General features: G+C 62.8%; 53 protein-coding genes (1 of these 53 only partly in view). 36 read left to right on the top strand and 17 right to left on the bottom strand.

Features of this window, described 5'->3' with window-relative positions:
• On the top strand, positions 1-540 hold the 3' portion of the coding sequence (locus DU505_RS20150) for a cytochrome c oxidase subunit 3 (protein ID WP_114480754.1). It extends 318 nt beyond the left edge of the window; the window shows 540 of its 858 coding nt (coding positions 319-858); its start codon lies beyond the left edge, outside the window; it ends in the stop codon at positions 538-540.
• A 95-nt stretch (positions 541-635) separates the two neighbouring features.
• Here DU505_RS20150 and DU505_RS20145 read toward each other — a convergent pair whose 3' ends face one another.
• Positions 636-833: a DUF2909 domain-containing protein gene (locus tag DU505_RS20145; RefSeq protein ID WP_114480753.1), complete on the bottom strand. Its 198-nt coding sequence runs from the start codon at positions 831-833 to the stop codon at positions 636-638.
• On the opposite strand from DU505_RS20145, the gene DU505_RS20140 reads away from it, so the two are divergent.
• The 14 genes from DU505_RS20140 to ihfA all read left to right on the top strand — a co-directional run bounded on the left by DU505_RS20140 (position 832) and on the right by ihfA (position 14211).
• Entirely contained in the window at positions 832-1596 is a 765-nt protein-coding gene (locus DU505_RS20140; protein WP_114480752.1) for an SURF1 family protein, read from the top strand. The genes DU505_RS20145 and DU505_RS20140 overlap by 2 nt on opposite strands.
• A gap of 55 nt (positions 1597-1651) precedes the next feature.
• A complete protein-coding gene (locus DU505_RS20135; RefSeq protein WP_245948102.1) occupies positions 1652-2233 on the top strand; it encodes a hypothetical protein in 582 nt (193 codons plus the stop codon).
• Between the two features lie 67 nt (positions 2234-2300).
• Positions 2301-3365, top strand: a complete 1065-nt coding sequence (locus DU505_RS20130; protein ID WP_245948101.1) for a COX15/CtaA family protein — start codon at positions 2301-2303, stop codon at positions 3363-3365.
• 37 nt (positions 3366-3402) lie between these two features.
• On the top strand, positions 3403-4305 hold the full coding sequence (cyoE, locus tag DU505_RS20125) for a heme o synthase (protein ID WP_114480763.1): 903 nt from the start codon (positions 3403-3405) through the stop codon (positions 4303-4305).
• Between the two features lie 206 nt (positions 4306-4511).
• Complete coding sequence (cysQ, locus tag DU505_RS20120; protein ID WP_181872884.1) at positions 4512-5312, top strand: 3'(2'),5'-bisphosphate nucleotidase CysQ; 801 nt, start codon at positions 4512-4514, stop codon at positions 5310-5312.
• 66 nt (positions 5313-5378) lie between these two features.
• Complete coding sequence (locus DU505_RS20115; protein WP_114480749.1) at positions 5379-5846, top strand: DUF2489 domain-containing protein; 468 nt, start codon at positions 5379-5381, stop codon at positions 5844-5846.
• Between the two features lie 266 nt (positions 5847-6112).
• On the top strand, positions 6113-6787 hold the full coding sequence (locus tag DU505_RS20110; RefSeq protein ID WP_114480748.1) for an OmpA family protein: 675 nt from the start codon (positions 6113-6115) through the stop codon (positions 6785-6787).
• Positions 6788-7049: 262 nt separating this feature from the next.
• Positions 7050-8948: a threonine--tRNA ligase gene (gene thrS, locus DU505_RS20105; protein ID WP_114480747.1), complete on the top strand. Its 1899-nt coding sequence runs from the start codon at positions 7050-7052 to the stop codon at positions 8946-8948.
• Positions 8926-9522 (top strand): translation initiation factor IF-3, encoded by a 597-nt coding sequence (infC, locus tag DU505_RS20100; RefSeq protein ID WP_479688581.1) that lies wholly within the window; start codon positions 8926-8928, stop codon positions 9520-9522. The genes thrS and infC overlap by 23 nt, the downstream gene beginning before the upstream one ends.
• A gap of 86 nt (positions 9523-9608) precedes the next feature.
• Complete coding sequence (gene rpmI / locus DU505_RS20095; protein WP_043517630.1) at positions 9609-9803, top strand: 50S ribosomal protein L35; 195 nt, start codon at positions 9609-9611, stop codon at positions 9801-9803.
• Positions 9804-9840: 37 nt separating this feature from the next.
• Entirely contained in the window at positions 9841-10194 is a 354-nt protein-coding gene (gene rplT, locus DU505_RS20090) for a 50S ribosomal protein L20 (RefSeq protein ID WP_043517631.1), read from the top strand.
• Positions 10195-10346: 152 nt separating this feature from the next.
• A complete protein-coding gene (gene pheS, locus DU505_RS20085; RefSeq protein ID WP_114480745.1) occupies positions 10347-11366 on the top strand; it encodes a phenylalanine--tRNA ligase subunit alpha in 1020 nt (339 codons plus the stop codon).
• Between the two features lie 55 nt (positions 11367-11421).
• Positions 11422-13803, top strand: coding sequence for a phenylalanine--tRNA ligase subunit beta (gene pheT / locus DU505_RS20080; protein WP_114480744.1), 2382 nt, complete (start codon positions 11422-11424; stop codon positions 13801-13803).
• Between the two features lie 102 nt (positions 13804-13905).
• On the top strand, positions 13906-14211 hold the full coding sequence (gene ihfA, locus DU505_RS20075; RefSeq protein WP_114480743.1) for an integration host factor subunit alpha: 306 nt from the start codon (positions 13906-13908) through the stop codon (positions 14209-14211).
• Positions 14212-14317: 106 nt separating this feature from the next.
• Here ihfA and DU505_RS20070 read toward each other — a convergent pair whose 3' ends face one another.
• On the bottom strand, positions 14318-14527 hold the full coding sequence (locus DU505_RS20070) for a DUF2788 domain-containing protein (RefSeq protein ID WP_114480742.1): 210 nt from the start codon (positions 14525-14527) through the stop codon (positions 14318-14320).
• Positions 14528-14636: 109 nt separating this feature from the next.
• Here DU505_RS20070 and DU505_RS20065 point away from each other — a divergent pair, with 109 nt between their 5' ends.
• Entirely contained in the window at positions 14637-15101 is a 465-nt protein-coding gene (locus DU505_RS20065; RefSeq protein WP_114480741.1) for a flavodoxin domain-containing protein, read from the top strand.
• Positions 15101-15472: a hypothetical protein gene (locus DU505_RS20060; protein ID WP_114480740.1), complete on the top strand. Its 372-nt coding sequence runs from the start codon at positions 15101-15103 to the stop codon at positions 15470-15472. The genes DU505_RS20065 and DU505_RS20060 overlap by 1 nt, the downstream gene beginning before the upstream one ends.
• 362 nt (positions 15473-15834) lie before the next feature.
• On the opposite strand, the gene ppnN is transcribed toward DU505_RS20060, so the two are convergent.
• Positions 15835-17199, bottom strand: a complete 1365-nt coding sequence (gene ppnN / locus DU505_RS20055; protein WP_114480739.1) for a nucleotide 5'-monophosphate nucleosidase PpnN — start codon at positions 17197-17199, stop codon at positions 15835-15837.
• 223 nt (positions 17200-17422) lie between these two features.
• On the opposite strand from ppnN, the gene DU505_RS20050 reads away from it, so the two are divergent.
• Positions 17423-18337 (top strand): LysR family transcriptional regulator, encoded by a 915-nt coding sequence (locus tag DU505_RS20050; RefSeq protein ID WP_114480738.1) that lies wholly within the window; start codon positions 17423-17425, stop codon positions 18335-18337.
• Between the two features lie 77 nt (positions 18338-18414).
• Here DU505_RS20050 and gcvP read toward each other — a convergent pair whose 3' ends face one another.
• Positions 18415-21309, bottom strand: a complete 2895-nt coding sequence (gcvP, locus tag DU505_RS20045; RefSeq protein WP_114480737.1) for an aminomethyl-transferring glycine dehydrogenase — start codon at positions 21307-21309, stop codon at positions 18415-18417.
• Positions 21310-21373: 64 nt separating this feature from the next.
• Complete coding sequence (gene gcvH / locus DU505_RS20040) at positions 21374-21763, bottom strand: glycine cleavage system protein GcvH (protein WP_114480736.1); 390 nt, start codon at positions 21761-21763, stop codon at positions 21374-21376.
• A gap of 578 nt (positions 21764-22341) precedes the next feature.
• On the opposite strand from gcvH, the gene DU505_RS20035 reads away from it, so the two are divergent.
• On the top strand, positions 22342-23739 hold the full coding sequence (locus DU505_RS20035) for an alanine/glycine:cation symporter family protein (RefSeq protein ID WP_422667066.1): 1398 nt from the start codon (positions 22342-22344) through the stop codon (positions 23737-23739).
• A 44-nt stretch (positions 23740-23783) separates the two neighbouring features.
• Positions 23784-24896, top strand: coding sequence for a glycine cleavage system aminomethyltransferase GcvT (gene gcvT / locus DU505_RS20030; protein ID WP_114480734.1), 1113 nt, complete (start codon positions 23784-23786; stop codon positions 24894-24896).
• Between the two features lie 82 nt (positions 24897-24978).
• On the opposite strand, the gene DU505_RS20025 is transcribed toward gcvT, so the two are convergent.
• From DU505_RS20025 to DU505_RS20010, 4 genes are all read right to left on the bottom strand, one after another.
• A complete protein-coding gene (locus tag DU505_RS20025; protein ID WP_245948099.1) occupies positions 24979-25593 on the bottom strand; it encodes an alpha-ketoglutarate-dependent dioxygenase AlkB family protein in 615 nt (204 codons plus the stop codon).
• Positions 25594-25600: 7 nt separating this feature from the next.
• Positions 25601-26548, bottom strand: a complete 948-nt coding sequence (locus DU505_RS20020; RefSeq protein WP_422667065.1) for a LysM peptidoglycan-binding domain-containing protein — start codon at positions 26546-26548, stop codon at positions 25601-25603.
• Complete coding sequence (locus tag DU505_RS20015) at positions 26497-27366, bottom strand: acyltransferase (protein WP_114480731.1); 870 nt, start codon at positions 27364-27366, stop codon at positions 26497-26499. The genes DU505_RS20020 and DU505_RS20015 overlap by 52 nt, the downstream gene beginning before the upstream one ends.
• Positions 27367-27494: 128 nt before the next feature.
• Positions 27495-28376, bottom strand: coding sequence for a LysR family transcriptional regulator (locus DU505_RS20010; RefSeq protein WP_114480762.1), 882 nt, complete (start codon positions 28374-28376; stop codon positions 27495-27497).
• A 128-nt stretch (positions 28377-28504) separates the two neighbouring features.
• Between DU505_RS20010 and DU505_RS20005 the strand changes: the two genes are divergently transcribed.
• Both DU505_RS20005 and DU505_RS20000 read left to right on the top strand, forming a co-directional pair.
• Positions 28505-29203, top strand: a complete 699-nt coding sequence (locus DU505_RS20005; protein ID WP_114480730.1) for a CoA transferase subunit A — start codon at positions 28505-28507, stop codon at positions 29201-29203.
• Between the two features lie 75 nt (positions 29204-29278).
• On the top strand, positions 29279-29941 hold the full coding sequence (locus DU505_RS20000; RefSeq protein WP_114480729.1) for a CoA transferase subunit B: 663 nt from the start codon (positions 29279-29281) through the stop codon (positions 29939-29941).
• 224 nt (positions 29942-30165) lie between these two features.
• On the opposite strand, the gene DU505_RS19995 is transcribed toward DU505_RS20000, so the two are convergent.
• From DU505_RS19995 to DU505_RS19985, 3 genes are all read right to left on the bottom strand, one after another.
• The gene (locus DU505_RS19995) at positions 30166-30933 is read right to left on the bottom strand and encodes a VOC family protein (RefSeq protein WP_114480728.1); all 768 of its coding nucleotides are present in this window, start codon (positions 30931-30933) and stop codon (positions 30166-30168) included.
• 218 nt (positions 30934-31151) lie between these two features.
• Complete coding sequence (locus DU505_RS19990) at positions 31152-31427, bottom strand: GrxA family glutaredoxin (protein ID WP_114480727.1); 276 nt, start codon at positions 31425-31427, stop codon at positions 31152-31154.
• Positions 31428-31564: 137 nt separating this feature from the next.
• On the bottom strand, positions 31565-32386 hold the full coding sequence (locus tag DU505_RS19985) for an inositol monophosphatase family protein (protein ID WP_114480726.1): 822 nt from the start codon (positions 32384-32386) through the stop codon (positions 31565-31567).
• Positions 32387-32483: 97 nt separating this feature from the next.
• Here DU505_RS19985 and hybE point away from each other — a divergent pair, with 97 nt between their 5' ends.
• Positions 32484-32927: a [NiFe]-hydrogenase assembly chaperone HybE gene (gene hybE / locus DU505_RS19980; RefSeq protein WP_181872883.1), complete on the top strand. Its 444-nt coding sequence runs from the start codon at positions 32484-32486 to the stop codon at positions 32925-32927.
• Between the two features lie 109 nt (positions 32928-33036).
• Entirely contained in the window at positions 33037-33810 is a 774-nt protein-coding gene (locus tag DU505_RS19975; RefSeq protein WP_114480724.1) for a 3-hydroxybutyrate dehydrogenase, read from the top strand.
• A 143-nt stretch (positions 33811-33953) separates the two neighbouring features.
• Here the strand turns inward: DU505_RS19975 and DU505_RS19970 are convergent, their stop codons facing one another.
• The gene (locus tag DU505_RS19970) at positions 33954-34493 is read right to left on the bottom strand and encodes a response regulator transcription factor (RefSeq protein WP_114480723.1); all 540 of its coding nucleotides are present in this window, start codon (positions 34491-34493) and stop codon (positions 33954-33956) included.
• A gap of 40 nt (positions 34494-34533) precedes the next feature.
• Positions 34534-35799, bottom strand: coding sequence for an ATP-binding protein (locus DU505_RS19965; RefSeq protein ID WP_114480722.1), 1266 nt, complete (start codon positions 35797-35799; stop codon positions 34534-34536).
• 287 nt (positions 35800-36086) lie between these two features.
• On the opposite strand from DU505_RS19965, the gene gbdR reads away from it, so the two are divergent.
• The 11 genes from gbdR to DU505_RS19910 all read left to right on the top strand — a co-directional run bounded on the left by gbdR (position 36087) and on the right by DU505_RS19910 (position 51882).
• Positions 36087-37250, top strand: a complete 1164-nt coding sequence (gbdR, locus tag DU505_RS19960; protein WP_114480721.1) for a choline metabolism transcriptional regulator GbdR — start codon at positions 36087-36089, stop codon at positions 37248-37250.
• Positions 37251-37402: 152 nt separating this feature from the next.
• Complete coding sequence (locus DU505_RS19955; RefSeq protein ID WP_114480720.1) at positions 37403-38380, top strand: dipeptidase; 978 nt, start codon at positions 37403-37405, stop codon at positions 38378-38380.
• Between the two features lie 198 nt (positions 38381-38578).
• On the top strand, positions 38579-39124 hold the full coding sequence (locus DU505_RS19950; protein ID WP_114480761.1) for a DUF5943 domain-containing protein: 546 nt from the start codon (positions 38579-38581) through the stop codon (positions 39122-39124).
• A gap of 24 nt (positions 39125-39148) precedes the next feature.
• On the top strand, positions 39149-41221 hold the full coding sequence (gene dgcA / locus DU505_RS19945) for a dimethylglycine demethylation protein DgcA (protein ID WP_114480719.1): 2073 nt from the start codon (positions 39149-39151) through the stop codon (positions 41219-41221).
• Positions 41222-41406: 185 nt separating this feature from the next.
• Positions 41407-43401 carry a (Fe-S)-binding protein gene (locus tag DU505_RS19940; protein WP_114480718.1) on the top strand — a complete coding sequence of 665 codons (1995 nt, stop codon included), beginning with the start codon at positions 41407-41409 and terminating at the stop codon, positions 43399-43401.
• Positions 43401-44672: an electron transfer flavoprotein subunit alpha gene (gene etfA / locus DU505_RS19935; RefSeq protein ID WP_114480717.1), complete on the top strand. Its 1272-nt coding sequence runs from the start codon at positions 43401-43403 to the stop codon at positions 44670-44672. The genes DU505_RS19940 and etfA overlap by 1 nt, the downstream gene beginning before the upstream one ends.
• Positions 44662-45468 carry an electron transfer flavoprotein subunit beta gene (gene etfB, locus DU505_RS19930; RefSeq protein WP_114480716.1) on the top strand — a complete coding sequence of 269 codons (807 nt, stop codon included), beginning with the start codon at positions 44662-44664 and terminating at the stop codon, positions 45466-45468. Before etfA ends, etfB begins: the two co-directional genes overlap by 11 nt.
• Before the next feature lie 148 nt (positions 45469-45616).
• A complete protein-coding gene (gene fdhA, locus DU505_RS19925; RefSeq protein WP_114480715.1) occupies positions 45617-46810 on the top strand; it encodes a formaldehyde dehydrogenase, glutathione-independent in 1194 nt (397 codons plus the stop codon).
• Between the two features lie 192 nt (positions 46811-47002).
• On the top strand, positions 47003-48721 hold the full coding sequence (locus DU505_RS19920; protein ID WP_114480714.1) for an NADH-ubiquinone oxidoreductase-F iron-sulfur binding region domain-containing protein: 1719 nt from the start codon (positions 47003-47005) through the stop codon (positions 48719-48721).
• A 4-nt stretch (positions 48722-48725) separates the two neighbouring features.
• Positions 48726-51566, top strand: a complete 2841-nt coding sequence (fdhF, locus tag DU505_RS19915; RefSeq protein WP_114480713.1) for a formate dehydrogenase subunit alpha — start codon at positions 48726-48728, stop codon at positions 51564-51566.
• A gap of 76 nt (positions 51567-51642) precedes the next feature.
• Positions 51643-51882, top strand: coding sequence for a hypothetical protein (locus DU505_RS19910; protein WP_114480712.1), 240 nt, complete (start codon positions 51643-51645; stop codon positions 51880-51882).
• 270 nt (positions 51883-52152) lie between these two features.
• Here DU505_RS19910 and DU505_RS19905 read toward each other — a convergent pair whose 3' ends face one another.
• A complete protein-coding gene (locus DU505_RS19905) occupies positions 52153-53439 on the bottom strand; it encodes an aromatic ring-hydroxylating oxygenase subunit alpha (RefSeq protein WP_114480711.1) in 1287 nt (428 codons plus the stop codon).
• A gap of 303 nt (positions 53440-53742) precedes the next feature.
• Between DU505_RS19905 and DU505_RS19900 the strand changes: the two genes are divergently transcribed.
• Positions 53743-54849 carry an FAD-binding oxidoreductase gene (locus DU505_RS19900; protein ID WP_114480710.1) on the top strand — a complete coding sequence of 369 codons (1107 nt, stop codon included), beginning with the start codon at positions 53743-53745 and terminating at the stop codon, positions 54847-54849.
• 130 nt (positions 54850-54979) lie between these two features.
• Here the strand turns inward: DU505_RS19900 and DU505_RS19895 are convergent, their stop codons facing one another.
• Positions 54980-56320: a BCCT family transporter gene (locus DU505_RS19895; protein ID WP_281271465.1), complete on the bottom strand. Its 1341-nt coding sequence runs from the start codon at positions 56318-56320 to the stop codon at positions 54980-54982.
• 3 nt (positions 56321-56323) lie between these two features.
• Positions 56324-56415, bottom strand: a 92-nt coding sequence (locus tag DU505_RS23155) for an integrase core domain-containing protein (RefSeq protein WP_147273081.1), incomplete at its 5' end; no start/stop codon positions are given.

Raw genomic sequence — 56415 nt, 5'->3', positions numbered from 1 at the left:
CCATGGCTGGGAGGCGAGGGAACGAAGGGGCCCACGGCGCTGTTGTGGCCTGAGTTCACGGCCCATTGGCCGCTGCTCAGCCCGCCCGATGCATCGATTTCCGGGCCAGCACAGGTCTTCAGCCCGTGGCACCTGCCGTTGGTCAACACGCTGATTCTGATTTCTTCCAGCATCACTCTGACCGTGGCGCACGAGGCGCTAAAGGAAGGGCATCGCAAGATCTGCCGCAACTGGCTGGCCGGCACGGTGCTGCTGGGCCTCTGCTTCATCGTGATCCAGGGTGTCGAATATTATGAGGCCTATGCGCATTACGGCATTACCCTCGAGGCGGGCATCTATGGCGCCACCTTCTTCATCCTTACCGGTTTCCATGGGGTGCACGTCATCCTGGGTACCTTGATCCTCATCGTCATGCTGGCGAGGATTATTCGGCGCCACTTTTCGCCCGAAGAGCACTTTGGCTTCGAGGCGGCCTGCTGGTACTGGCACTTCGTGGATGTGGTCTGGGTGGGCCTGTTCCTCTTTGTCTACGTATTCTGAACCTGAAGGGTGCCGCCGCGCAGGTCTCGATGATTCGAAATCTCTCGCCCAGTCCATCCGGGCTGAGCGGGAGATCGATATGAGAGGCCGGGGATTCAGGCGGCGGCCAGCTCGCCGAAATAGAATCCGTAGAACAGCAGTGCAATCAGTACTGCGGCCAGGGTCACGCGGATCTTCAGTGAAACCAGCAGACGGCGGGACTGGCTGTCGTCGCGCAGCAGAAAGCCGACGCCGGCTGCCAGGCTGGTCACCATGGCCAGGAATACAACGGCGATCAGGGTCTTCAGCAGCATGAGTTACTCCATCAAGGGTCAGGGGGGAAGCGGGGAAAGGGTGCCGGGGGCGCATCTTCCCGGCTGGCGACTGGGCCTATGGTACGTGATCTGGTCGCTGCTGGTGACACTCGGTCTGGCCCTCGGACTATGGCAGTGGGAGAGGGCCGACGACAAGCGCGACTATCTCGCCAGGCTCGACGCAGCACCAACGCTGGAAGCGCCCGCAATGGCTCCTCCGGAGGGAACGCGACTGACACTGCGCGGCGAATATCTGGAAGACGACACCCTGTTTCTCGATAATCGTACACTCAACGGTCAGCTGGGTGTGGCAGCCTTGACCCCACTGCGCACCGTGGATGGTCAGCTGTGGCTGGTACAGCGCGGCTTCATGGCCACAGGTCCGATACGTGAGACACCTGAAGTGGAAACGCCACAGGGGGAAGTGACGCTAAGAGGGCGCTGGCAGCAAGCTGGTGATTCGGGTCCACTTTATGGCCCGAACCGCGAAGAGCAGCGACTGCAGCAGATCGATCTCGCCGCCTGGAGGCTGTCGCCTGGATTTGCTCATGATGGCTGGCTGCACCTGGAGGAGGGCGGCGGTCTTCTCGAGCCATGGTGGGAGCCCAGCGTGATGCCGCCCGAGCGCCATGTGGGTTACGCGGTACAGTGGTGGGGGCTGGCACTCGCGGCCCTGGCCATGATGATCGTCGGTGGGCGTCGGCTATTCAGGGATCGTCGTGCTTCGCAGGAGCGCCCTGCGAAAGGTCCGCAAGAACGGTAATCGTAGAAATCGGTACACTAGGGCTCGTAGAGAGCTCTCAGCAAAAGGTAGAGACGTGCAAGAAAAGCCGGTTGAGCAACACATTGACGAGCAGGATGCCGTGAGGGCGCGTCGCCAGCGCTTCAAGCTGCTGGCATTGATCGCAATCTTTGCCATACCTGTGATAACTGCCTGGGTCATGGTGGAGTGGCGAATCGGCATTCCCGATCAGCGTACCGCCCATGGTGAGCTGGCGCCCGAGGTGCCGACCTTCGACCACTGGCCGATTGTCGAGCCTCGGCAGGCCCTGGAGGCGGGAGACTGGATACTCGCGTTCGACTGCAGCAGCAACTGTGAAGCCCACGCCGATCAGTGGTGGCGCCTGCATCGCGCCCTGGGTCGCGAAGCGCCCAGGGTCAGCCGCTTGCGCATCGGTGGCGCTGGGCCGGCGCTGCCGGGCGAGTCTCTGGGTCAGTGGGAGCAGGTGCCCGAGTGGCAGTCGCCGGGCCGTGTCTGGCTGCTCGACCCTCAGGGTCACGCCGTGCTGACCTACACCAGCGAAGTGGAGCCTCGTGACGTACTGGATGATGTCACTCATCTGTTACGCATGAATCCTGACAAGCGAGCGGCACCGGAGCTCGAGGTTGGCAGTCGCTGAGTCGTCGTCTCGCGCGCTCGCCGTAAGCATGAACAAGTGGCAAGCAACATCGATGAGGAACGAAACAATGCACGGCGTTTCGCTGCGGGGCCGGGATAATGCGTCTCGGGTGGGCTTGTTGCTCACCCTGAGCCTGCTGGGCATCCTCTTCACCAGTACTGTGATCCTGGTGGGGGTGTGGACGCGCCTGGTGGATGCGGGGCTGGGGTGCCCGGATTGGCCCGGCTGTTATGGGCGCCTGGTGGTTCCCGATGCCGAGCGTGCCATGGCCCACTCTCCGGATGCGCCGCTGGAAAGCTTCAAGGCCTGGGTGGAGATGATTCATCGCTATATCGCCTCCGGCCTGGGCCTGTTGGTGATCGCACTGCTGGTGGCGGGAGCCGGTTTGCGAAAATACCAGGGCTACCCCTGGGGTGTGAGCCTGGCACTGCTTGTGGTGATTCTGCTGCAGGGGGCTTTCGGTGCGTTCACCGTCACGCTGAAGCTGTGGCCCCAGGTGGTGACGATGCATTTGCTGGGAGGGTTGGCCGTACTGCTGCTGTTTGTCTGGCTCCACCTGCGTCTGCGACGGTTTGCGTCCGGCGACACGGGCGAACGCCCGCGACGGCGGCTAACACCGCTCTGGGGGCTGGCCATTCTGCTGCTGCTGTTGCAGCTGGCCCTGGGCGGCTGGGTTTCCAGTAACTATGCCGGTATCGCCTGTCAGGGGTTCCCGACCTGCAACGGTCAGTGGTGGCCGGAGATGGACTGGAGCGAAGGTTTTCATCTGACCCAGACGGTAGGCCCGAACTATCTCCACGGGCAGTTGCACGCGGATGCCCGAATGGCCATACAGCAGGGCCATCGCATTGGCGCGCTGCTGCTTGGACTGACCCTGTTGGCATTGGCCGCGCGCTACTGGCGTGAGGCGCGACTCAGGCCTTGGCTGGGTGGGTTGGTAGGGATATACGTCCTGCAGCTGGGTTTAGGCGTTGCCAATGTGCTGATGTGGCTGCCGCTCTGGCTGGCATTGCTGCATACGGCCGGTGCAGTGGCGTTGGTGCTGTGTCTGGCGCTGGCGGTGTGGCATTGGCGAGAGCCCGTGGGGGACGTGAATACAATACGACAGGACAAGGAGTGGGCGCATGTCTAATGCGGTAATGAAGCGAGCGGGACTGAAGCGCGCTCTGATGGCGCCCTTCAATACCCAGGGCGCTACCGACTGGACCTGGCAGGATCTGCTCACGCTGTGCAAGCCGCGAGTCGTCGTCGTCATGCTGGCCTGTGCGCTGGTCGGTATGGCTCTGGCGACGCCGGTATTACCCCCGCTGGCTACGGTGGTGTTCGGGCTCTCGGGGATCGGTCTGGCGGCGGGTGGGGCGGCTGCGTTCAACCATGTGGTCGATCGGCGGCTGGATGCCATGATGCTGCGGACATCGCGTCGTCCGTTGGCGAGTCGGCGTATGCCCACGGCACTGGCGCTGGGCTGGGCCTCGTTGCTCTCCGTGGCGGGCATTCTATTGCTGCTGTGGCAGGTCAATGCCTTGACGGCCTGGCTGACTCTCGGCTCGCTGATCGGCTACGCGCTGATCTATACCGCCTTCCTCAAGCGGGCCACACCGCAGAACATCGTCATCGGTGGCGTTGCCGGAGCGGCGCCACCGTTGCTTGGGTGGACGGCAGTTACCGGGCAATTGGGCCCGGAGCCACTGCTGCTGATGCTTATCGTGTTCGCCTGGACGCCGCCTCACTTCTGGGCCTTGGCGATACACAAGCGCGATGAATATGCCCGTGCCGGTGTACCCATGCTGCCGGTCACCCATGGCGAGGCGTTCACACGCTTGCAGGTTTGGCTTTATGGCTGGCTGACCGTTGCCGTAACGATGATGCCATTCGTCATCGGCATGAGTGGTGCGGTCTATCTCATCGGGGTCATGGCGCTCAATCTTCGGTTCATGTACTGGAACTGGAAGGTGTGGCGTGGCCAAGATCCACAGGCCCCCCTGGCCGCTTTCTGGTTCTCGATTCGCTATATCCTCGGGGTGTTCGGGGCGCTGCTCCTTGACCACTATGCGAGCCTCTGGATGATGTGATCCGGCGTGCCACCACATGCAGGCATGGAGTTGCTCGTGCCGGGACCGTGTTCCTGCATGTGCGGCCGACTCGGTCGAACCATCGTCGCTCCTGGGTGCAACAGCCTGCCTGGCACTCTATTATACTTTGGTGGATGCTTGGCTTCAGCGTAGGGGAAGCTGGTTGCAGATTGCATCGTTAGCCATGCATGCGAGAGGGGGTGGCCATGTCTGTCGGCAAGGCACCGGTTGAACTGCCGAGTCTGGAAGCGCTTCGCTGTCTCTGCGAAGCGGCGGGGCGAGATATCCTTGCCATCCGCAAGGCGAGTCGAGATGTCCAGTACAAGCTCGATGGGAGCCCTGTCACCGAGGCGGATCGCGCCGCTCAGCGCCGCCTTGAAGAAGGCCTGCCTCAGCTGATCGGCCTGCCGGTGCTTTCCGAGGAGCGGGTAGCGCCCCCTTGGCTGGATCGCAGCCAGTGGCTGAGCTACTGGCTGGTCGACCCTCTGGACGGTACGCGTGACTATGTCGATGGCTATGACGACTTCACCGTCAATGTGGCGCTTGTCCGGGATGGGGCTGTGCTACTCGGCATGGTGCACGCCCCGGCTGCCGGATTGACCTGGGCCGGCGGTTCGGGCCTGGGTGCCTGGCGGTGGAGGGAAGATGTGCGCGAGCCCTTGGCGGTTCGCATCGGTACGCCGCTGCGAATCGTCGCCAGTCGTAGCCATCTCGACGATGAAACCCGGCGTCTGGTGGCTGGCTTTCCCGATGCGCAATTGCAGCGATGCGGCAGTTCGGTGAAGTTTTGCCGGATTGCTGAAGGCAGCGCCGACGTCTACCCGCGGTTCGGTCCTACCTGTGAGTGGGACACCGCCGCGGGACAGGGTGTCCTCGAGGGGGCTGGCGGTGCTGTGCTAAGCCTCGAGTCGGGGCGGGCATTGCGCTACAACACCGGTGACAGTTTGGTGAACGGGCCTTTTGTGGCCTGCAGTGATCTGTCCCTGGTTGCCCATCTTCTGCCGTGAGCGTGTCGATTGGCCCCACCTGAGGTACAATTCGAGCCAATTCACAACCACAGGCTGGAAGACGCCATGACGACAACGACTGCCCTGATCCTGCTTGCGCTGGGCGTGGCCATCATTGCCGGTATGGGCGCATACGCCTTCACTCTCTGGCGTGAGGTCAAGCGTCGGCAGGCGGTGCAGAGGGATGAGCTTCAACGCGCCCACAATAACTGCCTCGAAAACCTCGAGATTGTCGCCTCCTCCCTGTTGCAGGAGCAGGTGGATGTCACCGAAGGCGCCTGGCGCTGCAAAGTGTTGCTGGAGATACTCGACCCCCAACTGATGGAACGGCCGGCCTTTCGTCCCTTTGGCGAGGTGTATGCCCGGACCCAGCACTTGCACACCCACTCGGCACGCAAGGCACTCGCGCCCCGCGATAGAATGCGGGAAGACCGCGAACGTCTGCAGGTGGAGGCGGAGTTGCGCCAGCCCGTGCTGCAGGCGGCGGCCGAAGTGCTCGCGTTTCGCCGGGGCTGGCCCGAAAGCCTGCACTGACGGTGAAAATCCTTGAACATGAGGCTACTGTACAAAAATAATACAAAAATTTCCCATTGAAACGCTTTGCGTGTTTCGGCACGCTTGTATTGCCTCTATGTGCGTTTGACACTGAGCCCACCTAATACTTCGACAGTTGAATTAGGTTATGCTTTGAGAGAGGCTGAATACAGCCTACACTAGGAACAACCGGGTCCCAGAATTCCCGGATATTTCGGGTCCTCGACAATGGATTGCCCGAAGATGAATCAAGAAGGAGTCTTGTAATGAAAAAATCTACGACTGGCTTGCTGTTAGGTTCTGCTCTCGTGATCGGCCTTTCAGGCTGTGCTAGCACTCAGGGTGGAGGTGCATCCGCATCTTCAGAACGCCCCTGGTATCAGCAACCCGTAGTCTGCGGTATTGCGGGCGGCCTGATCGGCGGCAGCATCGGGTATGCCACCAGCGGCAGCTCCGATGAGGATACCGGCGCGGCTACTGGCGCAGTTGCCGGTTCTGCCATCGGTGCGCTGCTGTGTGCGGACCGTACACCGGAACCGGTTGCCCAGCCCGCACCTGAGCCGATGCCGGAGCCTGCCCCGGCACCTGCGCCCGAGTTCGAACCGGTAGTGCTGGATAGCGAAGTCACCTTCGCCTTCGACTCTGCCGATATTCGTCCGGGTGCACACCGCGAGCTCGACCAGGTGGCTAACACTCTGCGTGAGAATCCCGGGATGCGTGTCCGCATCGAGGGACACACCGACCACGTCGGTTCTGCCGAGTACAATCAGGGCCTGTCCCAGCGTCGTGCTGAGTCCGTCAGGGACTTCCTCGTCTCTCGCGGGATTGCTGCCAACCGCATGACTACCGTCGGTCATGGCGAGTCACGTCCGGTCGCCACCAACGAGACTGACGAAGGTCGCGCGCAGAACCGTCGCGTGGAAATCGTCAACTGGGACTGATCGCTTGATCGGACCCGTGGCCTGAACCAAGGTCATTGCAGTACACAGGGGCACCTTCGGGTGCCCCTGTTGCGTTCTGTGTCCCTGTTCTGTCTTGTGCCGGCTGGGAGGCGTGGCGTGAGAAGGGGGGCATCTGGTAGTCTTGTCGGCTGTCGTGACTGTCACGCGCTGTTTTGAACCATTTTGACCTAGTTTGAACTACGCCACTCACTGCGGCACGTGATCCCTGGTATGGATCACCACTGCGCACAAGGACGCTTCAATGCCCATCGTGACCCTGCCGGATGGCAGCCAGAGAACCTTCGACGAACCTCTTTCCGTGATGCAGTTGGCCGAATCGATCGGGCCGGGCCTGGCCAAGGCCTGTGTTGCCGGCAAGATCGATGGCGCGCTGGTGGACGCTGCCGACGTCATCGATCATGACGCCGAAGTGGCTATCATCACCGCCCGGGATCCGGAGGGCCTCGAGGTCATTCGCCATTCCTGCGCCCACCTGATTGGCCATGCGGTCAAGCAGCTCTATCCCGAGGCGAAGATGGCAATCGGGCCGGTGATCGACGACGGCTTCTACTACGATATCGACTTCGGTGTTTCCATCACCCCGGACGATCTGGCCGCGATCGAGACGCGCATGAAGGCGCTGATCGACGAGGAGTATGACGTGGTCCGCGAATACGTGGACCGCGACCAGGCGATGTTGACCTTTCTGCATCGCGAAGAACCCTACAAGCAGGAGATCGTCCGCGAGATTCCCGAGGGTGAGACGATTCGTCTCTATCAGCACAAGGAATATATCGATATGTGCCGGGGGCCTCACGTGCCCAACACCCGGCACCTGAAGGCGTTCAAACTGACCAAGTTGGCCGGTGCCTACTGGCGTGGCGATGCCAGCAACCCGATGCTGACGCGGGTGTACGGTACGGCCTGGGGTGACAAGAAGCAGCTTAAGGCCTATCTCCAGCGCCTCGAGGAGGCCGAGAAGCGCGATCACCGCAAGCTGGCCAAGCGCATGAACCTCTTCCATTTGCAGGAAGAGGCGCCGGGCATGGTGTTCTGGCACCCTAACGGCTGGACCCTCTATCAGGCGCTCGAACAATACATGCGCCGGATCCAGGTCGAGCATGGCTATCAGGAGATTCGCACCCCGCAGGTGGTCGATCTGTCACTGTGGAAGAAGTCCGGTCACTGGGGGCATTACAGCGACCTGATGTTCACCACCGAGTCGGAGAAGCGCGAATACGCGGTGAAGCCGATGAACTGCCCCTGCCACGTTCAGGTGTTCAATCAGGGGCTGAAGAGCTACCGCGATCTTCCCCTGCGCCTGGCCGAATTCGGCAGCTGCCACCGTAATGAGCCGTCCGGTTCGCTGCACGGCCTGATGCGAGTGCGCGGTTTCACCCAGGACGATGCGCATATCTTCTGCACCGAGAAGCAGATTCAGGCCGAAGCGGAAGACTTCATCGCCCTGACGCTCAAGGTGTACAAGGAGCTGGGCTTCGACGACGTGGAGCTCAAGCTGTCGACTCGCCCCGAGGGCTTCATGGGCGAGGCGGGGCTGTGGGACCGGGCCGAGCAAGGGCTGGAGGCGGCACTCGATGCCACGGGTCTTGAGTGGGAGCTACAGCCGGGTGAAGGTGCGTTCTATGGACCCAAGATCGAATTCGCCCTGCGCGATTGCCTGAATCGTGTCTGGCAATGCGGTACACTGCAGTTGGATTTCAATCTGCCCGGTCGTTTGAGCGCCCAGTTCGTCGATGAAGACGGTGAGCGCAAGACGCCGGTCATGTTGCATCGAGCCATTCTCGGCTCCTTCGAGCGCTTCATCGGCATCCTGATCGAGCACTATGCCGGAGCCATGCCGCTCTGGCTGGCGCCGGAACAGGTGGTCGTGATGACAATTACCGATGCGCAGCGCGACTATGCGGTACAATTGGAGCGTCGCTTGCAGAAAATCGGTCTTCGCGTCAAGGCGGACTTGAGGAACGAGAAGATCGGCTTTAAAATCCGCGAGCATACGTTGCAGAAAGTTCCCTATCTCCTTGTGGTAGGGGATAAGGAAGTCGAAGCCGACTCGGTTGCCGTGCGCACCCGCACCGGCGAAAACCTCGGAGTCCAGACCGTCGATGAATTTATCGAACGTGTTCGGGCCGAAGGTTGGTAACGACACTGTCAATTACCGGAACGGAGACGGAACGATCAAGCGAAGCAGCCAGCGCGGACGTCCTCAGGACAAGCGCCCCCCAATGAACGAGCGTATTACCGAGGATCAGGTACGCCTGATCGACAGCGACGGCGAGCAGCTGGGCGTCGTGCCCACCAGTGAAGCACTGGAGCGAGCCGAAGCGGCCGGTTTGGACCTCGTCCAGATTTCCAATGCCGACCCCATCGTCTGCAAGATCATGGATTACGGCAAATTCGTCTTTGAGCAGAAGAAGCAGAAGGCCGCTCAGAAGAAGAAGACGAAGCAGATACAGGTCAAGGAAGTGAAATTCCGGCCTGGCACCGACGAGGGCGATTATCAGGTCAAGCTGAAAAACCTGACTCGTTTCCTCGAAGGTGGCGACAAGGGCAAGGTCACGCTGCGTTTTCGCGGCCGTGAAATGGCGCACCAGGACATCGGCCGCAAGCTGATGGAACGGATCGCTGCGGATCTCGAGGAGATCGGGACCGTGGAGGCCTTCCCCAAGATGGAAGGGCGCCAGATGATCATGATCATTGCCCCCAAGAAGAAGTGATCCGACGGCCAGTCAAACGGATGGTCGGCGTCAAAGCCGACCATAGGCCACGGATTATCTAAAAAACTCGAGCGGAGAATTTCCTCATGCCGAAGATCAAGACCAACAGTGGCGCTGCCAAGCGCTTCAAGAAGACTGCCAATGGCTTCAAGCACAAGCAGTCGTACCGTAGCCACATCCTGACCAAGAAGTCGACCAAGCGTAAGCGTCACCTGCGTGGTACGAAGCTTATCCACGACGCCGACAAGGCCCTCGTTCAGCGCATGCTGCCGAACCTGTAAGCCTCTGCTTGTTCTTTTTTAACGTCAGGAGAAAGCTATGACTCGTGTCAAGCGTGGTGTCGTCGCTCGTCGTCGTCACAAGAAAGTATTGAAGCTGGCCAAGGGCTACTATGGCGCCCGTTCACGCGTTTTTCGCGTGGCCAAGCAGGCTGTCATCAAGGCAGGCCAGTATGCCTATCGTGACCGTCGCAACCGCAAGCGTCAGTTCCGTGCCCTGTGGATCCAGCGTATCAACGCCGGCGCCCGTCAGCACGGCATGTCCTATAGCCGTTTCGTCGGTGGCCTGAAGAAGGCCGGTATCGAGATCGACCGCAAGGTGCTGGCCGATCTGGCTGTTCACGAGAAGGCCGCCTTTGCTGCCATCGTCGAGAAGGCCAAGGCTGCCCAGTAAGCGATTCCGACCGATGGCGTCGGGCCGGCGTTGGCCGGTCTCCTTCAACGCCAGACCGTCGCAGGGGAAGAGCAGCCGCTCTTCCCCTGTTTTTTTGTCGATCGAAACTCGACGTTTTTTCAGTCAAGATCAACGATTTCGGAGCTCAACGGATGGACCATCTACCCACACTGGTCACCGAGGCCCGTCAAGCCATCCAGGCCGCCGACAACATCGTGGCGCTCGATGAGCTGCGCGTGCGCTATCTCGGCAAGAAAGGCGAGATTACCGCTCAGCTCAAGGGGCTGGGCAAGCTGCCGGCCGACGAGCGTCCCGCGGCAGGCGAACGTATCAACCAGGCCAAGCAGGCGCTGGCCCAGGAGCTCGACGAGCGTCGGCAGGCCTTGTCCAGGGCGGCACTGGAGGCTCAGCTGGCCGCAGAGCGCATCGACGTGACGCTGCCCGGCCGTGGCCAGCCCAGCGGTGGCCTGCATCCCGTGACGCTCACCCTGGAGCGCATCGAAGGGCTCTTCACCCGGATCGGCTATGACGTTGCCGTGGGGCCGGAAATCGAGGACGACTACCACAACTTCGAAGCGCTCAATATTCCCGCTCACCATCCTGCGCGGGGCATGGCCGATACCTTCTATTTCGATGCCACCCGGCTGCTGCGTACGCATACGTCGCCGGTTCAGGTGCGCACCATGAAGGAGCAGGCGCCACCGATTCGCATCGTCTGCCCGGGGCGGGTCTATCGTAGCGACTCCGACCTGACGCACACGCCCATGTTCCACCAGGTGGAAGGACTGTTGGTCGACGAGGATGTGAGTTTTGCCGATCTCAAGGGCACCATCGAGGACTTCCTGCAGGCCTTCTTCGAGCGGGATGATCTCTCGGTGCGCTTCCGTCCTTCCTATTTTCCCTTCACCGAACCTTCCGCCGAGGTCGATATCCAGTGCGTGATGTGCAGCGGTGAGGGCTGTCGCGTCTGCTCCCAGAGCGGCTGGCTGGAGGTGATGGGGTGCGGCATGGTGCATCCGGAAGTGTTCCGCCATTCGGGCATCGACTCGGAGCGGTACAAGGGCTTCGCCTTCGGCATGGGCGCCGAGCGCCTGGCGATGCTGCGCTACGGTGTCAATGACCTGCGGCTGTTCTTCGACAACGATCTGCGCTTCCTGCGCCAGTTCGCCTGATCGGGCGGCGTTACATGAACTGTTACATGAACTTCGGCAGAACACGGGATTAGTTATGAAATTTTCCGAACAGTGGCTGCGTGAGTGGGTCTCGCCGCAGCTGGGCGCTCAGGCGCTGGCCGACCAGATCACCATGGCCGGGCTTGAAGTGGATGCCATCGAGCCGGTGGCGGCGCTCTTCAGTGGCGTGGTCATCGCCGAGGTGGTGGGCAAGGCGCCGCATCCTGATGCCGACAAGCTCAATGTCTGCCAGGTCATCGATGGCAGTGGGGAGCCGGTTCAGGTGGTCTGCGGCGCAGCGAATGTGGTAGTCGGCCAGAAGGTGCCCTTCGCCCGCGTCGGTGCCGTGCTGCCCGGCGACTTCAATATCCGTAAGGCCAAGCTTCGCGGCGTGGCGTCCTGCGGCATGATCTGCTCCGCCTCGGAGCTGGGCCTGGAGGAGGAGACTTCGCCGGGTATTCTCGAGCTGCCGCTGGAGGCGCCGGCGGGGGAGGACTTCCGTGCCTGGATGGGCCTCGACGACAACACCATCGAAGTGGACCTGACACCCAATCGCGGTGACTGCCTGAGCCTCAAGGGGCTGGCCCGGGAGGTCGGCGTACTCAACCGGCTGCCGGTGATATCGCCGGACGTGACGCCTGTGCTGGCGACGCATGACGAGACCTTTCCGGTTCGTGTCGAAGACGTGGAGCGTTGCCCGCGCTATATCGGGCGCCTGATCAAGGGCGTCGACGTGGCGGCCGCAACGCCGCTTTGGATGGTCGAGCGGCTTCGCCGCAGTGGCGTACGTTCCATCGACCCGGTGGTCGACATCACCAACTACGTGATGCTCGAGCTGGGCCAGCCCCTGCATGCCTTCGACCGTGCCAACCTGCATGACGGCGTGGTCGTGCGCCTGGCCCGAGAAGGCGAGCGACTGGTACTGCTCGATGGGCAGGAGATCACCTTGAGTGCATCGACGCTGGTGATCGCCGATGAGCGCGGCCCGCTGGCCATTGCCGGGGTGATGGGGGGGGAGGACTCGGGCGTCAGTGCGGCGACACAGGATATCTTCCTTGAGGCTGCCTACTTCTCGCCGCTGGCCGTGGCGGGCCAGGCGCGCGCCTATGGCCTGCATACCGATGCGTCGCATCGCTTCGAGCGAGGCGTTGACCCCCAATTGACGGAGGACGCCATCGAGCGGGCCACGGCCCTGCTGCTGCAGATCACCGGGGGTGAGCCGGGCCCGCTGGTCGACGCGACGAGCCAGGCGCAGCTGCCCGCCGAACGTGAAGTGACGCTGCGCGCTGCACGCCTCGAGCAGGCGCTGGTCAAGCAGCTGCCGGGCGAGGAGGTGACCGAGATACTTCAGCGGCTGGGTATGGTGGTCGATACCACCGCCTCCGGTTGGAAGGCGAGGGTGCCAAGTTGGCGTTTCGATATTTCCATCGAAGAGGACTTGATCGAGGAAATTGCGCGGATTCACGGCTACAACCAGCTTCCGGTACGTCGTCCTTCCGCACGGCTTGCGCTGCGCCCGGACCATGAGGCGCGAACGCCACTGTGGCGCCTGCGTCGGCAGATGGTGGCGCGGGGTTATCAGGAAGCGGTGACCTACAGCTTTGTCGCTCCTGACCTTCAGCAGGCGTTGTTGCCCGATGCGGTATCGCCCCGGTTGGCCAACCCCATCTCCAGCGATCTCTCGGTCATGCGGGCGAGCCTATTCCCGGGGCTGGTCCGAGCGCTGGAACATAACCTGAATCGACAGCAGAACCGTGTGCGCTTGTTCGAGGCGGGCCTGGTGTTCCGTGGGGATCTGGACGATCTTCAGCAGACGCCAATGATTGGCGCGCTGGCCTGCGGTTCCCGCGAGCCGGAAGGCTGGACTGGTGGTCGTGACAAGGTGGATTTTTTCGACATCAAGGGTGACCTGGAAAGCCTGATTGCCATGGGCGGGGAGGCGGATGCCTGGCGCTTCGAGCCCGGTGAGCACCCCTCGCTACATCCGGGGCAGAGCGCGCGCATCCTCTATCGCGGGGAGGCAGTCGGCTGGATCGGTGCCTTGCATCCAGGGGTCAAGGCCGCATTGGGCATCAAGGCCGATGCGCTTCTCTTCGAGGTCAGGCAGGATGCCCTGACTCATGGCGTACTCCCGTCCTTCGTGCCGCTTTCCCGCTACCCGGAAGTGCGGCGAGACCTGGCGTTCATGGTCGAGGAGGATCAAGCGGTACAGTCGCTGCTCGACTGTGTGCGGAAAAAGGCCGGCCAGTGGCTCGAGGAGCTGCGACTTTTCGATGTCTATCAGGGCAAGGGCGTTACAGAAGGGTACAAGAGCGTTGCCTTGGGCTTGACCTGGCAGCATCCTTCGCGCACGCTGAATGACGAGGAAATCAATCAGTTGGTCGATGCCATTGTCGCCGAATCGCATCAGCACCTGGGAGCCGAACTGCGCGGATGACATTTTCGGTCGTCATCGGAAGGGGAACTCCGCCAGGCTATCGGACGCAGACGATGCTGTAAAACCGGCGGCGGGCTGGACCGCCACTCTGAAGGAGTAGACATGGGAGCGTTGACCAAGGCGGAACTGGCCGAACACCTTCATGCCGAGTTGGGGCTGACCAAGCGGGAAGCCAAGTCGATGGTGGAGGCTTTCTTCGAGGAAATTCGGGCCTGCCTGCGTGAAAACGAACAGGTCAAGCTGTCCGGTTTCGGTAACTTCGACCTGCGAGACAAGCGGGAACGTCCGGGGCGAAACCCCAAGACCGGCGAGGAGATCCCCATTTCGGCTCGGCGTGTGGTGACCTTCCGACCTGGTCAGAAGCTGAAGAGCCAGGTCGAGTGCTTCGAGGGGCCGCTGCCCAGCTGAGGTGCCCGGCATTGCCAGAAAAGTCGGCGAGCGAAGGTCAGACAAGGCAAAAATTGGCGAGACGATGCCACCCGCTGGTGGGCGGCATCGTCGGCCCTCGACTTTTTCAGACACCGCCGCCGCGTTCGATCAGCCAGGTAATGACGACTTTCAGTAGATAACCGAGAATGCCGGCGCCCAGCACAACGAAAAGCATGATGGTGCCGAATTTTCCGGCCTGGGATTTCTTGGCCAGGTCCCAGATGATGAAGCTCATGAAAAGTACCAGCCCACCGATCATGATCGGTGTGATCCAGGCTTCGAAGGTCTGCAGCATGTCGCCTCCTTGACATAAAGTCCGAGCATTATACTCGGACATTCCCCGGGCTGCATGCCGTCCATCGCCATGTTAATATCCGACCAAAATACTCAGGTATACCCTCGACATGCCAATGCTGAAGATCCTTGTTGGAACCATGTATGGTGGCGCGCTCGATGTCGCCGAACAGGTCAAGCCGCTATTCGAGTCGGCCGGCTACGAGGTAGATATCCTCGAACAGCCGACCGTGTCTGACTTGACCGATTCCCCCACCGATCTTGCGCTGTTCTGCGTATCCACCACCGGTAGCGGTGACTTCCCCGGCAACTTCGTGCCCTTCGCCCGTGGCCTCGATGAGCAGAGTCCCGCGCTTTCGGATCTGCGTTACGGCGTGATTGCGCTGGGCGACAGCTCCTACGGGGACACCTTCTGCGGCGCCGGGCGCCAGTTGGACGACATGCTGCAGGGGCTGGGAGCCACTCGCCTGGGGGATCGGCTGGAGGTTGATGCCATGGAAACCTTCATGGCCGATGATGCGGCGATCCCTTGGGTGGAAGAGTGGATCGATGCCCAGCAGTTGAAGGTGGCCTGATGAACGCCACGCCGACAGCGGAGCGGTTGAGCATCATGCTGGGCCTGCTGCTGCTTATGCTCTCCACCATACCGCGCTACCTGGCGGGAGGGCACGACAACCGCCTGACCATGATCACCCTCGCACTGCTCGCCGTTGCGGCCGTCGCGGCGGTGCACTGGCGCATGCTGGAAGCGAGCGAGCGCCATCGCCTGCCGATGTTGCTCAAGCGGTTTGGCGCCTCGCTGCTCGCAGGCCTGGGGCTGATGGGCGCCTGGCACACCCTGATGACTGACTGGATCAGCTGGCAGCTGTTTATCGCTCACGCCACCACGGCTGGGCTGCTGCTGCATGTCCTGTGGCTGTGGTGGCGCCCGGTGGCAGCCAGGTAGGCGTCGTAGACAGCAATGACTCCGCTGGGGGCTGGCAGTTTCTGACAGCGTTGGTGGCCTCCGCCGAGGCGCCTGACGGCGCCAGTCGCGATGCGGAGTCGGAACGCCGAACCGAGCGCTCCAACAACGTTTCTTTCCACCGACGGTGCCACACCGTTGTTGGAGGAAGCTTTAGCTCACGACTGGAGGCCGAAGGCCTCCCGGCGGTGTCACCAATGCTGGCGATTACCGCCAGCGCCGGCAGCCTCCGCCGGGCGCCTATCGGCGCCAGTCGCGATGCGGAGTCGGAACGCCGAACCGAGCGCTCCTACAGCTGTTTTTTCCTACCACGGCGGTGTTGCCGTTCTTGGTCCTTCTTGACGCTACACCAGCTGATAGCAGGGCACATACTCGCGACCCGGTAGCTTCATGCGGCCCTGTGTAACAAAGGAGCCCAGCAGTGCGTCAAGCCGCCGCATCAGTTCCGGTTCTGCGTGCAGGGAGAAGGGGCCTTTCGCCTCGATGGCGCGAATGCCGTTCTCCTTGACGTTGCCGGCGACGATGCCGGAGAACGCGCGACGCAGGTTAGCGGCCAGTTCATGGACCGGTTGGTTCCGGTGAAGGGCGAGGCTGCCCATGGCTTCGTGCGTCGGCTCAAAGGTTTCCTGGAAGTCACGGGCAACGGTCAGGCGCCAGTTGTAGTGAAAGGCGTCTTGATGCTCGCGGCGGAAATCGGTGACCGCGTCGATTCCCTTGCGCATGGTACGGGCCACCTCGATGGGGTCGTCGACGATGATGCGATACTTGGCCCGGACCTGCTCACCCAGGGTATAGACCAGGAATTCGTCGATGCGCGCGAAGTAGTCCTTGGCGCTGGCCGGTCCTGTGAAGATGACCGGCATCTTCATGTCGGCATTGTCGGGATGGAGCAGGATGCCGAGCAGATAGAGGATCTCCTCCGCGGTACCCACGCCGCCAGGGAAGACAACGATGCCGTGGCCGAGGCGAATGAAAGCTTCCAGGCGCTTCTCGATGTCAGGCATGACCACCAGTTCGTTGACCAGTGGGTTGGGGGCTTCGGCGGCAATGATGCCTGGCTCGGAGATGCCCAGGTAGCGCCCGTCATGGATACGCTGCTTGGCATGGGCCAGATTGGCCCCCTTCATTGGCCCCTTCATTGCGCCAGGGCCGCAGCCGGTACAGATATCGAGTTCGCGCAGCCCCAGGTGGTAGCCAACGTCCTTGGTGTACTCGTACTCTTCACGGGCGATGGAGTGCCCGCCCCAGCACACCACGATGCCGGGATCCCGCCCGGGTTTCATGGTCCCGGCCTTGCGCAGAATGTGAAACACGGCGTTGGTGGTGCCTTCGGCCGTGGTGAGGTCGAAGCGCGAATGATGCTGGATCTCGTTGTAGACGTAGACGATGTCGCGCAGCACCGAGGAGAGGTGCCCGCGGATACCGCGGATCATCTTGCCGTCGACGAAGGCCTGGGCAGGGGCGTTGGTGACCTTGAGCCGGATGCCCCGGTCCTGCTGGATCACTTCGATATCGAAGTCGTGATAGGTCTCCATCAGCACCAGGCTGTCGTCGGTCATGTTGCCGGAACTGAGCACCGCCAGGGCGCAACGGCGCAGCAGGTCGTGCAGGCCGGCCTTGGAGGTGTCGCGCAGTCGGTTCACTTCATGCTGGGAAAGCACTTCCAGGCTGCCCAGGGGTGAAACGGTGCTGGAGATCGTGTCGGGCATGGAACGGTCCTTGTCAGGTCGTATGGCCCGCTGTCCCGGAGGGGCAGGGGGCTGAAATTGGGTCTGGTTGGGGCGAGACGGGTGCTGCGGTGTCGTGGCCAATGCTCGCCGAGTCATGACCGGAATGCTACCACGAGCTCGCTCGGGGCGCAGCGCTGCGCGGCTTCGTCGGTGCTGATAGAATGGCGGTATCAGGCCTCGGTCGAACCGCAAGTGATGCGTCATGTTCAACGCCCAGTATTTCCGTACCTTCATCATGCTGGTCGAGACCGGCAGCTTCACACGCACCGCCCAGCGCCTGGAAATGACCCAGCCCGGCGTCAGCCAGCATGTGCGCAAGCTGGAAGATTACCTCGATAAACCATTGCTGGAGCGCAATGGACGTCGTTTCGCGCTGACCGAGGCCGGACGGCGCGCCTATGACTATGGCCTGCGCCTGTTCTCCGAGCACGAGCAGTTTCGCCATTCCCTGGACGACGAGGCCCTGGATACGGGTGAGTGCCGCATTGGCTCGCCGGGAAGCGTAGGGCTGATGCTGTACCCTTATATACTGGGTCAGCAGCAGATGTGTCCGGGCCTGACGGTCAGCTACAGCTTCGCCTTCAGTCACGAGATCGTCACCGATGTGCTGGCGGGGCGGCATGACCTGGGCATTATCACCGAGCCGGTTCGGCATCCTGAACTGGACTGCTCGCTATGGCATCAAGAACCACTTTGCCTGGTGGTCCCCGCTGACTTTGCCGGCACCACGCTCACCGAGCTGATGGGCATCGGCTTCATCAACTATTCCGATGGCGTCAATCATGCCGGGGCGCTGTTGCGCAGCAATTTTCCCGATGAATTCCGCTCCATGAGCCAGTTTCGCCGGCAGGGTTTCACCAATGAAGTGGCCATGGTACTGGATGCCGTGGCACGTGGGCTCGGCTTCACGGTTGTCTCGCGTCTGGTGCTCGAGACCTCCCCCTGGCAGCGCCAGGTCAAGGAGCTCGACTTGCCGGTGGTGGAGTACGAATCGCTGCATCTGGTCACTCGCACCAGTAGTCGGGTTCCGCGTCGCTATGAGCGCCTTCTCGAAGGGTTCCGTGAGCAGCGGCTACGTGAACGTTTCGGTTTCGCTGAGGGGGCTCCGGCCATTTGACATTCGACAACGCCTACCCTTGAAAGCAATCGACCCGCCATTGGCGGGTCGATTGCGTGAGGGCATGCACACGCCTCTCAGTCACGATATTCGTCGATGCTCGGGCAGGAGCAGATCAGCTGTCGGTCCCCGAAGACATTGTCGACGCGATTGACCGCAGGCCATACCTTGGCTGCCTTGACCGCCTCGGAGGGGAAGGCACCGAGTTTCCTGTCATAGGGGCGGTCCCAGGCGTCGTCCATCAGGTCGGCCATGGTATGGGGCGCATGGATCAATGGATTGTCATTCGCCGGCCAGTCGCCGCGTTCCACTGCCGCGATCTCCTTGCGAATGCTGATCATGGCATCGCAGAAGCGATCGATCTCGTAGCGGGACTCCGACTCGGTGGGTTCGACCATCAGGGTGCCGGGCACCGGGAAGGACATGGTCGGGGCATGGAAGCCATAGTCCATGAGGCGCTTGGCGATATCCTCTTCGCTGATGCCGGAGGAGGCCTTGATCGTGCGGATATCGATGATGCACTCATGGGCCACGGTGCCGTTGACGCCACGGTAAAGCACCGGATAGTGCGCCTCGAGCCGCCGGGCCACATAGTTGGCGTTGAGGATGGCGAGTTCGGTGGCCTCGCGCAGGCCGCGGGCGCCCATCATCTTGATGTAGGCCCATGAGATCGGCAGGATCGATGCGCTGCCGAAGGCCGCCGCCGAGACGGCGCCGCAGTCGGCATTGACGCCAGCGATCGGGGTGACCACATGGTTGGAGACGTAGGGCGCCAGGTGTGCCTTGACTCCGATGGGGCCCATGCCGGGGCCGCCGCCACCGTGGGGAATGCAGAAGGTCTTGTGCAGGTTCAGGTGCGAGACGTCGCCACCGAAGTCGCCGGGGCGGCACAGGCCGACCTGGGCGTTCATGTTGGCGCCGTCGATGTATACCTGGCCGCCGTGCTGATGAACGATGGCGCAGGCCTCTCGCACGCCTTCTTCGAATACACCGTGCGTGGAGGGGTAGGTAAGCATGATCGCCGAGAGGGTGTCGCCATGCTGTTCGGCCTTGGCCCTGAGGTCGTCGAGGTCGATGTTGCCATCGCTGTCGCACTCGACCACGACCACTTTCATGTGTGCCATGGCCGCGGATGCGGGATTGGTGCCGTGGGCGGAGCTTGGTATCAGGCAGATGTTCCGATGTCCCTGGCCCTCGGCCTGCTGGTAGCGGCGGATGGCCACCAAGCCGGCATACTCGCCTTGGGCGCCGGAGTTGGGCTGCATCGAGATGTGCTCATAGCCGGTGATTTCAACGAGGAAGGCAGCCAGCTCATCGATCATCTGCTGATAGCCGGCCACCTGGTTGCGCGGAGCGAACGGATGGATCTGGCCGAATTCCGGCCAGGTGACGGGGATCATCTCGCTGGTGGCATTGAGCTTCATGGTGCAGGAGCCCAGCGGGATCATCGCATGGGTGAGCGATATGTCCTTGTTCTCCAGCCGCTTGAGGTAGCGCAGCATCTCTGTCTCGCTGCGGTAGCGGTGGAAGGTCGGGTGGTCGAGGAAACTCGTCTCGCGGCGACAGGCGGCCGGAATGCCGCTCCGGCCCGCGTTGACCACGGCTTCATCCAGTGCGGTGACCGAGAGCCCGTGTTCTTCGTCGACCAGCACGTCGAAGAGGGTATCGAGATCGTGGGTCGTCGTGGTCTCGTCGAGACTGACGCCGATATCCCCATTGTCGTAATAGCGCAGGTTGATCTCATGGGTCATGGCCCGACCATGGATCTTGCCGGCATCGACGCCGGTCAGGCGCAGCGTGTCGAACCAGCTGTCGTGGGCCAGCTTCACGCCCTTGCTGATCACCCCCTCGGCGAGAATGGTGGTCAGGCGGTGTATGCGTGTAGCGATGGTGGTGAGGCCCTCGGCGCCGTGATAGACGGCATAGAAGCCTGCCATGTTGGCCAGCAGGGCCTGGGCGGTACAGATGTTGGACGTCGCCTTCTCGCGACGGATATGCTGTTCGCGGGTCTGCATCGCCATGCGCAGGGCAGTGTTGCCACGGGAGTCCTTGGAGACGCCGATGATGCGTCCCGGGATCGAACGCTTGAGCTTGTCGGTGGTGGCAAAGAAGGCGGCATGAGGGCCGCCAAAGCCCATGGGTACGCCGAAACGCTGGCTGTTGCCCACGACGATATCGGCGCCCAGGGCGCCCGGCTCCTTGAGCAGCACCAGGCTCATGATGTCGGCGGCTACGCAGGTCATCACGCTGTTCTCGCGCGCCGTCGCGAGCAGCGGCTCGAGGTTGCGAATCTCGCCGCTCTGCCCCGGGTATTGGAGCAGGGCGCCGAAGACATCGTGTTCGGCAAGGCTTTCGGCGGGGCCGATGATCAACTCGAAGCCGAAGTAGTGGGCGCGGGTGCGTACCACATCGAGGGTCTGGGGTAGCACATCGTCGGCGACGAAGAAGGCGTTGCTCTTCGACTTCTTGTTGGCGCGCTGACACAGCGCCATCGCTTCGGCCGCCGCTGTGGCCTCGTCCAGCAGAGAGGCGTTGGCCAGCTCCATGCCGGTGAGGTCCATCACCATCTGCTGGAAATTCAGCAATCCTTCGAGCCGGCCCTGGGCAATCTCCGGTTGATAGGGGGTGTAGGCGGTGTACCAGCCTGGATTTTCCAGCACGTTACGCTGGATCACGGCCGGTACATGGGTGTTGTAGTAGCCTTGGCCGATATACGTCTTGAAGACCTTGTTCTGGCGCGCCAGACGCTTCAGGTAGTCCAGCGCCTCGGCTTCACTGCGCGGCGGGTCGAGATCCAGCTCGCGGCCCAGGCGAATGTCCGCGGGTACCGTGCGCGTGATCAGGGCGTCGAGGCTTTCCATTTCCAGCGACGCCAGCATGGCGTCGACGTCATCGGTACCTGGCCCGTTGTGGCGTCGGATGAAGGCGTCATGATCGGCCAGTTCGGCCAGGCGGCGATTGTCGAAAGCCATGGAGCACCCTGTCGATAGTAGAGAATGAGCCCGGCCCACGGGGTCGGGCGAGAGCGGTCGGAGATCAATCCTTGGTGGCAACGGCCTGATAGGCGTCGGCGTCGAGCAGGTCTTCGAGGCTGGCGGTGTCCTCGATGCGCACCTTCATGATCCAGCCGCCCTCGTAGGGCGCCTCGTTGACCGTTTCCGGCGCATCTTCGAGCGTCTCGTTGACTTCGATGATCTCGCCGGCCACCGGGGCATAGAGGTCGGAGGCTGCCTTCACCGACTCGATCACCCCAAACTCATCGCCTTTCGCCAGGGTGCGTCCGACATCGGGGAGTTCCACGAAGACCACGTCGCCCAGGGCTTCCTGGGCATGATCGGTGATGCCGATGGTGACGGTGCCGTCGCCATTGTCCAGCACCCACTCATGGCTATCGTTGTAGCGGAGATTGGCGGGAATCGTGCTCATGATGGTTTTCCTATACGAAAAAGGTTTCTGAACAAGTGAATGCTAACGCCATTGGCGCCGTTTGGCGAGTCCCTGTGGATGGCCAAATCGTCGGAAACCCAGGCCTGCCGCTGCAGATGGGACAAGCCCCACAGCAGGCGTCCAGTGTGCCTGCGTGCTTCCCTGAGCTCTGTTGAGAGTCGATCCACGGCGACAGCAGATCGCATATTCGACAGTCCCGCCAGCGCTCACTAGTCTGTAGCCAGGCCTGTATGGCTTGCGTCCATGCCAGGACTCCATCGCTCTGGCCGCTGTTCTGACCACCACGCTGGCGGCGTCAGCGGTAGTGGGTCTATTGTTTCCAATACGAAACAGACGTTATCCTTGCTCTCTAATTACATCCATGGACCCGTTTTTTCAGAGAACCTTTCGAGTGGGTGGCGTAATTGTGGTGGATTCCGCTATGGTACGCCGGTTTGTGCTAGCGATCGTTCAAGTTGACCGTGCATCGCGAGATTAACGTTGGCACCGGGACACGGCGAGCGTATCGGCAGCCCAACAACAAATCCATATAACAGAGGGACAGGTGCGTGGAAACCATGACAGCGATATTCACGGCCATCAACAGCGTGGTCTGGGGCCCGTTGATGCTCATTCTCCTGCTGGGCGTCGGCCTCTATCTGCAACTCGGCCTGAAGTTTCTGCCGATTCGCAAGTTGGGCACCGGATTCAAGCTGATGTGGCAGGGGCGCGAGGCCAGACCGGCGCCCGGCGAGAAGAAACGAGTGGAAGAGGAGGGTGAGATTTCGCCCTTCAACGCCTTGATGACGGCGCTTTCCGCCACGATCGGCACGGGTAACATTGCCGGGGTGGCCACCGCCATCGCCTTGGGTGGGCCGGGGGCGATATTCTGGATGTGGATCACCGCCCTGGTGGGCATGGCGACCAAGTTCGCTGAAGCGGTGCTGGCCGTGCGCTTTCGCGAAACCGACAGTCTCGGCTATCACGTCGGCGGGCCGATGTTCTACATCAAGAATGGCCTGGGCAAGAAGTGGCTATGGTTGGGCGGCGCCTTCGCCTTCTTCGGTGCCGTGGCAGCCTTCGGGATCGGCAATACCGTACAGTCCAACTCCGTCGCCGACGCGCTGAGTTCCACCTTCAATATCCCCCACTGGCTGACAGGCGTGGTGATCATGGTGCTGGCCGGGGCGGTCATTCTGGGCGGTATCAAGCGTATCGCCAAGGTGGCGGGTAAGCTGGTGCCGATCATGGGCATCCTGTATATCATCGCGGGTTTGCTGGTCCTGATCGTCAATGCCGGTCAGATCGGCGAGGCCTTCAGCCTGATCTTCTATTATGCCTTCAATCCTCATGCCGCAGCGGGCGGTTTCGCCGGTGCAGCCGTAATGGCAGCGATCCGCTTTGGCGTGGCGCGTGGCATCTTTTCCAACGAGGCAGGCCTGGGCAGTGCACCTATCGCCCATGCCGCGGCCAAGACCAGGAACCCGGTGCGTCAGGGGCTGATCGCCATGCTGGGCACCTTCATCGATACGATCATCGTTTGCACCATCACGGCGCTGGTGATCCTGACGTCCACGGTATGGATCGAGGGCGAGCAGGGCGCTTCGCTCACGGCACTCTCTTTCGATGCCGCCCTGCCCGGGTTTGGCAACCAGATCGTCTCGGTGGCGCTGGCGATCTTTGCCTTCACTACGATCCTGGGATGGTCCTTCTACGGCGAGAAGTGCTTCCAGTTCCTGTTCGGCACCCGGTCGATCATGCTCTACCGCACGCTGTTCGTCCTGGCCATTCCCCTGGGTGCGATGGCGCAGCTGGGCTTCATCTGGCTGATGGCTGATACCTTCAACGCCATGATGGCGATTCCCAACCTGATTGCCCTGGCACTGCTTTCGCCGGTGGTGTTCAAGGTGACCCGGGATTATTTCGACGGCAAGGAGGTCCTGCCGGGTGAGGATCTCGATCACGGCCAGCGCTGACCTGGTGTAGCTTCATACCACTATCACTACCCGAGGAATTCCGCATGAGCGAACTCAAGCATACGCCGCTGCATGGCCTGCACCTGGAGTTGGGGGGCAAGATGGTTCCTTTCGCCGGCTATGACATGCCGGTGCAGTACCCGCTTGGCGTCAAGAAGGAGCATGAGCATACCCGGGCGGCCTGTGGCCTGTTTGACGTTTCGCACATGGGGCAGGTGTTGCTGCGTGGGCCTCGGCCGGCCGAGTCGCTGGAGACGCTTGTCTGTGCGGATATCGTTGGATTGCCCGAAGGTATGCAGCGCTATGCGCTGTTCACCGGACAGGAGGGGGGTATCCTCGACGACCTGATGGTGGCGAATGTCGGCGACGATCTCTATCTCGTGGTTAATGCGGCCTGCAAGGACCAGGATATCGCCCTGCTCGAGACCGGGCTGGACGCCGAGCATGAGGTCGAGGTGCTCGACCGGGGGCTCCTGGCCCTTCAAGGGCCCCAGGCGCCAAGCGTGATGAAGCGGCTGTGTCCAGCAGCCTGTGAAATGGTCTTCATGCAGCATGGCCGTTTCGAGATCGACGACATTCCCGTCTGGATCAGTCGCAGCGGCTATACCGGAGAGGACGGCTTCGAGATATCGGTGCCGGCGGACCGGGCCGAGGCGCTGGCCCGTCGCCTGCTCGCCGAAGAGGAGGTAGAAGCGATTGGCCTCGGTGCGAGGGATTCCCTGCGTCTGGAGGCGGGACTCTGTCTTTACGGTCACGACATCGACACCGAGACTACCCCGTTGGAGGCGGGGCTCATCTGGGCGATCGGAAAGCCGCGCCGACGTGGCGGCGAGCGACAGGGCGGCTTCCCTGGCGCGGACCTGATCCTGCACCAGGTCGAGAAGAAGGATCATCAGCGCAAGCGGGTGGGTTTGCTGGGCGAGGGGCGTGCGCCGGTACGTGAGGGGGCCGAACTGTTCAGCGGTGACGACGAGGCAATCGGCGTGGTCACCTCAGGGGGATTCGGCCCCAGCGTTGGCCGGCCTGTGGCCATGGGGTACGTCACCCTGGAGAACGCAGAGATCGGCACAACCGTATTTGCCGAGGTGCGTGGCAAGCGACTGCCGATGACGGTAAGCAAGATGCCGTTCGTGGCGCCGGGGTATTTCCGTGGATGACGGTTTATACCGTTAACTACGGGATTAAGTCACCTGTCTGCTGCGGCAAGGCAAGGCAAGTGACCATTAAATCAGGATTCGCTTATGTATTCCTGATCCAGCGAAAGGTAAGGCTGATCCTGAGCCCGGGGATCCGTCGAGGCAATAGCGCGTGCTGAAGTTGCCGCTGTACCCCGGGCCCCATCAGCAGAAGGCTATCGTGGGGTAGCCAGACATTGAAGGCTTCGCGTGGACCCTGGCGCCAGCGCAGGCGCAATGGGCGTTCCGCGCCCAGGCTGACGGCGGCTATCAGCGGATCAGGTCCGAGTTCTGGCTCGTCGTCGCTGTGCCAGCCCATGCGCTCCGCGCCATCCTCATAGCGATTCAACAGTACGCTGTTGAACGTTGCGGCGATGCCGGCAGCGGCCAGGCGTGCGACAACAGCGTCACGGATCCTGTCGACTAGGGGATGCCATGGCTCGGGCTGGAAATCGTGACCCGAGTATCGGTAATGCGCATTGCTATCTCCCATCCACAGCTGTCGGCGGGGAATCGGGTGTTCGCGGCCGTAGAGCCGCAGGCGTGGTTGCTGCCACGTCAGTTCGCCATCCAGTCGTGCCAGGGCGGCGCTCGCCGCCGGCTCGCCGAGCACGGCGGGGAAGCGCTGCAATAGCGGCGAGCGGAGAAGCGTGTCGCACGGCGCAGGTTGGGTGGGCATCATTGCCTCAGCGTAGCACTCGCCTCGGATCGATCGGCTTGCCACCCAGGCGCAGGTCGAAGAGCAGATCGTGCCGCTCGGTGGTGTTGCTGTAACCGACTTCGCACAACGGCGTCCCCCGGGTGACCCGAGCGCCATCGTCAACCAGGATCGAATCGCACAGGGCATAGACGCTCTGCAGGTTGTCAGCATGATGCACGATGACTACCCGGCCGAGCTGGCGCATGCTGCCGGCGAAACGCACATCGCCATCGGCAACGGCCTTGGCGTTGGCACCACGGCCGGTGGCGAGAAGCATCGGCTGCAGCGTACCGCGGCTATCGCTGCCAAAGGCGCGCACAACGCGATAATCGTCAAGCGGCCAGGGCCAGTTGCGGGCGGTGCCAGGCAGTGAGCTGGTGTCGGGTGCACGCGGCGTTGCACTCGCCGCACCGCTGCCACCACTCGAACTGGCGCCACTTCGCGAGCCGCCCGTGGAGGCAGTCGCTGTACTGGTGGTGGCTCCTCTCAGGGGCACCTGAATCACCTGGCCGACCCTCAGCCGCGTGGGTTCGACCCCCGGGTTGGCCGACTGAATGCGAGCCGGTGTGGTCGCGAAGCGTCGCGCGATACCGGAATAGGTGTCGCCGGGGCGCACCTGATAGCGGTAGGGGCCGCCGGATGGGGCTCGCTCCTGTTGAGTCGGGACCAGCAGGCGCTGCCCTACCGCCAGGCGATGAGGGTTGGCCTCCGGATTGAAGCGCTGCAATCGAGCCAATGGCACGTCAGCCCGGGCTGCGATGCTGCCCAGGGTGTCGCCACGCTGTACCGTGACCCAGCTACCGCCGATGCCGGGATCACTGCTGCGCTGAACGCCGCCGCCACCGCTGGCACAGCCGGCCAAAAGCAGCAACGTGGCGATCATCAGCGCGAATCGAGCGCCTCGTCCTTTTCCTGCCACAGGGCATTCAGCCATGAGTGGAAGCGCTCCTTGTAGTGCGGGTCGTCGTAATAGCTGCCTTCCTGCATCCAGGCGGGCACGTCAAGTCGGCGCGCCTCGACCGAAATCGGCCCTTCACGGCCGCACAGGAAACCCCAGAAGGTCGGCTTGGGATTCTCGTAACGCAGGGTGAAGTCAAGGATGCCGCTGAGCCTGTCGCCGAGCAGGTTCAGAACCTGGGCGATGCCGCCGGCCTTGGGTTTCAGCAGATGCCGGAAGGGACTATCCTGCAAGTCGCGCTTGGCTGGCGTAAAGCGCGTGCCTTCAACGAAGTTGAAGATGGCGATCGGCATTTCGCGGGCGCGCTCACACATCCTCTCCGTCGCTTCGCGATCGATGCGGGCAAGCTGGGGTTTGCGCGCCAGCTGCTGCTTCGTATAGCGACGCATGAACGGGTACTCCAGCGCCCACCAGGCGAGTCCCACGATGGGAACCCAGATCAGTTGCTGCTTGAGGAAGAAGCGGGGCATGGGTATACGGCGATGCAGTCCCATCAGCAGCATGAATATGTCGGTCCAGCTACGGTGATTGGACAGCACCAGCCACCACTGGTCGCGGGCAAGACCCTCCGGCAGGCTCATGCTTACCTGGGGCTTCAGCCAGTGGCGCATCCACCACAGATTGAAACCGATCCAGTTGAGCGCCACGCCATTGAGCCCATTCAGGATGAGTCGGCGTAGCGGACGCCCGGGCGTGATCAGCTTGAGGGCGGTCAGCAGCACGAGGGGAACTCCCCAAAACAGGGTGCTGAAAATAAGCAGCAGCACGCTGACGATCCCCTTCAGGGTCGACATGCCTCACTCCTTGCGTCTTTTGCATGACAGCCGCTCATGCTAATGGATCAAGGATGGGCTGCCCAGCGTTACGTGCCGTTACGGGTGGGTTTATTGCCTGGGTCTATTGATCGAGTTTATTGGCCGAGTTATTGAAGGGTTCTTCGCAGCACCTCGTAGAGCGCTCGGGCAGCGGTGGAGAGTTCTTGCCCTGCGCCAATGACCACGCCCACCGTTCTTCGTATCTGTGGATCGTGCAGTGGGACGCAGCGCGCACCCAGTTCATGCATCTGTTCCCGGCATAGCGTTGGAACGGCGCTCACGCCCAAGCCGCTGGCAACCATCCGGCCCACCGTCGCCAGCTGATGGCTTTCGAAGGCGACGGGTAGTTCGGTGCCGCGCACTGCAAGCGCCTGTTCCATCAGGATGCGCACCATCGAGGGGCGCTGCAGGGTGATGAAGTCGTGACTGAGCAGGGCGTTCCAGTCGATCGAGCCAGCGTCGGCCAGCGGAGAGTCGGGTGGTACAACGGCAACGAAGGTGTCGTCGAAGAGCGGCAGGAAGTCGATCCCCTCGCTGGTTTCGGGTTCGAAGGCGACGCCGAGCTCGACCTGCCGTTGACGCACCATATCGATGACCTGTTCGTTGATCACATCGTGTACCGTCACGTTGACTCGCGGAAACTGCTCGCGAAAGACGCGTAGGGCATGAGGCAGGCGATTGCAGGCGATTGACGGCATGGCGGCAACGGCAACGCGCCCCAGTTGGAGCGTGAAACGCTGACGCAGCAGTTCTTCAGCGTTGTCCCAGTCGGCGAGAAGCCGCTTGGCCATGGGCAGCAGGGTCTCGCCTTCAGGGGTCAGGCGAACGCTGCGGGTGCTGCGAATCAGCAGGGCTCCCCCCAGCGTCTCCTCCAGCCCCTTGATGGCCAGGCTGAGCGCCGGCTGCGATAGATGGAGGCGTTCACAGGCCTGGGTGAAGCTCAGGGTCTGGGCGACGGCTTGGAAGGCGCGAAGCTGCTTGATGGTCATGGCCATGTTTGATTTATTGATGATTCCGATTAATTGATAAAAAAAACAAACTTAACAAATATATTCGCCGGGTCAACACTGATCAGGTACCGTCACTCTTTCATTTCACAACAAGACGAGGCTTCGCGATGGCCGGATTCGACAAGCGCGTATATTCCTACGAAGAGGCAATGCAAGGCATCGAAAGCGGCATGACCGTGATTGCCGGTGGTTTCGGCCTGTGCGGCATACCCGAGAACCTGATTGCCGAGATCAAGCGGCGGGGCGTCAAGGACCTGACCGTGGTCTCCAATAATTGCGGCGTCGATGGATTCGGCCTCGGCCTGCTGCTGGAAGATCGACAGATCAGCAAGATCTATGCCTCCTACGTCGGTGAGAATGCCCTGTTCGAGCAGCAGATGCTCAACGACGAGATCGAGGTCGTGTTGACACCCCAGGGCACCCTTGCCGAGCGCATGCGCGCCGGTGGTGCCGGGATTCCGGCCTTCTATACCGCGACCGGCTACGGCACGCCGATCGGTGAGGGCAAGGAGGTGCGCGAGTTCAATGGGCGCCACTACATCCTTGAAGAGGGCATCGTCGGAGACTTCGCTATCGTCAAGGGCTGGAAGGCCGACCGCTACGGCAATGTGGTCTATCGCCATACGGCGCAGAACTTCAACCCCATGGCCGCTACCGCTGGCAAGATCACCGTGGTCGAAGTGGAAGAGATCGTCGAGCCGGGTGAGCTGGAGCCCAGTCAGATCCATACGCCCGGGATCTATGTCGACCGGATCATCCAGGGCTCTTTCGAGAAGCGTATCGAGAAGCGCACCGTTCGCGACTGAACCGCGACTTTCCATGGATTCGATTCGAGCTTTCCGGCGAGACCGGCGCGGCTCACAACGACAAGAGGCAAGAAGATGGCACTGACTCGCGAACAGATGGCACAGCGCGTGGCACGCGAACTCCAGGACGGGTTTTACGTCAACCTGGGGATCGGCATCCCCACGCTGGTCGCCAATTACATTCCCGACGGTATCGATGTCATGCTGCAGTCCGAGAACGGTCTGCTGGGCATGGGGCGCTTTCCCACCGAGGAAGAAGTCGATCCGGACATGATCAATGCCGGCAAGCAGACAGTGACGGCGCGTCCGGGGGCGGCGATCTTCTCGTCCGCGGAGTCCTTTGCGATGATCCGCGGCGGCCATGTGGACCTCACCGTTCTCGGTGCCTTCGAGGTGGACCAGGAGGGCAACATCGCCTCATGGATGGTTCCCGGGAAACTGATCAAGGGCATGGGCGGCGCCATGGACCTGGTGGCCGGTGCCGAGAACATCATCTGCACCATGACTCATGCGTCGAAGCACGGTGAGTCGAAATTGCTCGAGAAGTGCACCCTGCCACTGACCGGGGCAGGCTGTATCAACCGGGTGCTGACCGACCTTGCCTATATGGAGATCGAGAATGGGACCTTCATTCTCAAGGAGCGGGCGCCGGGCGTGAGCGTGGAGGAGATCGTCGAAAAGACAGCGGGCAAGCTGGTGGTGCCCGAGCATGTGCCTGAAATGACGTTCGATGACTAAACTTCGATAACCCAGTGCACAAACCTGAATATCGATGAAGCCCGGGCCTGCAGGCCCGGGCTTCATCGTTTTCGCGCCGTGGTCATGGGCGCCGCATCGGGCACCCTCGATAGCTGATGAAATTGTGACCAGCTCACGGCAACCCCGCCGGTTTCAGCTCATCACGGCGTTTCACCACGGGATTGCACAGCGTTATCCACAGTTTCTGTGGATAACCGTGGGGCTCAGGTGATCTCGCAACGGGTATGGTGGGGCAGCAGTAGCTCGACGGTACGCTCATGGTCGTTGCTGAGGCGCTTCTGCAGCAGGGCCAGGCCGCCCTGGGGAATGCGGTGCTCATCGCCATCGGCGAAGGCAATGCGTCGCGAACAGGTGGGGTAGAAGCGGTAATCCAGCATGGGCGAGACCGGGAAGAGGCCGTATTGACGTTCTTCGCTACCTTTTAGTCCTGTCTGCTCGAGCGCTTCATCCAGGCTATCGATACCGCTCCCGATGCGTTCGCAGTCGAAGCCGGCATGGTGCATGCTCGGCCCCATGACTGACAGCCAGCCGGCCAGCGGATGGGCGTCGCAGAGCATCCTGTAGCTCGCCCAGTCGGGCATTGCCCAAGGGCGACCACGAGTCAACAGGTTCTGGCCGCGGGCATCCTGCGGATGCGTGTTGGCGACGAGCTCGGTGAGGCGGGCCCTGGGCTCTCGCGAGAGGGTGCCCATTTGCAGTTCGGCCAGTATCAGCCACGGGCCGTCATCGGGCGGCGCCATCAGGGTTACCAACAGGCCTCGGTCAGCCATGGCATAGCGCTGGGAGGGACGAAAGCCCAGGTGGCCGAGCGTCGGCAACAGGTCGGCAGCCGCAAAGGGCGATTGATTCAGCGTCAGTAGCGCCAGGTACTCAGCCGGTGTGTCGGTGGGCCATAGGCGCAGGGCGCCCACATCCGTGTGCTGGTGGATGTAGTCGAGCCATAGTTGTTGCAAGAACTCTTCCCGCTGCATCGTTGCCGTTCCTTGTCTCCTGATGCGCCTTGTCGCAGGACGCCTGGCGACAGTATAGGTTCTGATGGCGATCGGCTTTCAACGGCAGAAGGACGCTCAACGGGCGTTCGGCGTATATGAGAGAAAGGCACCCAACGAGAGAGGCGTTTAACGAGCTTAACGAGAGAAAGGCGGCGGGCGGGGGAGCACCGGCCTGTGCTCCCCGAGGGAGTTGGCTATCAGGAGACGCTTGCCCGTGACAGCAGATCGTTATCGCGTACGTACTGGTCGAAATCCGTAAAGCCACCCAGGTGGGCCTGGTCGACGAATATCTGCGGTACGGTAGTCACCGGTTTGCCGATGGTCTTCTCCATATCGGCCTTGCTGATACCCTCTGCCAGGATATCGACATAGCGATGGCCCTCGATGGCGCCGGCTGCCTCAAGCCGCTCGGCAAGTGCCTGGGCACGTACGCAGAAGGAACAGCCGGGACGACCGAAAATCACGACAAACATAGCAACGCTCCTGAAAAGTGTTGGCGCTATTGTGACCGATTGGCTGCCTGGTGGCCAATAGCGGCCCGCTAGTCAGGGCATTGCCCAGGGCTATCAGTGCGCCTGCCAATGTGACTGTGCGTGGCCTGCTCGCCTGCTCAGTAGAGCATCGATTCATTATCGTCGGCCGCGCGTAGCAGGGCGGCGAGTTCGGCATGGATTTCCGGTGTGCTGACCAGGATGTTTTCGCCGTACAAGTCCTCGGGAATACCTGTGGGGCATGGGTAGAGATGGCCTGCCCGGGCGCCGGCCTCCCGAGCGATCAACATGCCGGCAGCAAAGTCCCAGGGCGAAACGCTCTCGTAGTAGGCATCGAGCCGGCCGCAAGCCACATCGCAGAGGTCCAGGGCCGCTGAGCCGTTACGGCGCACGTCCTGGCAGTGCTGAAGTATTGTCATCAGGCGCCGCATCAGGGGAGGGCGGCTATCGCGCCGATAGGGGAAGCCGGTGCCGACCAGGCAGTGCTCCAGGTTGGAGCGCCGACTGGCATGTATGGGCTTGCCGTTGCACCAGGCACCCTGGCCATACAGCGCAGTATAGGTTTCGCCGAGGAAGGGGGCGTGAACCACGCCGAGGCGTGTCTTGCCCTCGCTGACCCAGGCGATAGAGACACCGACGTGGTGGAGGCCGTGGGCAAAATTGACAGTCCCATCGATGGGGTCCACGACCCAAAGGGCTTCGGCCGTGGCCATTACCGTGTGATCCGGAGCCAGCTCTTCGCTGAGGCGAGACTCGCCCGGCAATGCGGCCTCCAGCCGCTCGCTGATCAGCGTGTCGACTTCAAGATCTACATTCGTGACCAGCTCCTGTCCCTTCTTGTAGCGCTGGTTGAAAGCCTGGCCATGGCGAGCCGCGATGATGTGCTCGCCGGCCTGGGTTGCGATCGACACGGCCAGCTCGAGGCGGTCCTGGGGAAGCATGGGCATTCCTCGTCGCGGATGGAACTGCCAGAATAGCAGCCGTGGCGAATCCCTGCCGCACTGAGCGGTCATGCCAACTTGCCGAGAAGGAGTGCCAATGCAGGCCCTGAACCCAGAGCAATATGAGCGTCTCCGCGACCTCGCTGCAGCCTGGCAGCAGCAGCAGGGGCGTAGCCTGAAGGCATCGCCTCACTACAATCCGCGGCTTAGCGTGGACGCGCTGTGCTTCCAGCCATTGTCGAAGGAGCGGCCGGACGAGGAGGAAGAGACCTACCTGGTTGGGGCCCTGGTCACGCCAGTGTCACTTTCACTGGCACTGGTACCGGCCGAGGAAGCCGCTCCACCGCCCGAGCCGGGCACCCGTCGTCATTTCGCCCTGCCATCGGGGCGTTATCCTTTCGTGGTGGAGCGACTCGCACGTTCGCTTTGGCTCTGGCGCTGCGAGCTCATGGATGACCTCTCGGACCTCGACTCCCTGCAGGAGGCGAGTCGCCTGGCACAGCAGATGATGGACAAGGTCATGACCCACGGCGGCGGGTAAGGCGGGTTTCGGACAGGGTGGTTTCAGTGAGAGAGGACGCCTATGCTGGAGCGTCGTAATCGCACTCGTCGCCCCTACCGTTTTTACCGCAGTCTATGAGGATTCGTTCATGACCAACGCAACGACCCCCAATCCACGAGTCGCCCTGGTGACAGGCACCGCCAGTGGCATCGGAGCGGCCGTGGTGCACCAGTTTCGCGAGCTCGGTTATCAGGTGCTGGCCGTTGATTTCAACGAGCAGGCCAAGGAGAAGGCCGATGCCGAGGGTGCCGCTTTCTTCAAGGCCGATCTCACGGATGGTGATGCCTGCAAGGCAGCCGTAGCCGAGGCGATCCGGCGTTTCGGTCGAGTGGACATACTGGTCAATAACGCCGGTATACAGCATGTTTCACCAATCGAGGACTTTCCGGAAGCCAAGTGGCGGCAGATCATCGACCTGATGCTGACCGCGCCTTTCCTGCTCACCCAGGCCGTCTGGCCGTGGATGCGTCAGAACGGGTGGGGGCGCATCATCAATGTTGCGTCGGTGCACGCCCAGGTGGCTTCGCCCGGCAAATCGGCCTATATCAGTGCCAAGCACGGCATGATCGGCTTGACCAAGACCGCGGCGCTGGAAGGGGGCTCCCAGGGCATTACCGCCAATGCCATCTGCCCGGCCTACGTGAAGACACCGCTGGTGGAGAACCAGATCGCCGATCAGGCGAAGCTGCATGGCATGGAGGAGCAGGAGGTGATCGAACAGATCATGCTCAAGAATGCGGCCGTGAAACGGCTGATCGAACCCTCGGAGGTATCCGGTCTGGTCGCCTACCTGGCGTCGGATGCCGCGGGTGCCGTGACGGGATCGAGCTGGAATATCGATCTGGGCTGGACGGCTCAGTAGAAGCGGTTCCGGGCCATGCTACGCGGTTCTTGCCGGGAATAGTCCTGCGAGGACGCGCTGTAAATCCTTCCCTGGACGCTACCGGCGCCATCCATGGCGCCGGACATCCTCTACGGACTACCCCCGGTGGCATTTTTTCCTTGCTATCGCCGCACCGGCCGTTTCTGCAGCTTGCGCTGCAAGGTGCGGCGATGCATGCCCAGCGCCCTGGCCGTGGCGGAGATATTGCCGTCATGTTCCTGCAGCACTTTCTGGATATGTTCCCAGGCGATGCGGTTGATCGACGGCGGGTTGTCGGCCACTTCGGCGTCCGGGTCGCCCTGCTCGCGACCCAGCGCAATGAGGATCTCCTCGGCATCCGCCGGCTTGCAGAGATAGTTGACGGCGCCAAGCTTGATCGCCTCGACTGCGGTGGCGATGCTGGAGTAGCCGGTCAGCACCACGATGCGACACGCGGGTACGACCTCGAGCAACTCGGGGAGCAGTTTCAGGCCGGAGCTCTGTTCCAGCTTGAGGTCGAGGGTGGCGAATTCGGGGCGATGTCGCCGGGCCAGACTCATGGCCTGATCAGCATCGTGCGCCACGTTGACCTCGAATCCGCGCCGGGTCATGGCACGCGACAGCACATGACAGAACATTTCGTCGTCGTCGATGATCAGCAGGCGTGTGTCGGCGTCTTGCATGGCAACCTCGTCGCGTCATTCGAAAGGGATCCCGCCCGGCTCAGGGCTCACTGGGCGGCAGGGTCACTTCGGTCAGCGTTCCCCCGTCGGGATGATTATACAGGCTAACGCCACCCCCGAAGCGGTTGATGGTGGCGTGGGTGAGAAAGAGCCCGATACCCAGGCCCTTGCTCTTGGTCGACACGAAGGTCTCGCCGAGCTGGTCGGCGATCTCCAGGGCGACGCCGGGGCCATGGTCGCGGATATCGATCACCACTTCCTCAGCCGACCAGTCGAGGCGGATGCTGATATCGTCCGGATTGGCGTCTGCTGCATTGTTGAGCAGGTTGGTGATGGCCTGGTCGAGGGTGGCGTCCACCTTGAGCCAGGGTGTGCCGCGCTGGCTGCCGATATCCAGGCGATGACTGACGTCGGGGCGTAATACCAGCCAGCGCTGTACCACGCTTGCCAGCCACTCCCGTGCATCGCGCACCTCCGGTTTTGCCATTCGACCCCGGTCCGCACTCTGCACCAGGTGGCGCAGTCGTGCCTTGCAGACGTCCACTTGTTGACGCAGGAGTTCGACGTCTTTTTCCAGCGCGCCGTTGCCCCGGACATCCTCGCGCATTTCGCTCAACAGCACCGCCATGGTCGACAGTGGCGTGCCCAGTTCATGAGCGGTGCCCGCGGCCTGGGTGGCCACCGCCACGACCTGCTCATTGCGCAGGGCCGCTTCCCGTGTCCGCGATAGCGCCTGTTCTCGACTGCGCAGGGCATGGGCCATCTTGAAGATGAAGAAGGTAACGAGGCCAGCCGAGAGGGCAAAATTGAGCCACATTCCCAGCACGTGGAGGTCGATGGCTTCATCATCGTAATGATGGGTCAGCTGTGGCACGGGGTGGTAGTCGAACATCAGCATCGTGTAGGAGGCCATGGCCGACGAGGCAATGATCCAGGCATAGCGCCAGGGCAGCGTGGCCGCGGCGATCGTCACCGGTATCAGGTAGTAGTTGATGAAGGGGTTGGTGGAGCCGCCGGTGAGGTAGAACAGCAGGGTCAGGCCCAGCACATCGGCCAGCAGGTGGATCACGTACTCGGTATGGCTGACGACCCACTGACGGCCTAGTCGCCACCAGGTGAAGAGGTTGATCAGCCCCATGGCGACGATCACCCCGATGACAGCGACCACGTGCAGCTCGAAGTGAAGCAGCTCCACGCCGATGATCACTGCGGCCAGGAAACCGGTCCAGGTGATGCCTCGAACGATGGTCAGGCGGACTAGGTTACGACTGGGCGTCGAAAGCGGCAGGGGTGGTGCGGAGGGCATTTGAGCTCCAGTGTAGAACGTAGCGCCATCATAACCTGTGGTACTGGCTTGGGCCGAACGGGAGTGGGTCGCCTCGATTGCGTCACTCAATGGGAACAGGGACTGGATAAAGAAAAATACGATAGGCGGCTCGCCTCTGGATTGGATAAAGTGGGTGAAACATGTCGATATGCGACAGAATGTCGCGATCGGGCAAGCACTGCGAAGATCTGACAAGCATTACCAAGAAGAATCGGACATCGGTGTGGTTTGAGCCTGTCACACCTGAGCCGCTCGGGAGAGAGACCATGACGAACACATCACGAAAGGATCCTGAGGGATTCAGGAACCCACATACCAAGGGCGACGGGATCAAGACCCAGACGATCGGCTTTCTGCTGCTGGACAATTTCACGCTGATCTCGCTGGCGTCGGCCATCGAGCCCCTCCGCATGGCCAACCAGCTGGCGGGCCATGAACTCTATCGATGGTATACCTTGACCGCCGATGGCGAGCCGGTGGGTGCCAGCGATGGACTCAAGGTGACCCCGGATGCCTCTCTGCGCACGCCGCTGGGGCTTGATATGGTCGTCGTATGCGGTGGCGTCGGGCCGCATCGCAGCGTGCATCGCGAACATGTGACCTGGCTACAGGGTCAGGCGCGCCTCTCCCGGCGGCTGGGAGCGATCTGTACCGGAAGCTGGGCCTTGGCCAAGGCCGGCTTGCTCGATGGCTACGACGTCAGCACCCATTGGGAATGCATGGCGGCGATGCGAGAGGCCTTTCCTCGGGTCGAGTTGACCACGAGGCTATTCTGCATCGATCGTGACCGGGCCACCTGCTCCGGTGGTACGGCCCCACTGGACATGATGCTCAACCTGATCGCCAAGGACCATGGGCGCGATCTGGCCGCGGGCATTTCCGAGATGTTCATCTGCGAGCGCATGCGCAATGAGCAGGACCAGCAACGCATTCCCCTGCGACACGTGCTTGGCACCACACAGCCCAAGCTGCTAGAGATCGTCGCGTTAATGGAAGCCAACCTGGAAGAGCCCATCGCTCTCGATGAGCTGGCGGGCTATGTGTGTGTATCCCGTCGTCAGCTCGAGCGGTTGTTCCAGAAGAACCTGCACTGTTCCCCATCCCGCTATTACCTCAAGCTACGCCTGACCCGTGCGAGACAGCTGCTGAAGCAGACGTCGATGTCGATCATCGAGGTGGCGTCGGCCTGTGGCTTCGTCTCGACGCCGCACTTTTCGAAGTGCTACCGCGAGTTCTTCGGTTTTCCGCCAAGGGATGAACGCATTGGCAATCTACAGCCCGTGCCGAGCCTGAAGGGCAAGCAGGTGGATGCCCTTTTCAAGAATGCGGCCTTCGAAGCGATTTCCGGTGAGCCGGTTTCCAGTGCCATGGTCGCTCTCGACCAGGCGCGTGGGGAGCCCACCTATGCCAGTGTGGCGGTCAAGAATTAGCAGGCGTTACCGGAAAACGACAGTCGTTGCCTGGCGTCGCTTTTGCGACAGGCATGACGCAATTGGAATCCTCCCCGTCGCTTCCAGCCTTCGTGTACAGAGCCTGCCGGCGCTATGCTGCCGGCAGGCAACGATTACACGGAGATTCGGCCATGACCCCCCGCGAGCTGCACCAAGACGCCATCGTCATTGATGGTCTGATCATCGCCAAGTGGAACCGCGAACTGTTCGAGGACATGCGACGCGGCGGCCTCACCACCGCGAATTGTACCGTTTCCGTGTGGGAGGGCTTCCAGGCTACTGTCGACAACATCGTCAAGTCGAACCAGTTGATGGCCGAGTGCAGCGATCTGGTGCGACCGGTGCGAACTACCGCCGACATTTCTCGGGCCAAGGAGGAGGGCAGGACCGGCATCATCTACGGGTTCCAGAACGCCCACGCCTTCGAGGACCAGATCGGCTACGTGGAGATCTTCAAGCAGCTTGGCGTGGGTATCGTGCAGATGTGCTACAACACCCAGAATCTGGTGGGCACCGGCTGCTACGAGCGTGATGGCGGGCTGTCCGGTTTCGGCCACGAGATCGTCGCCGAGATGAACCGCGTCGGCATCATGTGCGATCTCTCGCACGTCGGCGAGAAGACCTCCACCGAGGTGATCGAGGCCTCCACCAAGCCGGTGTGCTACTCCCACTGCCTGCCCTCCGGGCTCAAGGAGCATCCGCGCAACAAGTCCGACGCCGAGCTCAAGTTCATCGCCGACCGAGGCGGTTTCGTTGGCGTAACCATGTTCACTCCCTTCCTGCGCGCCGGCGTCGACGCCACGGTCGACGACTACGTCGAGGCCATCGAGTACGTCATGAACATCGTCGGCGAGGATGCCATCGGCATTGGCACCGACTTCACCCAGGGCCACGGCCAGGACTTCTTCGAGTGGCTGACCCATGACAAGGGCTATGCCCGTCGTCTTACCCGCTTTGGCAAGATCGTCAATCCCGAAGGCATCCGTACCATCGGCGAATTCCCCAACCTCACCGAAGCGCTGCTTCGCCGCGGGTTCAGCGAGTCGCAGACGCGCAAGATCATGGGCGAAAACTGGGTGCGTGTACTGAAGGATGTCTGGGGCGCCTGACGATAGCCCTGTAGCGAGGAGCGCCGGGGACAGGCCGAAGAGGAGGTCCGATTCCAGGGAAGGAATCGGTAGCGTACAGGGATGTATTCACAGCGCCTCCTCGCAGGGCTGTCGCCGGACCAGCTCCGGGCGCCGCCGTTCAAGCGATGATCTTGCCTGCAACGCCATAACAATCATCAAGTTTCAAGGAATATGACCGTGACCAAGATGGCCCCCGAACTGCCCATCGAAGTGGATAGCGAGACCGGCGTCTGGACCAGCGATGCCCTGCCCATGCTTTATGTGCCGCGCCACTTCTTCATCAACAACCATGTCGCCGTCGAAGAGGCCCTGGGTGCAGAGAAGTACGCCGAAATCCTCTACCACGCCGGCTACAAGAGCGCCTGGCACTGGTGCGAGAAGGAGGCCGAATGCCATGGCCTCGAGGGCGAAGCGGTCTTCGAGCACTATATGACGCGACTTTCTCAGCGCGGCTGGGGCAAGTTCAACACCGAGGCGATCGACCTCGAGGCGGGAACCTGCCGGGTACGCCTGGAGCACAGCGCCTTCGTCTACCAACTGGGCAAGGTGGGCCGCAAGGTGGAGTACATGTTCACCGGCTGGTTCGCCGGCGCCATGGACCAGATCCTGGCGGCACGCGGCAGCAGCCTGCGCACTGTCGCCGAGCAGACCCAGAGCGCCGCCGAGGAAGGCTGCGATGTGGGCTATTTCGAGACTAAACCGCTGACCGGCGCCGCCCACTAATCCTGGGGACGAGGAGAGATATCCATGGCATTCGAGGCACTCTTCGAGCCGATCCAGATCGGCAAGCTCACCATTCGTAATCGAGTGGTCAGTACCGCCCACGCCGAGGTGCACGCCACCGACGGCGGCATGACCACCGACCGCTACGTCAAGTATTACGAGGAGAAGGCCAAGGGAGGCTGTGGTCTCGCCATCTGTGGCGGCTCCTCGGTGGTCTCCATCGATAGCCCCCAGGGCTGGTGGAGCTCGGTGAATCTCTCCACCGACCGGATCATTCCACACTTCCAGAACCTTGCCGATGCAGTGCATAAGCATGGCGGCAAGATCATGATCCAGATCACCCACATGGGGCGTCGCTCGCGCTGGGACGGCTACGACTGGTCGACCCTGGTGTCGCCCTCCGGTATTCGCGAGCCGGTGCACCGCTCCACCTGCAAGACCATCGAGGAGGAGGATATCTGGCGAATCATCGGCGACTTTGCCCAGGCCGCGCGCCGGGCCAAGGAAGGGGGCCTCGACGGCGTCGAGCTCTCCGCCGTGCACCAGCACCTGATCGACCAGTTCTGGAGTCCGCGGGTCAACAAGCGCGAGGACCAGTGGGGCGGCAGCTTCGAGAACCGCATGCGCTTCGGCATGGAAGTGCTCAAGGCGGTGCGCGCCGAGGTCGGTGATGACTTCGTGGTAGGCATGCGCATCTGCGGTGACGAGTTCCACCCGGACGGCCTCTCCCATGAGGACATGAAGCAGATCGCCGCCTACTACGATGCCACTGGCCAGGTGGACTTCTTCGGCGTGATCGGCTCTGGCTGCGACACCCACAACACCCTGGCCAACGTGATTCCCAACATGTCGTATCCGCCGGAGCCCTTCCTGCACCTGGCGGCAGGCATCAAGGAAGTGGTCAGCGTTCCGGTGATCCACGCCCAGAACATCAAGGACCCCAACCAGGCACAGCGAATCCTGGAGGGCGGCTACGTGGATCTGGTGGGCATGACCCGCGCCCATATCGCCGACCCCCACCTGATCGCCAAGATCAAGATGGGGCAGATCGACCAGATCAAACAGTGCGTGGGTGCCAACTACTGCATCGACCGCCAGTATCAGGGCCTGGACGTGCTGTGCATCCAGAACGCCGCCACCTCCCGCGAGTACATGGGCCTGCCCCATATCATCGAGAAGACGGAGGGCCCCAAGCGCAAGGTGGTGGTGGTGGGCGGCGGTCCCGGCGGCATGGAGGCGGCCCGGGTCGCCGCCGAGCGCGGCCATGAAGTGACCCTGTTCGAGGCCGCCGAGGCACTCGGCGGGCAGATCACCATCGCCGCCCAGGCCCCGCAGCGCGACCAGATCGCCGGTATCACCCGCTGGTACCAGCTGGAGCTGGCGCGGCTCAAGATCGACCTGCGCCTGGGCACCCGCGCTGATGAGGCGACGCTGCTCGACCTGCGTCCGGATATCGTGGTGCTGGCCACCGGCGGCCATCCCTTCCTGGAGCAGGATCCGCAGTGGGGCTATTCGGAGAATCCCGAGGAGAGCCTGGTGGTGAGTAGCTGGGACATCCTTTCGGGCAAGGTGGCCCCGGGCAAGAACGTGCTGATCTACGACACCATCTGCGAGTTCTCCGGGCTCTCGGCGGCGGACTACCTGGCCGACAAGGGTGCCAAGGTCGAGATCGTCACCGACGACATCAAGCCGGGCGCGGCAGTGGGCGGCACCACCTTCCCGACTTACTACCGCAGCCTCTACGAGAAGGAGGTGATCATGACCTCCGACCTGTTGCTGCACAAGGTCTACCGTGAGGGTGATGGTCTGGTGGCGGTGCTCGAGAACGAGTACACCGGCTCCCTGGAGGAGCGCGTGGTCGACCAGGTGGTGGTGGAGAACGGCGTGCGTCCCGACGAGGCCCTCTACTACGCCCTCAAGGAGCAGTCCCGCAATAAGGGGCAGGTGGACCTGGAGGCGCTCTACGCCATTCAGCCCCAGCCCTGTCTGAGCGAGGCGGGGGACGGTTTCCTGCTGTTCCGCCTGGGCGACTGCACGGCGCCGCGTAACACTCATGCGGCCATCTACGACGCCCTGCGGATCTGCAAGGACTTTTAACTCGAGCGCGAAGCGGGAGATGCGGGCGCCGTGGGCAGGCCGTTGCGAGGGTCATTTGCCATGGATGGCAAATGTAGCGCCCAGGGATGGGTCACAGCGCCCTCGCTGTGGTCCGGCACCCCGGGGTCTGTCGCCGGAGTAGCTCCGTCGCTCAAGCTAGTTGTTCCAGACATGAGGTGAGTACCATGCTCGAGACGCTCTTGCCGATCCTGATCTTCGCCGCCCTGGGCCTGGCGGTGATCGGTGCCTGGCGGCGTATCCGCCTGTGGCGTCAGGGGCGACCCGCTGAGGTCGACCTGCTCCGCGGGCTTGTTGCCATGCCGCGCCGCTACCTGGTGGATCTGCACCATGTGGTGGGGCGCGATAAAGTGATGTCCAATACCCACGTGGCCACCGCCGGTGGCTTCGTGGCCGCCGCCGTACTGATGATTCTGGTGCATGGCCTGGGGCTGGGCTCTCCAGAAGTCCTGGGGGGCCTCCTTGGCTGGCTGCTGCTTGCGGCCAGTGCGGTGATGTTCGTGGGCAGCCTGTTGGTAGCCAAGCGGCGCCTCAATCCACCGGCGCGCCTGTCCAGGGGCCCCTGGATGCGCCTGCCCAAGAGCCTGATGGCTTTCTCGTTGAGCGTGTTCCTGATCACCCTGACGACGGTCGGCGTGCTTCCGCAAGACGCTGGCAGCTGGGTGCTGGCCCTGATCCTGGCCGCGGTGTTGGTCTGGGGGCTGGGCGAGATGGTCTTCGGCATGACCTGGGGCGGGCCCATGAAGCACGCCTTCGCCGGCGCCCTGCACCTGGCCTTCCATCGCCGGGCCGAGCGCTTCGGCGGCGGCCGTTCCACCGGCCTCAAGGCGCTGGACCTGGACGATCCCGACGCCAAGCTGGGGGTCGAGACGCCCAGCGACTTCACCTGGAACCAGTTGCTGGGCTTCGATGCCTGCGTGCAGTGCGGGCGTTGCGAGGCGGTCTGCCCGGCCTTCGCCGCCGGTCAGCCGCTCAATCCCAAGAAGCTGATCCAGGACATGGTGGTGGGCCTGGCAGGCGGCAGCGATGCGGGCTATGCCGGCTCTCCCTACCCCGGTAAGCCAGTGGGCGAGCATTTTGGTTCTCCCCATGGGCCGATCGTGGCGCGTGAGGGTAAGGCGCTGGTCGATGACGAGACCCTGTGGTCCTGCACCACCTGCCGCGCCTGCGTGGAGGAGTGCCCGATGATGATCGAGCACGTTGATGCCATCGTCGATATGCGTCGCTTCCTGACCCTGGAGCACGGCAATACGCCCAACAAGGGCGCCGAGGTGCTCGACAACCTGATCGCCACCGACAACCCCGGCGGGTTCGATCCCGGCTCGCGGCTGCACTGGGCGGCGGACCTCAACTTGCCGCTGATGGCAGACGTCAAGCAGGCCGACGTGCTGCTGTGGCTGGGCGACGGCGCTTTCGATATGCGTAATCAACGGACGCTCAGGTCCTTGGTGAAGATACTGCGAGCCGCCGAGGTGGATTTCGCCGTGCTCGGCGTTGAGGAGCGCGACAGCGGCGATGTGGCACGTCGCCTGGGCGACGAGGCGACCTTCCAGTCCCTGGCCAGGCGCAATATCGCTACCCTGGCGAAATACCGCTTCCAGCGCATCGTCACCTGCGACCCGCACAGCTTCCATGTGCTGGGCAACGAGTACGGCGAGCTGGGCGGCCAGTACGAGGTGCTTCACCACAGCACCTTTATCGCCGAGCTGTACGACGCCGGCCGGCTGGCCTTCGCGCCCTGGAAGGGCGGCAGCGTCACCTATCACGACCCCTGCTACCTGGGCCGCTACAACGGCGAATACGAGGCGCCGCGCAACGTGCTCAAGGCGCTGGGCATCGAGGTCAAGGAGATGGAACGCTCCGGCTTCCGCTCGCGTTGCTGCGGCGGCGGTGGCGGGGCGCCGATCACCGATATTCCCGGCGAGCGGCGGATTCCCGATATGCGCATGAACGATGTGCGCGAGACCGGGGCCGAGCTGGTGGCGGTGGGTTGCCCCCAGTGCACCGCCATGCTCGAGGGCGTGGTGGATGCCAGCGCCGAGGTGCGTGATATCGCCGAGCTGGTGGCCGACGCCCTGGTGGCGAATACTCAGATGGAAAAACCGGCCGCCGGTGCGCCCCCCCGGTCTGCTGACAAGACGACCGCCGAGGAGGTGAGCTGATGAGCGAGATTCGTCGCCGCGATCCACGTCGCGAGTGGATCGCCCGTAACCGCCTGCATCCCGAGCACCTCAGCGTGCTCGCCGAGCAGGGTGTCGGGGCCGCCAGCGAGTGGCTGGGGCCCAACGGGGTGGTTCGCAAGAATCCTCATGCCATCGGCTTTATCGGCCCCAATGGCGTCAAGCGTATCGACCGCAGCGGTGCCCAGCAGGGCGGTCAGGCCGCGGCCGAAGGCACCCGTGCCGCCCAGGATAGCCGTCGCAACGTCATCATCGAGGCCCCGGCCTTCCTGGTGGCGGTGGTGCCGGAACTCTCCGGCGGGCGCCTTTCCGGCCATGACAAGGACCTGCTGGGCCTGGCTCGGCACCTGGCCGATGCCGATCCGGAGCACCCCGGTGCCGTGCTGGCGGTGGTGTTCGGCGAGCACAAGGAGGACGCCTTCGGTGAGGCGGGCATCGACCGGCTGCTGCACCTCGACGACGACGCCTACGTCGGCTTCGCCCCCGAGGCGCGCCTGGCGGCGCTTTCCGCCGTGGAGCGGGAGCTGGCACCGCGTCACTGGCTGTTGCCCGACTCGCCCCTGGGTGGGGCCGACCTGGGGCGGCGCCTGGCGCTGCGTCTGGGTGAGCGGCCCGCCACCGGCGTCTGGCAGATCGAGGCCGATGGCGAGGCGCCGCTGGGCTGGCGCTGTACCGCCCGCGGCGCGGCGGAGAGCCTGGATATCCAGCGGCCCCTGCCGCGGGTCGCCCTGGCCTTGGCCGAATGCGCCGAGCCGGTGGACGAGACCCGTCACGCCGCCGAGCCCCTGAGCCTGGCGGAGGCGATTCCCAGCGCCCTGTCGCGGATCGAGGACCTGGGCCAGGTGGCGGTGGATCCCGCCGGGGTGGCCCTGGCCGAGGCGGAGTTCATCGTCTCCGGCGGCAACGGCGTCAAGGATTGGGACGGCTTCCACCACGCCGCCAAGGTGCTGGGGGCCACCGAAGGGGCCTCCCGGGTCGCCGTGGACGACGGTTTCATGGCACGGGACCGTCAGGTGGGGGCCACCGGTACCTGGGTCACCGCCCGGGTCTATCTGGCGGTGGGCATTTCGGGGGCCATCCAGCACCTGCAGGGCATTCAGAGCTGCGACAAGGTGGTGACCATCAACCTCGATCCCGGATGCGACATGATCAAGCGCGCCGACCTGGCGGTGATCGGCGATAGCGCCGAGATCCTCGCCGCCCTGGTGGCCAAGGTGGAACAGCAGCGAGGAGGGCAGCGCGATGCGGCCTGAGCAGCAGGGAGTCGAGGTGGCGGTACTGGTCTCGGTGGGCCGCCACCCCATCACTGGGCGTGCCCGTCGCGCCGATCAGGATGCCCGGGGGCTGGAGTTGGCCCTGGGCCTGGAGCGTCAGCTGCCCGGGAGCCGGGTGAGACTGCTGCATGCCGGCCCGCGCGGCGAGGAGAGTGAAGCGGCGCTGCGCGGCTACCTGGGCATGGGGCTGGACACCCTGACCCTGCTGGAGCAGGCCGAGGGCAGCGATGCCATCCCTGCCCTGGCCGAGCACCTGGCCGCGGCACCACCGCAGCTGGTGATCACCGGCGCCCGGGCGGAGCGCGGCGAAGGCTCGGGACTGTTGCCCTATGCCCTGGCCGAGCGCCTGGGCTGGCCCCTGGTCAACGGACTGGCCGCGGTGGAGAAGGTGGAGAACGGCGTGGCGACGGTGCTGCAGGCTCTGCCGCGGGGCCAGCGGCGGCGCCTCGAGGTGCGCCTGCCGGCCATCGTCAGCGTGGATGGGGCGGCGCCAGAGGCGCGCCAGAGCGCCTTCGGCCCGGCTCGTCGGGCCGAGCTCGAGGCGACCCCTGTGGTCGCTGAGCCCGATCAGGAACTGGCCCAGTGGCAGCTGTCTCCGGCCCGCAAACGACCCAAGCGCCTGAAGATCGTCAAGGCCGCTTCGGCCCGAGATCGTTTCAAGGCCGCCGCCGCCAAGGCGGAGGGCGGCAGTGGTCAGGTGCTGGAGGGCGTCTCGGCGGAGCAGGGCGCCGAGGCGATCCTGAAGCTGATCGAGGCAGAAGGCGTGCTGCGATAGACCGCGTCGCCTTTTGTCTTGCACAGGCATGTCGATGCCTCTTTTAGGCAAGTGGCGAACCCGGGAAGGCATAGGCTGGAGCAGCACGATCGGAAAGGTCGTCTTTCACCCCTCAGTCATACCCTGACAACAAGTACAGGAGTCAGCCATGAGTCAAGCCAACCGCGGCGTCGTCTATAAGGGCCCGGGTAAGGTCGACGTCGAGTCCATTCCTTATCCTGAACTCGCTCTCGGTAATCGCAAATGCGACCACGGCGTGATCCTCAAGGTCGTTACCACCAACATCTGCGGCAGCGACCAGCATATGGTGCGTGGACGCACCACCGCGCCCTCCGGCCTGGTGCTGGGCCACGAGATCACCGGCCTGGTGGTCGAGTGCGGACGCGACGTCGAATTCATCCAGCCAGGTGACCTGGTCTCGGTGCCTTTCAACATTGCCTGCGGCCGCTGCCGTAACTGCAAGGAAGGGCGGACGGGCATCTGCCTCAACGTCAACCCGGCGCGCCCGGGCGCGGCTTACGGCTACGTGGACATGGGCGGCTGGGTCGGTGGCCAGACCGAGTACGTCATGGTGCCCTACGCCGACTTCAACCTGCTGAAGTTCCCGGACACCGACCAGGCCATGGAGAAGATCCGCGACCTGACCCTGCTCTCGGACATCTTCCCCACCGGTTTCCACGGCTGTGTTACCGCCGGAGTCGGCCCCGGTAGCACCGTCTATATCGCTGGAGCCGGCCCCGTGGGCCTGGCGGCGGCGGTTTCCGCCCAGTTGCTCGGCGCTGCCTGCGTGATCGTCGGCGACATGATCGAGGAGCGCCTGGCCCAGGCGAGGAGCTTCGGTTGCGAAACCATCGACCTGACCCAGGACGGCGACATGGCCGACAAGATCGAGGTGATTCTTGGCGAGCGAGAGGTCGATGCCTTTGTCGACTGCGTTGGCTTCGAGGCTCACGCCTGTGGTTGCAACCACGGCAAGGAAGCTCCGGCCACCGTACTGAACTCGGCAATGTCACTGACCCGCGCTGGCGGCCAGATCGGTATTCCGGGCCTGTATGTGACCGAAGATCCGGGTGCGGCTGATGATGCCGCCAAGCAGGGAGCCTTGAGCATGCGCTTCGGCCTCGGCTGGGCCAAGTCTCACAGCTTCCACACGGGCCAGTGCCCCGTGATGAAGTATCACCGCCCGCTGATGCAGGCGATCCTGTTCGGCAAGGTCAAGATCGCCGATGCGGTCAATGTCCAGATGATCACCCTGGACGAAGCCCCGCAGGGCTACGCCGACTTCGATGGCGGTGCCGCCAAGAAATTCGTCATCGACCCCCACGGCAGCGTGGCCGCCTGAGGCGTGCCTGATACTGGCGACAACGCCAGGTATGTCGTAGCGATACGCGATGAGCCTCGGTTCACATCGAGGTTCATCCCGTCATGCCCCATCGGGGACAGTGTATTGTCTGGCGCGCCGGACATTGTCCTAGTATAGGGGGAGTGACACCATGATTCCGCCAATACCAACAAGACCGAATATCGAGCCCCCATGACCGTCCAGACCGTGAATCCCAAGCGCCGTTTTCGTGGAAAGCCCCGCGGCCGCGAACTCGACATCGATGAGCTTGCGGCACTGCGCCAGCTGATTGGCGATGAGCGTGAGCAACCTGAGATGCGCCGTCGCGACCTGTTGATCGAGCACCTGCATGCGATTCAGGATAGTCGCGGGCATCTGCCCCTGGCGGCGCTTCGTGCCCTGTCCAGCTACATGAATCTTCCCATGGCCGCGGTCTACGAGACGGCGACCTTTTATGCCCATTTCGACGTTATCCACGACGATCAACAGGCGCCGCCCGCGATCACGCTGCGGGTCTGTGATTCGCTCTCCTGCCAGTTGGCCGGTGCCGAGGCACTTCGTGCCCGGCTGGAGGAGGGTGCCGACCCTGCCGAGGTGCGCGTGCTGCGGGCGCCATGCATGGGACGCTGCGAGACCGCGCCGGTGGTGGAGGCGGGTCATCGCCACCTGGGGCATGCCACCCCCGAGAGCGTGACGGCGGCCCTGGAGGCGGGGGAGCTGCATCCCGATCCCATCGACTGGCCCAGCCTGGCCGACTATCAGGCCGTTGGCGGCTACACGCTTCTGGCAGACTGCCGTGAGGGACGCGTGTCGGTCGAAACCTTGATGAAGGAGATGGAAGAGGCGGGCCTGCGCGGCCTGGGCGGTGCCGGCTTCCCCACCTTCCGCAAATGGCATTTTGTGCGGGCCGAGCCCGGGCCGCGCTACTGCGTCATCAACGCCGACGAGGGCGAACCCGGCACCTTCAAGGATCGCTACTACCTGGAGCGTGAACCGCATCGCTTCCTGGAAGGCGCCCTGGTAAGCGCTTGGGCCGTGGAGGCCGAGGCGCTCTATATCTACCTGCGCGATGAGTACCCGGGCCTTCATCGGGTACTGCGGGAGGCGACCGAAGAGCTGGAGCAGGCCGGTCTGGTCGACCCCGGCTACGTGGTCCTGCGTCGCGGTGCCGGGGCCTACATCTGCGGCGAGGAGTCGGCGTTGATCGAGTCGCTGGAGGGTAAGCCGGGCAAGCCGCGCCATCGTCCTCCCTTCGTGGCCCAGAAGGGGCTCTTCGACCGGCCGACCCTGGTCAACAACGTGGAAACGGTCTACTGGATCCCGGTCATTCACAAGCGTGGCGCCGAGTGGTTCGCCAGCCAGGGGCGGCATGACCGCAAGGGGCTGCGCAGCTTCTCGGTCTCCGGCCGGGTTCGTTATCCCGGCGTGCATCTGGCGCCGGCCGGCATCACCTTGCGCGAACTGGTCGATGAGTACTGCGGTGGCATGGCAGACGGGCACCGCCTGCTGGGGTATCTCCCGGGCGGTGCCTCCGGCGGTATCCTGCCGGCGAGCAAGGCTGACGTCCCCCTGGACTTCGACACCCTTCAGGAGCACGGCTGCTTCATCGGTTCCGCCGCTATCATCGTACTCTCCGACCAGGATGACCTGCGCGGGGTGGCCACCAACCTGCTGGCCTTCTTCGCCGACGAATCCTGCGGCCAGTGCACCCCGTGCCGGGTCGGCAGTGAGAAGATGCTGACCCTGCTGGAGCGCCCGGAGTGGGATGCAGCGGCGCTGGATCGCCTGTCGCAGGTGATGATGGACGCCTCGATCTGCGGGCTGGGCCAGGCGGCGCCGAATCCGGTGCTCGGTCTGCTCAAGGATTTTCGTACCGAATTGGCCGATCAGAACGTGATTGTCAGGGGATGAAACCATGAATCAGGAAACCTTTACCCTGACCCTGGATGGGCATGAAGTCAGCGCCACGCCGGGGGAAACCCTGTGGCAGGTCGCCAAGCGCGTCGGCGAGACCATTCCCCATCTCTGCTTCAAGGATGCGCCGGGCTATCGGAGTGACGGCAACTGCCGTGCCTGCATGGTCGAGATCGAAGGCGAGCGCATTCTGGCGGCGAGCTGCCTGCGCCAGGCCGCTCCCGGCATGGTGGTCAGGAGTGCTACCTCCGATCGTGCCCGGGTGGCGCGTGAGGGCGTCATGGAGCTGCTTGCCGTCGACCAGCCCGCTCGCCATGCGAGCCCTGACCGCTCCAGCCATTTCTGGGCCATGGCCGACCAGCTTGCCGTCGATGCCGATGCGGTGCGCCAGTGGCTGCCTGAGCAGGGCGAGCGTAGCCAGCCGACGGTGCATCATGTGGCCGATCGCGAGTCCTCGCTGACCCAGGACCGCTCCCACTCGGCGATGGCCGTCGACCTCGATGCCTGTATCGAGTGCAATCTCTGCGTACGAGCCTGCCGTGAAGTCCAGGTCAATGACGTCATCGGCATGGCTCATCGGGGCGCGGCGTCGAAGATCGTCTTCGACTTCGACGACCCCATGGGGGATAGCACCTGTGTGGCCTGCGGCGAGTGCGTTCAGGCTTGTCCTACCGGCGCGTTGATGCCGGCCACCCTGGTCGATCCGGCCGGCCATGGCGACTCCCGTGCGGCCGATCGCAAGGTCGATTCGGTCTGCCCCTATTGCGGCGTAGGCTGCCAGCTGACCTATCACGTCAAGGATGACCGGATCCTGTTCGTGGAAGGACGCGACGGCCCGTCGAACCAGAATCGTCTCTGCGTGAAGGGCCGCTTCGGTTTCGATTACCCCAATCATCCCGCACGAATCACCCGGCCCTTGATCCGCAAGGCCGGGGTGCCCAAGGGGCTCGACCCTGCCTTTGACCCTGCCGCGCCGCTGACTCATTTTCGTGAGGCGAGCTGGGACGAGGCGCTGGATATGGCCGCCGATGGCCTGAAGCGGCTCAAGGTCGAACATGGCCCCGCTGCGCTGGCCGGCTTCGGTAGCGCCAAGTGCACCAACGAGGAAGCGTGGCTGTTCCAGAAGCTGGTACGTACCGGTTTCGGCACCAACAACGTCGATCACTGTACTCGGCTGTGCCATGCCAGTTCGGTGGCGGCGCTGATGGAGTGCATCGGCTCGGGGGCGGTCACGGCCTCGTTCATGCAGGCGGAAAAGGCCGACGTGGTCATCCTCACCGGCTGCAATCCGGCCATCAACCACCCGGTGGCAGCGACCTTCTTCAAGCAGGCGGCCAAGCGCGGCACCAAGTTCATCATCATTGATCCCCGTGGCCAGATGCTGGATGCCTATGCCCACCTCAGCGTGCGGTTCAAGCCAGGGTCCGACGTATCGTTGTTCAATGCCCTGCTCAATGTCATCGTCACCGAGGGCCTCTACGACGAGGCGTATGTCGCCCAACACACCGAGGGGTTCGAAGCGCTCAAGGACCATGTGGCGCCCATGACCCCCGAAGCGATGTCCGGGGCTTGCGGTGTGGATCCGGCAACCATCCGTGAAGTGGCGCGTGTCTATGCCACCGCGGAGAGAGCAATGATCTTCTGGGGTATGGGTATTTCCCAGCATACCCACGGCACGGACAACGCTCGTTGCCTCATCTCGCTGGCGCTGGCCTGCGGCCAGATCGGGCGTCCGGGCACAGGCCTGCATCCGCTGCGTGGGCAGAACAACGTCCAGGGGGCCTCCGATGCGGGCCTGATTCCCATGGTGCTACCCGACTATCAGCCCGTGGCGGATGCCCAGGTTCGTGCCGCTTTCGAAGAGCTTTGGAATACGCCGCTGGACGAGCAACCGGGGCTGACCGTGGTGGAGATCATGCACGCCATTCATGACGGCACGATCAAGGGCATGTATATCCAGGGCGAGAATCCTGCCATGTCCGATCCGGACCTGGCGCATGCCCGCAGTGCCCTGGCACAACTGGAACACCTGGTGGTGCAGGATCTGTTCGTGACCGAGACCGCGCAGTTCGCCGATGTGATACTGCCGGCTTCCGCCTGGCCGGAGAAGGATGGCACCGTTACCAATACCAACCGACAGGTACAGCTTGGCCGCGCCGCCGTGCCCATGCCCGGGGAAGCCCGGACGGACTGGTGGATCATCCAGGAGATCGCCCGGCGCTTCGACCTCGACTGGCACTACGATCACCCCCGCGACGTCTTCGCGGAAATGAAGCAGGGCATGCCTTCGCTGGATCACATCAGCTGGGAGCGCCTGGAGCGGGAGGCGTCGGTGACCTATCCCTGCCCGGCAGACGACGAGCCGGGGGCCGATGTGGTATTCAGCGATGCCTTCCACACCGAGAGCGGCCGCGGATCCTTCTCGCCGACACTGCCGCTGCCACCGGACGAGCCGATCGATGCCGAGTACCCGGTCGTGCTCACGACCGGGCGCCAGTTGGAGCACTGGCATACCGGCTCCATGACCCGGCGAGCCCAGGTGCTCGACGACCTGGAGCCGGAAGCGGTGGCGACCCTGGCACCGGCTGAAATGCGTCGGCTGGGGGTGGAGCCCGGCTCCGGCATTACCATCACCACGCGCAGGGGGAGCATCACCCTGTCGGTACGTACCGACCCGGCCATGCCCGAGGGCATGGTGTTCGTGCCGTTCTGCTACGCCGAGGCTGCTGCCAATATCCTGACCAACCCGGCGCTGGATCCCTTCGGCAAGATCCCGGAGTTCAAGTATGCTGCCTGTCGCTTGAGCCGCGCGAATGCGTCGGCGCCGGTGGAGAGCGTATAGACCAGGTCGCGCCATGTGATGTGGAACGGTCAGTCATGCAAACAGCCATGGTAGAGCAGGAGAGGAGAGCACACCGATGATGATCGTCGACTTGATCGATGACGATGATTTCCGTGATCGCCTGGTGGCGCTCGGTATTCGTATTCCCGAGGGAGCCAGCCCGGAAACCAGCGCCCGCCTGGCACTGCTGCAGCATGACGAGACGGGCGTGGCCGGTCTTCAGGAGCTGGTGCAGGCACTCGGCGAGCGGACCGACATCATGCTGCCTTCGGTGAGGGCAGCACTGGATGAGGTCCTGTTGCCTGCCCTTGAATAGCAGGGTTTAATCAACGTAGCGTACTGGGACAACGCCCCCGACTCGAGAGAGTTGGGGGCGTTGTTCCATGCGCCAAGCCATGTCAGGATCCGTGGCCATCGGCCTGACCGCTGTTGGCTTTGTCATCGCTGTTGACCTTGTCATGTCGCGTGTCGAAACAATGCGAGCCGAAACGACGGGACCCGCGCAGAGGCGGGTCCCGTCAGGTATGGCGTGCAGATCAACTGAGGACTTGCTTGAGCAGAGTGCGGGCTTCAGCAGGTGCGCTCTTCAGCTGCGTACTATCTGAAGGCTCGGTGTGACCTGCCCGATATTTTCCTGCAGTCGCTCGCAGTACCAATCGATGAAGTCGATGACGCCGAACTCATAAGTGGGTGAGTAGGGTCCCGGTGAGTAGGCCTTCGAATTGATGCCGCGCTGGTTCTCTTCGGCCAGCCGACGGTCCTGCTCGTTGGTGGCATCCCAAACGCGCCGCAGGCTCGTCGGGTCGTAGTCGACGCCCTCAACCGCGTCCTTGTGTACCAGCCATTTGGTCGTCACGACGGTTTGCTGCGGCCCCAGTGGCATGACGCGGAAGACCACCGCGTGATCGCCCATGACGTGGTTCCAGGAGTTGGGCAGGTGCAGGATGCGCAGCGAACCCATGTCGGGGTCGGTCAGTTCGCCAAGCAGCCGCTTGCAGCCCTGCTGGCCGTCCATGGTCATGGAAACGCGTCCTTCGAGCAGTGGAGTGCGGGTCAGGCGATTCCGGCGGCCGTGGCGCTGCAGTTCCCAGGGTATATCCAGCGCATCCCAATCGTTCTGCTTTCTTGCGACCAGGGCTTTGTAAGCGTCGGTGGCGCGGGGGTCGTCGGTATCGTCGAATTCCTGCAGCGAGTTGAGCAGTTCCGGGTGGGCGCCGTTACAGTGATAGCACTCGCGATTGTTCTCGATCACGAGCTTCCAGTTGGCCTGCTCGACGATGGTGGACTCCACTGCGACCTTGGCATTCTCCAGGTCATGGGGTGCCACATAGCGCGACACGTTCGCCAGGAACTCGTCGATGGAGGGGGGCGTGTCGGACAGGCAGATGAAGATGAAGCCGCCTGCGCTCTCTACGGCAATGGGGCGCAACCCATACTCGGCGAGATCGAAGTTGCCGCCCATATCGCTGCCGGCAAACAGGAGTCGGCCGTCGAGCTCATAGGTCCACTGATGATAGGGGCAGACCAGTTTAGCCACCTTGCCGCGTGACTGGGTGCAGAGCCTCGAGCCGCGATGGCGGCAGACATTGTGAAAGGCGTGAATGTTACCTTCGGCACCGCGGACGATGATGATGGGGTTGTCGCCCACGTCCAGGGTAAGATAGTTCCCCTTGGCCGGTATCTCGCAGCTCATGCCGGCAAACAGCCACTCCTTCTCGAAGATCGCCTCCATGTCGAGGGCGAAGAGCTGACCATCGTTGTAGAACGGCTGTGCCAGTGAGAACCCAGGCTGGCGGTTGTCGAGACGGCAGGCCACATCATGACGAATGGCAGAGAGCGGGTCGTCGAGCGGTGAGGGTGTGGCAGTGGACATCAAGGGCATCCTTTGTGACGGGCTGGAACGGGGTTTCGCGTCATCCGTGACCTTGCGGGAGCATCGGAGGCAAGCAGAGTGTGGTCCAGCGTCGAGATGGGTCCATGCCTTGCAGCGACGCTCACAGGCGTGGTTACGACCTGGGTCTGGTCGATGGCTTGACCGTCTGACCCCTTCAGGCAAGTCGATGTCGCTGGCAGAACAATGGGGGGCGTCACCCACCCCTCAAAATGCCCTCAAACAACGCTCTAGCCACTGAACGGCTGGCCCCAACCTCCTTGCTTACCCTTGGCGACACGAGATATGACAATGAACTTCCTCAATCCTGTCACTACCCAGACATGGGCCAACGGCCGCCACATGGTGCGCTGCGTCAAGGTGATTCAGGAGACCTGGGATGTGCGTACCTTCTGCTTCATGGCAGAGCAGCCGGTGCTGTTCTTCTTCAAGCCGGGGCAGTTCGTGACACTGGAGCTGGAGATCGATGGTGAATCGATCATGCGCTCCTACACCATCTCCAGTTCGCCATCGGTCCCCTACAGCTTCTCGATCACAGTGAAGCGAGTGCCTGGCGGTAAGGTCTCCAACTGGTTGCATGACAACCTTGCGGTCAACGATGAACTTGCCGTACACGGTCCGGTGGGCAACTTCAACTCGATCGACTTTCCCGCCGACAAGGTGCTGTTCCTCTCCGGTGGCGTGGGCATTACGCCGCTGATGTCGATGACCCGCTGGTTCTTCGACACCAACGCCAGCGTCGACGTCGAATTCATCCACAGTGCGCGTGCCCCGCGCGACGTCATCTACCATCGCGAACTGGTGCACATGTTCTCGCGAATCCCCGAGTTCAAGCTGCATATCGTTTGCGAGAAAAAGGATGACGTCGGCGAGGCCTGGGCCGGCTATCGCGGGTATCTGACCCAGCCGATGCTGGAGCTGATGGCACCCGACTTTTTGGAGCGGGAGATCTTCTGCTGCGGCCCCACGCCCTACATGAATGCGATCAAGCACATCCTGCGCGATAACAACTTCGACATGAGCCACTATCATGAGGAGTCCTTCGGCGCCACACCGCTGGATGTGCGTGAGGACGTGTTGGAACTGGCTGAACAGGCCGAGGCCGAGGCAGAGGAGGTCGATGTCGCCGACATGCTCAGTGTGGAGTTCAGCACCTCCGGCAAGAGCGTGCGCATTCAGCCGGGCGAGACGGTGCATTCCGCTGCCGCCAAGCTCGGGCTGCACATCCCCAAGGCCTGCGGCATGGGCATCTGTGGCACCTGTCGGGTGCCGCTGGCTTCCGGCGAGGTGGTAATGGAGCACAACGGTGGCATCACCGATGAGGATGTTGCGGAAGGCTATATTCTTTCATGCTGCAGTACGCCCAAGGGCAACGTGGTGGTCGATTTCTAGCCCGCCTCAAGACACTCCTGGGTCAGTCACCGCCCTGGCCGACAACGAGAAGAGCCCCGCATGTGCGGGGCTCTTTTCGTTGTCGCCATCTGTGTCAGGGAGGCCCGTAGGCCCCCCTGTGTCGACAGGTTCAGCCGACGGATGGCTTGAGAGCTGACCTGCTACGGGGCTCGCTCATCAGCCCCTTGACGATAGAGTAGCAGCCCACCAGCAGCACTAGGGTGAAGGGCAGACCGGTGGAGACCGCCATGGCCTGCAGTGCCGCGAGCCCACCGCCTAGCAGCAGGGCGATGGCAATCAAACCCTCGACAGTTGCCCAGAAGACACGCTGGGGCTTGGGTGCGTTGACCTTGCCGCCGGCAGTGATGGTATCGATGACCAGTGAGCCGGAGTCCGACGAGGTGATGAAGAAGACCACGACCAGCACGATGCCGATGAAGGAAGTGATGGCTGCCAGCGGCAGCTCGGCCAGCATGACGAACAGCTGCAGTTCGAGTGCGGCGTTCTGGACGCCTTCGAATCCTGCCGAGACCAACTGGTGGATACCGGTACCACCGAAGGCGGACATCCACAGCACAGAGACCAGTGACGGCACCAGCAGCACGGCGATGAGGAACTCGCGTACGGTGCGGCCACGGCTTATGCGTGCGATGAACATGCCGACGAACGGTGACCAGGAGATCCACCAGGCCCAGTAGAAGGCGGTCCAGCCCTGGCTGAAGTTGGCGTCCTCGCGGCCGAACGGATTGGAGAGCGCCGGCAGGTAGGTGACATAGGCCAGCAGGCTGTCGAAGAATCCGGTCATGATGACCAGCGTGGGCCCGACCACGATGACGAAGGCGAGCAACAGGAAGGCCAGCACCATGTTGAGCTGGGAAAGCCGTTTCACGCCCTTGTCCACGCCGGCAACGATGGAGAGGATGGCGATCAGCGTGATGCCGACGATCAGCAGCATCATGGTCAAGTTACCGTCCGGGATGCCGAACAGGTAACCGAGTCCGGCGGCGGCCTGCGACGCACCGAGGCCCAGTGAGGTTGCCAGGCCGAAAAGGGTGGCAAATACCGCCAGGATATCGATGATATGGCCCGGCCAGCCCCAGATGCGCTCACCCAGTATCGGGTAGAAGATCGAGCGCATGGTCAACGGCAACCCCTTGTTGAAGGCGAAGATGGCCAGAGCCAGCGCCACGATGGCGTAGATCGCCCAGGGATGAAGGCCCCAGTGGAAGATGGTGGCCGCCATGCTCAGGCGAGCCGACTCCTGTGCGTTGCCGGCAGCCGCTCCTAGCGGTGCCCAGTCGGTGCGAACGCCATTCTCCATGGCGGTACCACCCATGGCGCTGGAAAAGTGCGACATGGGTTCCGAGACACCATAGAACATCAGGCCAATGCCCATGCCCGCAGCGAACAGCATGGAGAACCAGGAGAGGTAGGAAAAGTCGGGCCTGTAATGACCCCCTGGTTTCTGCACACCCTACGCCACTAATGCGGGGTGTGCTCGGGGTGCCACATAGCCCAAAGACTGATGCGGCCGTTCTTCGTTGTAGTACCGGATCCAGTGGTTGA

Source organism: Billgrantia montanilacus (genome assembly GCF_003336675.1).
In the GTDB taxonomy this organism is placed as follows: Bacteria; Pseudomonadota; Gammaproteobacteria; order Pseudomonadales; family Halomonadaceae; genus Halomonas; species Halomonas montanilacus.
Note: the sequence above shows the minus strand (reverse complement) of the source record. Positions and strands in the feature narration are given on the sequence as shown.

Bases quoted from the DNA above. Each gene is read 5' to 3' on its own strand.
- DU505_RS20140 (WP_114480752.1), top strand. From the start codon at position 832: ATGAGTTACTCCATCAAGGGTCAGGGGGGAAGCGGGGAAAGGGTGCCG.
- DU505_RS20145 (WP_114480753.1), bottom strand. From the start codon at position 833: ATGCTGCTGAAGACCCTGATCGCCGTTGTATTCCTGGCCATGGTGACC.
- DU505_RS20130 (WP_245948101.1), top strand. From the start codon at position 2,301: ATGCACGGCGTTTCGCTGCGGGGCCGGGATAATGCGTCTCGGGTGGGC.
- cyoE (WP_114480763.1), top strand. From the start codon at position 3,403: ATGGCGCCCTTCAATACCCAGGGCGCTACCGACTGGACCTGGCAGGAT.
- cysQ (WP_181872884.1), top strand. From the start codon at position 4,512: ATGTCTGTCGGCAAGGCACCGGTTGAACTGCCGAGTCTGGAAGCGCTT.
- DU505_RS20115 (WP_114480749.1), top strand. From the start codon at position 5,379: ATGACGACAACGACTGCCCTGATCCTGCTTGCGCTGGGCGTGGCCATC.
- DU505_RS20110 (WP_114480748.1), top strand. From the start codon at position 6,113: ATGAAAAAATCTACGACTGGCTTGCTGTTAGGTTCTGCTCTCGTGATC.
- thrS (WP_114480747.1), top strand. From the start codon at position 7,050: ATGCCCATCGTGACCCTGCCGGATGGCAGCCAGAGAACCTTCGACGAA.
- rpmI (WP_043517630.1), top strand. From the start codon at position 9,609: ATGCCGAAGATCAAGACCAACAGTGGCGCTGCCAAGCGCTTCAAGAAG.
- rplT (WP_043517631.1), top strand. From the start codon at position 9,841: ATGACTCGTGTCAAGCGTGGTGTCGTCGCTCGTCGTCGTCACAAGAAA.
- pheS (WP_114480745.1), top strand. From the start codon at position 10,347: ATGGACCATCTACCCACACTGGTCACCGAGGCCCGTCAAGCCATCCAG.
- pheT (WP_114480744.1), top strand. From the start codon at position 11,422: ATGAAATTTTCCGAACAGTGGCTGCGTGAGTGGGTCTCGCCGCAGCTG.
- ihfA (WP_114480743.1), top strand. From the start codon at position 13,906: ATGGGAGCGTTGACCAAGGCGGAACTGGCCGAACACCTTCATGCCGAG.
- DU505_RS20070 (WP_114480742.1), bottom strand. From the start codon at position 14,527: ATGCTGCAGACCTTCGAAGCCTGGATCACACCGATCATGATCGGTGGG.
- DU505_RS20065 (WP_114480741.1), top strand. From the start codon at position 14,637: ATGCCAATGCTGAAGATCCTTGTTGGAACCATGTATGGTGGCGCGCTC.
- DU505_RS20060 (WP_114480740.1), top strand. From the start codon at position 15,101: ATGAACGCCACGCCGACAGCGGAGCGGTTGAGCATCATGCTGGGCCTG.
- ppnN (WP_114480739.1), bottom strand. From the start codon at position 17,199: ATGCCCGACACGATCTCCAGCACCGTTTCACCCCTGGGCAGCCTGGAA.
- DU505_RS20050 (WP_114480738.1), top strand. From the start codon at position 17,423: ATGTTCAACGCCCAGTATTTCCGTACCTTCATCATGCTGGTCGAGACC.
- gcvP (WP_114480737.1), bottom strand. From the start codon at position 21,309: ATGGCTTTCGACAATCGCCGCCTGGCCGAACTGGCCGATCATGACGCC.
- gcvH (WP_114480736.1), bottom strand. From the start codon at position 21,763: ATGAGCACGATTCCCGCCAATCTCCGCTACAACGATAGCCATGAGTGG.
- DU505_RS20035 (WP_422667066.1), top strand. From the start codon at position 22,342: ATGACAGCGATATTCACGGCCATCAACAGCGTGGTCTGGGGCCCGTTG.
- gcvT (WP_114480734.1), top strand. From the start codon at position 23,784: ATGAGCGAACTCAAGCATACGCCGCTGCATGGCCTGCACCTGGAGTTG.
- DU505_RS20025 (WP_245948099.1), bottom strand. From the start codon at position 25,593: ATGCCCACCCAACCTGCGCCGTGCGACACGCTTCTCCGCTCGCCGCTA.
- DU505_RS20020 (WP_422667065.1), bottom strand. From the start codon at position 26,548: ATGGCTGAATGCCCTGTGGCAGGAAAAGGACGAGGCGCTCGATTCGCG.
- DU505_RS20015 (WP_114480731.1), bottom strand. From the start codon at position 27,366: ATGTCGACCCTGAAGGGGATCGTCAGCGTGCTGCTGCTTATTTTCAGC.
- DU505_RS20010 (WP_114480762.1), bottom strand. From the start codon at position 28,376: ATGACCATCAAGCAGCTTCGCGCCTTCCAAGCCGTCGCCCAGACCCTG.
- DU505_RS20005 (WP_114480730.1), top strand. From the start codon at position 28,505: ATGGCCGGATTCGACAAGCGCGTATATTCCTACGAAGAGGCAATGCAA.
- DU505_RS20000 (WP_114480729.1), top strand. From the start codon at position 29,279: ATGGCACTGACTCGCGAACAGATGGCACAGCGCGTGGCACGCGAACTC.
- DU505_RS19995 (WP_114480728.1), bottom strand. From the start codon at position 30,933: ATGCAGCGGGAAGAGTTCTTGCAACAACTATGGCTCGACTACATCCAC.
- DU505_RS19990 (WP_114480727.1), bottom strand. From the start codon at position 31,427: ATGTTTGTCGTGATTTTCGGTCGTCCCGGCTGTTCCTTCTGCGTACGT.
- DU505_RS19985 (WP_114480726.1), bottom strand. From the start codon at position 32,386: ATGCTTCCCCAGGACCGCCTCGAGCTGGCCGTGTCGATCGCAACCCAG.
- hybE (WP_181872883.1), top strand. From the start codon at position 32,484: ATGCAGGCCCTGAACCCAGAGCAATATGAGCGTCTCCGCGACCTCGCT.
- DU505_RS19975 (WP_114480724.1), top strand. From the start codon at position 33,037: ATGACCAACGCAACGACCCCCAATCCACGAGTCGCCCTGGTGACAGGC.
- DU505_RS19970 (WP_114480723.1), bottom strand. From the start codon at position 34,493: ATGCAAGACGCCGACACACGCCTGCTGATCATCGACGACGACGAAATG.
- DU505_RS19965 (WP_114480722.1), bottom strand. From the start codon at position 35,799: ATGCCCTCCGCACCACCCCTGCCGCTTTCGACGCCCAGTCGTAACCTA.
- gbdR (WP_114480721.1), top strand. From the start codon at position 36,087: ATGACGAACACATCACGAAAGGATCCTGAGGGATTCAGGAACCCACAT.
- DU505_RS19955 (WP_114480720.1), top strand. From the start codon at position 37,403: ATGACCCCCCGCGAGCTGCACCAAGACGCCATCGTCATTGATGGTCTG.
- dgcA (WP_114480719.1), top strand. From the start codon at position 39,149: ATGGCATTCGAGGCACTCTTCGAGCCGATCCAGATCGGCAAGCTCACC.
- DU505_RS19940 (WP_114480718.1), top strand. From the start codon at position 41,407: ATGCTCGAGACGCTCTTGCCGATCCTGATCTTCGCCGCCCTGGGCCTG.
- etfA (WP_114480717.1), top strand. From the start codon at position 43,401: ATGAGCGAGATTCGTCGCCGCGATCCACGTCGCGAGTGGATCGCCCGT.
- etfB (WP_114480716.1), top strand. From the start codon at position 44,662: ATGCGGCCTGAGCAGCAGGGAGTCGAGGTGGCGGTACTGGTCTCGGTG.
- fdhA (WP_114480715.1), top strand. From the start codon at position 45,617: ATGAGTCAAGCCAACCGCGGCGTCGTCTATAAGGGCCCGGGTAAGGTC.
- DU505_RS19920 (WP_114480714.1), top strand. From the start codon at position 47,003: ATGACCGTCCAGACCGTGAATCCCAAGCGCCGTTTTCGTGGAAAGCCC.
- fdhF (WP_114480713.1), top strand. From the start codon at position 48,726: ATGAATCAGGAAACCTTTACCCTGACCCTGGATGGGCATGAAGTCAGC.
- DU505_RS19910 (WP_114480712.1), top strand. From the start codon at position 51,643: ATGATGATCGTCGACTTGATCGATGACGATGATTTCCGTGATCGCCTG.
- DU505_RS19905 (WP_114480711.1), bottom strand. From the start codon at position 53,439: ATGTCCACTGCCACACCCTCACCGCTCGACGACCCGCTCTCTGCCATT.
- DU505_RS19900 (WP_114480710.1), top strand. From the start codon at position 53,743: ATGACAATGAACTTCCTCAATCCTGTCACTACCCAGACATGGGCCAAC.